Source organism: Streptomyces sp. NPDC001507, from assembly GCF_042894765.1.
In the GTDB taxonomy this organism is placed as follows: Bacteria; Actinomycetota; Actinomycetes; order Streptomycetales; family Streptomycetaceae; genus Streptomyces.
In genome coordinates this window covers 744994-800676 of sequence record NZ_JBIAVV010000002.1, presented here as the reverse complement: position 1 = coordinate 800676, position 55683 = coordinate 744994, and the positions used below count along the sequence as shown (strand labels likewise).

At 70.7% G+C, this 55683-nt stretch carries 54 protein-coding genes and 1 pseudogene (2 of these 55 cut by a window edge); 19 read left to right on the top strand and 36 right to left on the bottom strand.

The window, feature by feature from the left end; genetic code table 11:
* Together ACFY0K_RS09765 and ACFY0K_RS09760 are read left to right on the top strand one after the other, a co-directional pair.
* Positions 1–460 carry the 3' portion of a zinc-dependent alcohol dehydrogenase family protein gene (locus tag ACFY0K_RS09765; RefSeq protein WP_390639358.1) on the top strand. 530 nt of this gene lie to the left of the window's left edge, so the window shows 460 of its 990 coding nt (coding positions 531–990); its start codon lies off the left edge, out of view; it ends in the stop codon at positions 458–460.
* 80 nt (positions 461–540) lie between these two features.
* Positions 541–1740: a TerD family protein gene (locus ACFY0K_RS09760; RefSeq protein WP_390639480.1), complete on the top strand. Its 1200-nt coding sequence runs from the start codon at positions 541–543 to the stop codon at positions 1738–1740.
* Between the two features lie 34 nt (positions 1741–1774).
* On the opposite strand, the gene ACFY0K_RS09755 is transcribed toward ACFY0K_RS09760, so the two are convergent.
* Entirely contained in the window at positions 1775–2341 is a 567-nt protein-coding gene (locus ACFY0K_RS09755; protein WP_390639357.1) for a TetR/AcrR family transcriptional regulator, read from the bottom strand.
* A 152-nt stretch (positions 2342–2493) separates the two neighbouring features.
* Between ACFY0K_RS09755 and ACFY0K_RS09750 the strand changes: the two genes are divergently transcribed.
* A complete protein-coding gene (locus ACFY0K_RS09750; RefSeq protein ID WP_390639356.1) occupies positions 2494–3942 on the top strand; it encodes an MFS transporter in 1449 nt (482 codons plus the stop codon).
* 25 nt (positions 3943–3967) lie between these two features.
* Here the strand turns inward: ACFY0K_RS09750 and ACFY0K_RS09745 are convergent, their stop codons facing one another.
* Positions 3968–6271 carry an NB-ARC domain-containing protein gene (locus tag ACFY0K_RS09745; RefSeq protein WP_390639355.1) on the bottom strand — a complete coding sequence of 768 codons (2304 nt, stop codon included), beginning with the start codon at positions 6269–6271 and terminating at the stop codon, positions 3968–3970.
* Between the two features lie 108 nt (positions 6272–6379).
* Here ACFY0K_RS09745 and ACFY0K_RS09740 point away from each other — a divergent pair, with 108 nt between their 5' ends.
* On the top strand, positions 6380–7213 hold the full coding sequence (locus ACFY0K_RS09740; protein WP_390639354.1) for an alpha/beta fold hydrolase: 834 nt from the start codon (positions 6380–6382) through the stop codon (positions 7211–7213).
* Between the two features lie 43 nt (positions 7214–7256).
* Here ACFY0K_RS09740 and ACFY0K_RS09735 read toward each other — a convergent pair whose 3' ends face one another.
* The 5 genes from ACFY0K_RS09735 to ACFY0K_RS09715 all read right to left on the bottom strand — a co-directional run bounded on the left by ACFY0K_RS09735 (position 7257) and on the right by ACFY0K_RS09715 (position 13956).
* Entirely contained in the window at positions 7257–8273 is a 1017-nt protein-coding gene (locus ACFY0K_RS09735) for a 1-aminocyclopropane-1-carboxylate deaminase (RefSeq protein ID WP_390639353.1), read from the bottom strand.
* 14 nt (positions 8274–8287) lie between these two features.
* Positions 8288–8935: a GntR family transcriptional regulator gene (locus ACFY0K_RS09730; protein ID WP_390639352.1), complete on the bottom strand. Its 648-nt coding sequence runs from the start codon at positions 8933–8935 to the stop codon at positions 8288–8290.
* A gap of 136 nt (positions 8936–9071) precedes the next feature.
* Positions 9072–10304: an MFS transporter gene (locus ACFY0K_RS09725; protein ID WP_390639350.1), complete on the bottom strand. Its 1233-nt coding sequence runs from the start codon at positions 10302–10304 to the stop codon at positions 9072–9074.
* A gap of 390 nt (positions 10305–10694) precedes the next feature.
* Positions 10695–12140, bottom strand: a complete 1446-nt coding sequence (locus tag ACFY0K_RS09720; protein ID WP_390639349.1) for an alkaline phosphatase PhoX — start codon at positions 12138–12140, stop codon at positions 10695–10697.
* Positions 12141–12525: 385 nt separating this feature from the next.
* Entirely contained in the window at positions 12526–13956 is a 1431-nt protein-coding gene (locus ACFY0K_RS09715) for a hypothetical protein (RefSeq protein WP_390639348.1), read from the bottom strand.
* Positions 13957–14299: 343 nt separating this feature from the next.
* On the opposite strand from ACFY0K_RS09715, the gene ACFY0K_RS09710 reads away from it, so the two are divergent.
* The gene (locus tag ACFY0K_RS09710; protein WP_390639347.1) at positions 14300–16126 is read left to right on the top strand and encodes an endonuclease/exonuclease/phosphatase family protein; all 1827 of its coding nucleotides are present in this window, start codon (positions 14300–14302) and stop codon (positions 16124–16126) included.
* 15 nt (positions 16127–16141) lie between these two features.
* On the opposite strand, the gene ACFY0K_RS09705 is transcribed toward ACFY0K_RS09710, so the two are convergent.
* The 5 genes from ACFY0K_RS09705 to ACFY0K_RS09685 all read right to left on the bottom strand — a co-directional run bounded on the left by ACFY0K_RS09705 (position 16142) and on the right by ACFY0K_RS09685 (position 18989).
* Complete coding sequence (locus tag ACFY0K_RS09705) at positions 16142–16879, bottom strand: SRPBCC domain-containing protein (RefSeq protein WP_390639346.1); 738 nt, start codon at positions 16877–16879, stop codon at positions 16142–16144.
* 17 nt (positions 16880–16896) lie between these two features.
* Positions 16897–17505: an ArsR/SmtB family transcription factor gene (locus tag ACFY0K_RS09700; protein ID WP_390639345.1), complete on the bottom strand. Its 609-nt coding sequence runs from the start codon at positions 17503–17505 to the stop codon at positions 16897–16899.
* A gap of 101 nt (positions 17506–17606) precedes the next feature.
* The gene (locus ACFY0K_RS09695) at positions 17607–18083 is read right to left on the bottom strand and encodes a hypothetical protein (RefSeq protein WP_390639344.1); all 477 of its coding nucleotides are present in this window, start codon (positions 18081–18083) and stop codon (positions 17607–17609) included.
* A gap of 73 nt (positions 18084–18156) precedes the next feature.
* The gene (locus ACFY0K_RS09690; RefSeq protein WP_390639343.1) at positions 18157–18834 is read right to left on the bottom strand and encodes a hypothetical protein; all 678 of its coding nucleotides are present in this window, start codon (positions 18832–18834) and stop codon (positions 18157–18159) included.
* On the bottom strand, positions 18831–18989 hold the full coding sequence (locus tag ACFY0K_RS09685; protein ID WP_390639342.1) for a hypothetical protein: 159 nt from the start codon (positions 18987–18989) through the stop codon (positions 18831–18833). The genes ACFY0K_RS09690 and ACFY0K_RS09685 overlap by 4 nt, the downstream gene beginning before the upstream one ends.
* 166 nt (positions 18990–19155) lie before the next feature.
* On the opposite strand from ACFY0K_RS09685, the gene dapA reads away from it, so the two are divergent.
* Entirely contained in the window at positions 19156–20067 is a 912-nt protein-coding gene (gene dapA / locus ACFY0K_RS09680; protein ID WP_390639341.1) for a 4-hydroxy-tetrahydrodipicolinate synthase, read from the top strand.
* Here the strand turns inward: dapA and ACFY0K_RS09675 are convergent, their stop codons facing one another.
* Both ACFY0K_RS09675 and ACFY0K_RS09670 read right to left on the bottom strand, forming a co-directional pair.
* Positions 20068–21288, bottom strand: a complete 1221-nt coding sequence (locus tag ACFY0K_RS09675) for a WD40 repeat domain-containing protein (protein ID WP_390639340.1) — start codon at positions 21286–21288, stop codon at positions 20068–20070.
* Entirely contained in the window at positions 21285–21845 is a 561-nt protein-coding gene (locus ACFY0K_RS09670) for a SigE family RNA polymerase sigma factor (protein WP_390639339.1), read from the bottom strand. Before ACFY0K_RS09670 ends, ACFY0K_RS09675 begins: the two co-directional genes overlap by 4 nt.
* 140 nt (positions 21846–21985) lie before the next feature.
* Between ACFY0K_RS09670 and ACFY0K_RS09665 the strand changes: the two genes are divergently transcribed.
* The 3 genes from ACFY0K_RS09665 to ACFY0K_RS09655 all read left to right on the top strand — a co-directional run bounded on the left by ACFY0K_RS09665 (position 21986) and on the right by ACFY0K_RS09655 (position 26546).
* Positions 21986–22495 carry a hypothetical protein gene (locus tag ACFY0K_RS09665; RefSeq protein WP_390639338.1) on the top strand — a complete coding sequence of 170 codons (510 nt, stop codon included), beginning with the start codon at positions 21986–21988 and terminating at the stop codon, positions 22493–22495.
* A 424-nt stretch (positions 22496–22919) separates the two neighbouring features.
* Positions 22920–26072, top strand: coding sequence for a discoidin domain-containing protein (locus tag ACFY0K_RS09660; RefSeq protein ID WP_390639337.1), 3153 nt, complete (start codon positions 22920–22922; stop codon positions 26070–26072).
* 276 nt (positions 26073–26348) lie between these two features.
* Positions 26349–26546 carry a hypothetical protein gene (locus tag ACFY0K_RS09655; RefSeq protein WP_390639336.1) on the top strand — a complete coding sequence of 66 codons (198 nt, stop codon included), beginning with the start codon at positions 26349–26351 and terminating at the stop codon, positions 26544–26546.
* 188 nt (positions 26547–26734) lie between these two features.
* Here ACFY0K_RS09655 and ACFY0K_RS09650 read toward each other — a convergent pair whose 3' ends face one another.
* The 4 genes from ACFY0K_RS09650 to ACFY0K_RS09635 all read right to left on the bottom strand — a co-directional run bounded on the left by ACFY0K_RS09650 (position 26735) and on the right by ACFY0K_RS09635 (position 29325).
* A complete protein-coding gene (locus tag ACFY0K_RS09650; RefSeq protein WP_390639335.1) occupies positions 26735–26965 on the bottom strand; it encodes a hypothetical protein in 231 nt (76 codons plus the stop codon).
* 428 nt (positions 26966–27393) lie between these two features.
* Positions 27394–28383, bottom strand: a complete 990-nt coding sequence (dapD, locus tag ACFY0K_RS09645) for a 2,3,4,5-tetrahydropyridine-2,6-dicarboxylate N-succinyltransferase (protein ID WP_390639334.1) — start codon at positions 28381–28383, stop codon at positions 27394–27396.
* An 85-nt stretch (positions 28384–28468) separates the two neighbouring features.
* Positions 28469–29005: a TetR/AcrR family transcriptional regulator gene (locus ACFY0K_RS09640; protein ID WP_390639333.1), complete on the bottom strand. Its 537-nt coding sequence runs from the start codon at positions 29003–29005 to the stop codon at positions 28469–28471.
* Positions 29005–29325, bottom strand: coding sequence for a multidrug efflux SMR transporter (locus ACFY0K_RS09635; RefSeq protein WP_093504545.1), 321 nt, complete (start codon positions 29323–29325; stop codon positions 29005–29007). The genes ACFY0K_RS09640 and ACFY0K_RS09635 overlap by 1 nt, the downstream gene beginning before the upstream one ends.
* Before the next feature lie 275 nt (positions 29326–29600).
* Between ACFY0K_RS09635 and ACFY0K_RS09630 the strand changes: the two genes are divergently transcribed.
* Positions 29601–30455 (top strand): AbfB domain-containing protein, encoded by an 855-nt coding sequence (locus tag ACFY0K_RS09630; RefSeq protein WP_390639332.1) that lies wholly within the window; start codon positions 29601–29603, stop codon positions 30453–30455.
* A gap of 62 nt (positions 30456–30517) precedes the next feature.
* On the opposite strand, the gene ACFY0K_RS09625 is transcribed toward ACFY0K_RS09630, so the two are convergent.
* The 8 genes from ACFY0K_RS09625 to ACFY0K_RS09590 are packed head-to-tail and all read right to left on the bottom strand — an operon-like array spanning position 30518 to position 37073.
* Positions 30518–30850: a metal-sulfur cluster assembly factor gene (locus ACFY0K_RS09625; protein WP_046733484.1), complete on the bottom strand. Its 333-nt coding sequence runs from the start codon at positions 30848–30850 to the stop codon at positions 30518–30520.
* Positions 30847–31314: a Fe-S cluster assembly sulfur transfer protein SufU gene (gene sufU / locus ACFY0K_RS09620; protein WP_093504541.1), complete on the bottom strand. Its 468-nt coding sequence runs from the start codon at positions 31312–31314 to the stop codon at positions 30847–30849. Before sufU ends, ACFY0K_RS09625 begins: the two co-directional genes overlap by 4 nt.
* An 18-nt stretch (positions 31315–31332) precedes the next feature.
* A complete protein-coding gene (locus ACFY0K_RS09615) occupies positions 31333–32589 on the bottom strand; it encodes a cysteine desulfurase (protein ID WP_390639331.1) in 1257 nt (418 codons plus the stop codon).
* Positions 32586–33350: a Fe-S cluster assembly ATPase SufC gene (gene sufC, locus ACFY0K_RS09610; RefSeq protein ID WP_351958418.1), complete on the bottom strand. Its 765-nt coding sequence runs from the start codon at positions 33348–33350 to the stop codon at positions 32586–32588. The genes ACFY0K_RS09615 and sufC overlap by 4 nt, the downstream gene beginning before the upstream one ends.
* A 7-nt stretch (positions 33351–33357) precedes the next feature.
* Positions 33358–33684 carry a non-heme iron oxygenase ferredoxin subunit gene (locus ACFY0K_RS09605; protein ID WP_093504535.1) on the bottom strand — a complete coding sequence of 109 codons (327 nt, stop codon included), beginning with the start codon at positions 33682–33684 and terminating at the stop codon, positions 33358–33360.
* Positions 33681–34865: a Fe-S cluster assembly protein SufD gene (sufD, locus tag ACFY0K_RS09600; RefSeq protein WP_351958417.1), complete on the bottom strand. Its 1185-nt coding sequence runs from the start codon at positions 34863–34865 to the stop codon at positions 33681–33683. The genes ACFY0K_RS09605 and sufD overlap by 4 nt, the downstream gene beginning before the upstream one ends.
* A gap of 55 nt (positions 34866–34920) precedes the next feature.
* Positions 34921–36342 (bottom strand): Fe-S cluster assembly protein SufB, encoded by a 1422-nt coding sequence (sufB, locus tag ACFY0K_RS09595; protein WP_093504531.1) that lies wholly within the window; start codon positions 36340–36342, stop codon positions 34921–34923.
* The gene (locus tag ACFY0K_RS09590) at positions 36339–37073 is read right to left on the bottom strand and encodes a helix-turn-helix transcriptional regulator (RefSeq protein ID WP_390639330.1); all 735 of its coding nucleotides are present in this window, start codon (positions 37071–37073) and stop codon (positions 36339–36341) included. Before ACFY0K_RS09590 ends, sufB begins: the two co-directional genes overlap by 4 nt.
* Positions 37074–37257: 184 nt before the next feature.
* Between ACFY0K_RS09590 and ACFY0K_RS09585 the strand changes: the two genes are divergently transcribed.
* The 4 genes from ACFY0K_RS09585 (at position 37258) to ACFY0K_RS09570 (ending at position 40892) form a co-directional block, all read left to right on the top strand.
* A complete protein-coding gene (locus ACFY0K_RS09585; protein ID WP_390639329.1) occupies positions 37258–38061 on the top strand; it encodes an aminoglycoside N(3)-acetyltransferase in 804 nt (267 codons plus the stop codon).
* Between the two features lie 46 nt (positions 38062–38107).
* Positions 38108–39031 carry an ABC transporter ATP-binding protein gene (locus ACFY0K_RS09580; RefSeq protein WP_390639328.1) on the top strand — a complete coding sequence of 308 codons (924 nt, stop codon included), beginning with the start codon at positions 38108–38110 and terminating at the stop codon, positions 39029–39031.
* The gene (locus ACFY0K_RS09575; RefSeq protein WP_390639327.1) at positions 39028–39804 is read left to right on the top strand and encodes an ABC transporter permease; all 777 of its coding nucleotides are present in this window, start codon (positions 39028–39030) and stop codon (positions 39802–39804) included. The genes ACFY0K_RS09580 and ACFY0K_RS09575 overlap by 4 nt, the downstream gene beginning before the upstream one ends.
* 68 nt (positions 39805–39872) lie before the next feature.
* On the top strand, positions 39873–40892 hold the full coding sequence (locus tag ACFY0K_RS09570) for a heme A synthase (RefSeq protein ID WP_390639479.1): 1020 nt from the start codon (positions 39873–39875) through the stop codon (positions 40890–40892).
* Here the strand turns inward: ACFY0K_RS09570 and ACFY0K_RS09565 are convergent.
* From ACFY0K_RS09565 to ACFY0K_RS09550, 4 genes are all read right to left on the bottom strand, one after another.
* Positions 40847–41587: a nucleotidyltransferase gene (locus ACFY0K_RS09565; RefSeq protein WP_390639326.1), complete on the bottom strand. Its 741-nt coding sequence runs from the start codon at positions 41585–41587 to the stop codon at positions 40847–40849. The genes ACFY0K_RS09570 and ACFY0K_RS09565 overlap by 46 nt on opposite strands.
* A 41-nt stretch (positions 41588–41628) precedes the next feature.
* Positions 41629–42735 (bottom strand): amidohydrolase family protein, encoded by a 1107-nt coding sequence (locus ACFY0K_RS09560; RefSeq protein WP_390639325.1) that lies wholly within the window; start codon positions 42733–42735, stop codon positions 41629–41631.
* Positions 42736–42876: 141 nt separating this feature from the next.
* Positions 42877–43212, bottom strand: a complete 336-nt coding sequence (locus ACFY0K_RS09555) for a hypothetical protein (protein ID WP_351958408.1) — start codon at positions 43210–43212, stop codon at positions 42877–42879.
* Positions 43213–43270: 58 nt separating this feature from the next.
* Complete coding sequence (locus ACFY0K_RS09550) at positions 43271–44224, bottom strand: heme o synthase (RefSeq protein ID WP_351958407.1); 954 nt, start codon at positions 44222–44224, stop codon at positions 43271–43273.
* A 378-nt stretch (positions 44225–44602) separates the two neighbouring features.
* Here ACFY0K_RS09550 and tkt point away from each other — a divergent pair, with 378 nt between their 5' ends.
* Genes tkt through pgl form a run of 5 tightly spaced genes read left to right on the top strand, consistent with a single transcriptional unit; the run spans position 44603 to position 51244 of the window.
* The gene (tkt, locus tag ACFY0K_RS09545; protein ID WP_390639324.1) at positions 44603–46690 is read left to right on the top strand and encodes a transketolase; all 2088 of its coding nucleotides are present in this window, start codon (positions 44603–44605) and stop codon (positions 46688–46690) included.
* A 33-nt stretch (positions 46691–46723) separates the two neighbouring features.
* Positions 46724–47842 carry a transaldolase gene (gene tal / locus ACFY0K_RS09540; RefSeq protein ID WP_390639323.1) on the top strand — a complete coding sequence of 373 codons (1119 nt, stop codon included), beginning with the start codon at positions 46724–46726 and terminating at the stop codon, positions 47840–47842.
* A 5-nt stretch (positions 47843–47847) separates the two neighbouring features.
* Positions 47848–49371: a glucose-6-phosphate dehydrogenase gene (gene zwf / locus ACFY0K_RS09535; protein WP_351958404.1), complete on the top strand. Its 1524-nt coding sequence runs from the start codon at positions 47848–47850 to the stop codon at positions 49369–49371.
* Entirely contained in the window at positions 49368–50465 is a 1098-nt protein-coding gene (opcA, locus tag ACFY0K_RS09530) for a glucose-6-phosphate dehydrogenase assembly protein OpcA (RefSeq protein WP_390639322.1), read from the top strand. The genes zwf and opcA overlap by 4 nt, the downstream gene beginning before the upstream one ends.
* Entirely contained in the window at positions 50462–51244 is a 783-nt protein-coding gene (gene pgl, locus ACFY0K_RS09525) for a 6-phosphogluconolactonase (RefSeq protein WP_351958402.1), read from the top strand. The genes opcA and pgl overlap by 4 nt, the downstream gene beginning before the upstream one ends.
* Positions 51245–51316: 72 nt before the next feature.
* Here pgl and pgi read toward each other — a convergent pair whose 3' ends face one another.
* The 6 genes and pseudogenes from pgi to ACFY0K_RS09495 all read right to left on the bottom strand — a co-directional run.
* Positions 51317–52969, bottom strand: a complete 1653-nt coding sequence (pgi, locus tag ACFY0K_RS09520) for a glucose-6-phosphate isomerase (protein WP_388597343.1) — start codon at positions 52967–52969, stop codon at positions 51317–51319.
* A 71-nt stretch (positions 52970–53040) separates the two neighbouring features.
* Positions 53041–53768 (bottom strand): annotated as a pseudogene (locus tag ACFY0K_RS09515) (MFS transporter).
* A gap of 171 nt (positions 53769–53939) precedes the next feature.
* Positions 53940–54275 (bottom strand): RNA polymerase-binding protein RbpA, encoded by a 336-nt coding sequence (locus ACFY0K_RS09510; RefSeq protein ID WP_003976875.1) that lies wholly within the window; start codon positions 54273–54275, stop codon positions 53940–53942.
* Positions 54276–54485: 210 nt separating this feature from the next.
* Positions 54486–54716 carry a preprotein translocase subunit SecG gene (gene secG / locus ACFY0K_RS09505; RefSeq protein WP_177233337.1) on the bottom strand — a complete coding sequence of 77 codons (231 nt, stop codon included), beginning with the start codon at positions 54714–54716 and terminating at the stop codon, positions 54486–54488.
* Between the two features lie 130 nt (positions 54717–54846).
* Positions 54847–55623: a triose-phosphate isomerase gene (gene tpiA, locus ACFY0K_RS09500; protein WP_390639321.1), complete on the bottom strand. Its 777-nt coding sequence runs from the start codon at positions 55621–55623 to the stop codon at positions 54847–54849.
* Positions 55624–55628: 5 nt separating this feature from the next.
* On the bottom strand, positions 55629–55683 hold the 3' portion of the coding sequence (locus ACFY0K_RS09495; RefSeq protein WP_390639320.1) for a phosphoglycerate kinase. Its footprint extends 1157 nt past the window's final position; the window shows 55 of its 1212 coding nt (coding positions 1158–1212); its start codon lies off the right edge, out of view — the gene reads right to left on this strand; the stop codon is at positions 55629–55631.

Genomic DNA, 55683 nt, shown 5'->3' with positions numbered 1-55683 from the left:
GCTGGCCAAGCGCACCGGCGCGGCGAGCGTGGACGTGGTCGACCTGAACCCGGCCCGCCTGGAGACCGCCCGGCGGCTGGGCGTCTCGGCGACCGCCGCGAACGCGGACGAGCTGGACCGGCCGCGGGGCTGGGAGGTGGTGATCGACGCGACCGGGAACGCGGCGGCGATCCAGGACGGCCTGGGCCGGGTCGCCAAGGCCGGCACGTTCCTCCAGTTCGGCGTCGCCGACTACGCGACCCGGGTGACGATCGACCCGTACCGCATCTACAACCAGGAGATCACCATCACCGGCTCCATGGCCGTGCTGCACAGCTACGAACGGGCGGCGGAGCTGTTCGCGAACGGGGTCCTGGACCCGGAGGTCTTCATCAGCGACCGCCTCCCCCTGGACAGCTACCCGCAGGCACTGGAGCAGTTCGCGGCGGGCGTGGGACGGAAGATCGTGGTGATCCCCTGAGCCGATCGAGGGATTCCGGGCGCGGCCCGTCGGTAAGGGAACGGTAAAGCGGGGTCGATCGTTCACCCGGCATGACAGCTATGACCCCTGGCTCGAACATCCCTCTTCCGGTCTCCCGGGTGGCGGTGGACGTCGCCGCCCCCGTGCGGCTCGACGTGTCGGGCCTGCTGCTCACGGGCGACGGCAAGGTGCGCTCCGACGACGACTTCATCTTCTACAACCAGCCCGGCGGCCCGGGTGTGACGTACCGCTCCGGCGGGGGTACGGCCCCGGACGCGATCACCGTCGACACGGCGGCCGTGCCGCCCGGCATCGAGAAGATCGTCGTCACCGCGAGCCCCGACGCCGCGGGCCAGACCTTCCAGGGCATCGAGCCGACGGCCACGATCCGCAACGCGGACGACGGCTCGGTGCTGGCCACCTTCACCCCGCCGCAGCTGGGCACGGAGACGGCCCTGGTGGTCGTGGAGATCTACCTGCGGAACGGCGCGTGGAAGGCCCGCGCGGTCGGCCAGGGCTACGCCAACGGGCTGGCCGGCATCGCCACCGACTTCGGCGTGACGGTGGAGGAACCGGCCCCGGCCCCGGCGCAGACCCCCGCGGCCCAGCCGGCGCCGGAACCGGCCCCCGCGGCCCAGCCCGCCGCTCCCCCGGTCCCGCCCGTCCCGCCCGTCCCGCCCGCTCCGCCCGCCCCGGGCGCCGGGAAGATCAACCTCGACAAGGGCCGGGTCAGCCTCCAGAAGAACCAGACCGTGTCCCTGGTCAAGGGCGGCCGCCCGCTGCTCTCCCAGGTCAAGATGGGCCTGGGCTGGGAGCCGGCGTTCCGGGGCAAGGACATCGACCTGGACGCGTCGGTCATCGCGTACGGCCCGCAGCGCGACCACGTCGACAGCTGCTACTTCGGCAAGCTGTCCATCCTGGGCGGCGCGATCAAGCACTCCGGCGACAACCTCACCGGTGAGGGAGGCGGCGACGACGAGGTGATCGTGGTGGACCTCGGCCGGATCCCCCCGCAGGTCACCGGCCTGGTCTTCACCGTCAACTCGTTCTCCGGCCAGAAGTTCACGGAGGTCGCCAAGGCGTACTGCCGGCTGCTGGACGCCGCGACCGGCGAGGAGCTGGTCCGCTTCGACCTCACCAACGCCGAGGCGCAGACGGGCGTGATGATGGCGAAGCTGGTCCGCCAGTTCTCCGGCGAGTGGGACATGACGGCGATGGGCTCGTTCGTGAAGGCCCGGACGGTGCGGAACATGGTGAAGCCGGGGGCGGAGGCACTCTGACCCGGGCGCGGCGACGGGTGTGCGGCCGTGGGCGCTACGGCCGCAGCCCCTCCGTGAGCAGTGACAGATAGCGCCGGATCTCCTGGCCCTGCCCGTTGGCCAGTTCCGAGGCCGTGGCCAGTCCGTGCGCGAGGCGCAGGAGTTCGATCGGCTCGATGTCCGGGCGCAGGGTGCCCTCCTCCTTGGCCGCGTCCACCAGCCGGGTCGCCGAGCCGCGGATCAGCCGGCCGCAGGCCGTCAGCGCGGAAGAGCTGCCGTCGGTGACCGCCGAGCCGAGCAGGGCCTTCAGGCCGCGTACCTGGATGGTGGCGGCGCACAGTTCGTTCAGCCACTCCATGAGCGCCGCACCCGGCGGCAGCTCCGCGGCGAACTCGTCGGCGGTGGCCGCCAGCGCCTCCATCCGGTCGGTCATCGCCGCCTCCAGCAGCGCCTGCCGGGTCGGGAAGTGCCGGTAGAGCGTGCCGGAGCCGACGCCCGCCCGCTTGGCGATGTCGTCCAGCGAGGCGTTCTCCCCCTGCTCGGCGAAGGCCTCCACGGCGACCTTCAGCAGCCGCTCGTAGTTGCGGCGGGCGTCCGCACGCATGGGCCTGACCTGCGTCATCCAGTTACTCCTTGCGAACCGGGGACTCTCTCCGTATCTTAGCGAACGACAAACGGAGACAGTCCCCGCTTAGTGCCGTGCGCTCCACGGGCAGCCCACCTGCCCGTACTTCACCATGCCCGCGCCGGGGACACACAGACCGGGAGAACCCCATGTCCGCCCCGTCCAGCCCGTCCGTCCCGTCCAGCGCCGCCGACGCCCCGCCGGAATCCACCTCCCCCGCCAGGCTCGGCACCGCCCTCCTCGTCATCGTCACCGCCTACATGATGGTCGGCGTCGACTCCACCGTCGTCAACGTCGCGCTGCCCGACATCCAGCAGGGCCTGGGGTTCAGCCGGACCGGCCTGTCCTGGGTGCTCAACGCCTACACCCTCGCCTTCGGCGGCCTGTTACTGCTCGGCGGGCGCGTCGGCGACATCGTCGGCCGCCGTCGTACGCTCGGCGCCGGCGCACTGCTGTTCGCGCTGTCCTCGCTGCTCGGCGGGGTCGCGGCGGAGGGCGGCTGGCTGCTCGCGGCGCGGGCGTTGCAGGGTGCGGGCGCCGCGCTGATCGCGCCCAGCACCCTGGCCCTGATCACCACCAACTTCCCCCAGGGCCCGCGCCGTCACCACGCCCTGAGCGTCTACTCCTCCGTGGCCGGCATCGGCGGCTCCGCCGGCCTGGTCCTGGGCGGCATGCTCACCTCGTGGGCCTCCTGGCGCTGGGCCCTGCTCATCAACGTGCCCATCGGCATCGCCCTGTTCCTCGCCCTGCCCCGGTTCGTCGCCGAGACCCCGCGCCACGCGGGCAGCTTCGATCTCGCGGGCGCGCTGACCGGGACGGCCGGCATGACCTCCCTGGTCTACGCGTTCATCCGGGTCTCCGAGGACGGCTGGACCGACACCCGGTCCCTGCTCGGCTTCAGCTGCGCCGTCGCGCTCCTCCTCGGCTTCACCCTGACCGAGTCCCGGGCCGGCCAGCCGATCATGCCCCTGCGGCTGTTCGCCGACCGGGACCGGGCGGGCGGCTACCTCACGCTCATGCTGCTGCCCGCGGGCATGTTCGGCGCCTTCTACTTCCTCACCCTCATCTGCCAGCAGGTCCTGGAGTACAGCCCGTTGCGCGCCGGGTTCGCGTTCCTGCCCATGACGCTGGCCATGTTCACGGTGGTGCGGCTGCTGCCGAAGCTGCTGGCCCGCTTCGGGACCAAGCCGGTGCTGCTGGCCGGCATCACGCTGCTCGTCGCCGCCGGCGGCTGGCTGTGGCGACTGCGGCCCGGCGACGGCTACGCCACCGGGCTGCTCGGCCCGCTGCTGCTGCTCGGGGTGGGCGTCGGCCTGAGCTTCATGCCGCTCAACGCGACGATCCTGGCCCGCATCGGGCCGCGTGAGGCGGGCGCCGCGTCCGGCCTGCTGCAGACCCTGCAGTGGCTGGGCGGCACCCTCGGACTCGCCGTCCTGGTCACGGTCTACGGCACGGCGACCCGGCACGCCACCGGCACCCCGGCCGAGATCCTCACCCACGGCGCGTCCCGCGCGTTCGGCATCGGCTCGCTGGTCGCGGTGGCCGCGCTGCTGGTGGCGGGCTTCGTGATCACGAGCCCGCGGCGGCGACACCCATAGACCCACATCTTCGTCGCCCGCGCGGTCAGGTCCCGTCCGCGACGACCGAAGGATCCGCGTCGGCCGCACGGGCCGCGAGGCGTTCGAGCGAGGCCGCTGTCCGTTCCGCGGCGGTCGCGTCACCGACCGAGCTGAACAGCCGGTACGCCTCACCGAGTCGGGCGCGGGCCTGGGCCTGGTCACCGCAGTGCTCCAGGGCGGTGGCGAGGCCGGTGAGCGCACGGGCCTTGAAGCGGTCCGTGCCGCCATGGGTGGCCGGGGCGATGACGGTCCGATACACCTCCGCCGCATCGGACCAGCGCCGAAGGGCCAGCAGGTCACCGGCTATCTCATGCCGCAGGATCGCCTGCGCGAACTCCTGGAAGCCGGGCACGTCCCCCGCGTCCGTCCCGAGCAGGCCCCGATGGACGGCCAACGCCTCCTCCGCGCGGCCGGATTCCCGCAGGGCGCTGCCCAGCAGCCGACGGGAAACCGCCAGCCCGGCCTGGTCACCGGCCGCCTCGAAGAGCCGTACGGCGTCCTCCGCCGCCCGTGCCGCCTCCGCGGGCCGGCCCAGGCACATGCCGGCACCGGCGATGTAGACCCATGCCCAGGCCTGCTGGCCGGTGTCACCGGCCTGGGTCGCCGACTCCAGCGCACGGCGCGCGTGTTCCTCGGCCTGCTCGTACTGTCCGCCGCGCACCGAATACGTCCAGGCGAGGCAGTTGAGCTGGTGGGCCTCGGCCGCCCGGTCACCGAGCGCGGCGGCGGCGCGGACGCCGTAGCTGAACACCGTGCGCCACTCGGGCCAGGCGTCCCAGCGGTCGGAGAACCAGTACAACGTCCGCGCCGCGTGCAGGATCTCCGGGTACCGCTCCGCTTCGAACATGAGCTGCAACGCGCCCACCCAGTGGGCACGTTCGGTGCTCAGCCACTCCTCCGCCTCCTCGGCTGACACGGGTGCGAAGGCCGGCGTGGCTCCCGGCCACGGCTCGGGCGCGCCGGGTGCCTCGAACCAGCGGCCCGCCGCCGAGGCCGACCGCAGCAGCCAGTCCGCCATGCCCAGGGCGGCTGCTTCGGCCGACAACGGCGGCTCCTCGGCCTGGAGTCTCTCGCGCGCGAAGAGTCGTACGAGATCGTGCAGTGCGTAGCGGCCCGGCGTGGTCTCCTCCAGCAGACCCCGCTCGACCAGCAGGTCGAGGGCGTCCTGGACCGCGATCAGGTCGTCGTCGCCGGTGAGTACGGCAGCGAGGCGGGGGCCGGTGTGATGGCCGGGGAGCAGGGCGAGCCGACGTAGCAGCAGCCTGCGGGAAGCGGTGAGCTGGCGGTAGGACAGGGCGAGCGCGCCGCGTACGGCCAGGTCGCCCGCGACCAGGGTGCCCAGCCGCCGTTCCTCGTCCGCGAGTTGCTCCGCCAGCCGGGCAGGGGTCCAGGCGGGGCGGCTGGAGAGGCGGTTGCCGACGATCCGCAGGGCCAGCGGGAGATGCCCGCACAGTTCCGCCAGCCGGCCGATCGCCTCCGACTGGCCGTCGGTGCGCGGCGTGCCGAGGATCCGTTCCAGCAGTGTCACCGACTCCCTGCCGCTGAGAGCGCCGAGCCGGATGCGGCGTACGCCCTCCAGCCCCGTCAGCGGGCGTCGGCTGGTGACGAGTACGAAACCGCCCTCCGCGTCCGGCAGCAGCGGCCTGGCCTGCGCCTCGTCGGCCGCGTCGTCCAGGACGACCAGCACCCGCCGGGTGCTGAGCGTGGCCCGGTAGACGGCCTCGCGCGCCACCGGGTCCACCGGAATCCGGTCGGGCGGATGCCCGAGCCCCGTCAACAGCAGGACCAGTGCCTCGGCGGCGGACAGCGGTGTGTCGCTCATGCCGTGCAGTCGCACACTGACAGAGCCGTCCGGAAAGAGCTCTCCCAGCCGCCGCGCGGCCTGCGCGGCCAGGGTCGTCTTGCCCTGCCCGCCCGGCCCGAAGAGGACCACCGCGCGGGCGCCGGCACCTCGGGCGAGCGCCTCCAGATCGGTCAGTTCCTGCTCCCGTCCGGTGAAGTCCGGGACGGTGCGCAGGAGATACGGCGGCGCGGCCGGACCGCCCCGCTCCCGGCCGGCGTCGGCCAGCCGCTGCAACCGCTGCGACTGCTCGCGGTCCAGCTTCAGGGCGGCGGCAAGCGCGTCGACGGTGCGGCGCTGTGGCCCACGGCTGCGGCCGCGTTCCATGTCGCCCAGCGCCCGGACGCTGACGCCGGACGCCTGCGACAACTCCTCCAGGGTCAGCCGCGCCGCCCGGCGCAGGGAACGCAGCATCGCACCGAAGGCGGTGGCGCCGTGGGACTCATCGGATGGGGAAAGTCTGGTCATCACGACAATTAGAACAAGCGCTCTCTACTTCCGCCTGCACTTCTGCCTGGCAGCGGTCCCGCACAACTGGTGTGCTGGACGCCCGAACCCGAGAAAGGCCGAACCGCAATGCCTTACATCACCGTTGGCGAAGAGAACAGCGCACCGATCGAGCTCTACTACGAGGACCACGGAACCGGACAGCCCATCGTGCTGATCCACGGGTACCCGCTCGACGGACACTCCTGGGAGAAGCAGCTTCCGGTCCTGCTGGGGGCCGGCCACCGCGTCGTCACCTACGACCGCCGGGGCTTCGGCCGCTCCTCCCAGCCGACCACCGGCTACGACTACGACACCTTCGCCGCCGACCTCGACAAGGTGCTCACCACGCTCGATCTCACGGACGCGGTCCTGGTCGGCTTCTCGATGGGAACCGGCGAAGTGGGCCGCTACCTGGGCAGGTACGGCTCCGGCCGGGTCGCCAAGGCGGTCTTCCTGGCCTCGCTCGAGCCCTTCCTGCTCAAGACCGACGACAACCCGACCGGTGTGGACCAGGCGGTCTTCGACGGCATCCTGGACGCGGTCAGCAAGGACCGGTACGCCTACTTCACCGCGTTCTACCAGGACTTCTACAACCTCGACGAGACGCTGGGCAGCCGGATCAGCGAGGAGGCCGTCCGCAACAGCTGGAACGTGGCGGCCGGCGCCTCCGCCCACGCGTCCGCGGCCTGCGTGCCGACGTGGATCACCGACTTCCGCGCCGACGTGGCGAAGGTCGACGTCCCGGCGCTGATCCTGCACGGCACCGGGGATCGCATCCTGCCGATCGATGCGACCGGGCGGCCGTTCCACGCGCTGCTGCCGTCGGCCGAGTACGTGGAGATCGAGGGCGCCCCGCACGGCCTGTTGTGGACGCACGCCGAAGAGGTGAACGCCGCGCTGCTGTCGTTCCTCGCCAAGTAGGTTCTCGCTCGCCCGCTACCGGAACAGCCCTGAAGGCACTCTCCTAGAAGAGCGCACTGTACGCGTTCAGCGCCGGCTGCCCGCCCAGGTGGGCGTAGAGCACGGTGGAGTCGTCGCCGATCTCGCGGCGTTCGACCAGGTCGATCATCCCCGCCATCGACTTGCCCTCGTACACCGGGTCCGTCACCATGCCCTCCGTGCGGGCGGCCAGGCGCATCGCCTCCAGGGTGGCGTCGTCCGGGATGCCGTAGACGCCTGCGTGGTAGCGCTCGTCCAACTCGACGTCCTCGGTGGTCAGTTCCCGCTTCAGTCCGATCAGTTGTCCGGTCCGGTGGGCGATGCGCGCCACCTGTTCGCGGGTCTCGGCGGGCTTGGCCGAGGCGTCGATGCCGATGACCCGGCGTTCGCGGCCGCCCGCCTCTTCCAGCGCGGCGAACCCCGCGACCATCCCGGCCTGCGTGGACCCGGTCACCGAGCAGACGATCACCGTGTCGAAGAAGACGCCCAACTGCTGCTCCTGCTCCGCGACCTCGTACGCCCAGCCCGCGAAGCCGAGGCCGCCGAGCGGGTGGTCGGAGGCGCCGGCCGGGATGGCGTACGGCCTGCCGCCGGACTCCTCGACCTCGCGCAGCGCCAGCTCCCAGCTCTCCTTGAAGCCGATGCCGAACCCGGCGCGGACCAGGCGGACGTCGGCGCCTGCCAGCCTGCTGATGAGGATGTTGCCGACCTTGTCGTACACCGAGTCCGGCCACTCCACCCAGCTCTCCTGCACCAGCACGCACTTGAGCCCGGCGCGGGCGGCGACCGCGGCGACCTGGCGGGTGTGGTTGGACTGCACCCCGCCGATGGAGACCAGGGTGTCGCAGCCCTTGGCGAGCGCGTCCGCGACCAGGTACTCCAGCTTGCGCGTCTTGTTCCCGCCGTACGCGATCCCGGAGTTGCAGTCCTCCCGCTTGGCCCACAGCCTGGCACCGCCGAGGTGGGCGGTGAGGCGCTCCAGGGGGTGCACGGGCGAGGGACCGAAGAGGAGGGGGTAACGGTCGTAGGAGGAGAGGGACATGGGAGCTCCTGGGGTCAGTCGGGGTCGGCCAGGTCTGCGAGGCTGCGCCAGATGTCCGCCGTGACACGGACCGCCGACTCCGTGTCACCCGCGGCGCAGGCCGCGATCAGCCGGTCGTGCAGTCCGGCCGAGCGGCAGGAGCCGCCCTCGCCGAAGCGGCGGCGTTCCAGGCGGCGGATGAGCGGGGTGTAGCGGGCGACGGTGGCGGCGGCCGCGCGGTTGCCGGCCACCCGCACCAGGACGTCGTGCAACTCGTCGTCGGCGCGCAGGGCCCCGGCCACGTCACCGGCCCGCACGGCGGCGGCGAAGCGGACGTTGGACGCCCGCATCAGTTCCAGGTCGGTGTCCCGCATCCGGGGTACGGCGGCCCGGGTGACCAGTTCGTGCATGGCGCCGACCACGGCCGCCGCGTCCCGTACGTCGGCGGCCACGACCGCAGTGACCCGGGTATAGCTCTGCGGCTTGCTCTCCAGGAGCCCCTCGTCGACGAGCCGCGCGAACGCCTCCCGCACGGGCGCCCGGGACAGCCCGAGCCGCTCCGCGAACTCGGCGTCGCGCACCACCGTGCCCGGTTCGATCTCCCCGGCGACGATGGCGTCCCGGATCGCGGTGCAGGCACGGTCGCGGAGCAGGGTGCGGGGGACGGGCTGTAGGGCCTCCATGAACTGAAATGTTAGATATCAATCACGGAGGCTGGCAAGGGTGCGCCGACAGGCGGTTTCCTTGCAGGACCGCGGACATCACCAACCCGGGCACGACACAGTCAGAGGCAAAGCGCCCCGCTCCAGAAGGGTTGTCTCATGAATCAGGTTCTCGGGGCACCTGGGTCGCCGCCGGTACGCGGTCGATGATCCAGATGTTGCGGTCCCGGTCGGCCAGGAACGCCCAGAGCGCGAGCAGGAGTGCACCGGCTGCCACGACGAGAGCGACCAGGAGGGCGCCTTCGACGCCGCGAGATTCCGCGAGGCCGCCGGAGACCGCCTGTCCGGCGGCCGTCCCGAGGGGGCCGCCGGCGCACAGGATGGTCATGGCGGTCGTAGCCCGTTCAGCGGGGGCCAGTCGTTCGGTCAATGCGTAGAGGCTGATCATGTAGGGCGCGACGGTGAAGCTCGCCAGCGCGACAGCGACCGGCAGGGACACCAGCTGGGCCCCGATGAAGAGGATCAGCATGCCGACGAAGAGCGCCGTGGCGAAGGTGACGTAGCGGGCACGTAGGGAGAACCCGAGTGGGAGCCAAGCGCAGGCGACCCCGGCCAGGGCACTGCCGATGCCGAACTCGGCGTACAAGAGTCCCGAGGCACCGGGGCTGTCGATCAGGTCGGCGTACACGGTGACGGCCGTCTGGACCGCGCCGAAGACCGCCCCCATCACAACCATCGCCAGGAACATGACCGCCAGGGGGCGAAGCGGCAGGTGCGGCTTCCCGTGCTCTTCCGAAGAGTGTCGCTGCATGGTGCGGTGGGCGTAGAGCAAGGCGAAGGGGAGAGTGCTTGCTGCGATCAGGGACATGGTTACCACGGCGGGAGCGAGGGGGTTGATTGCGGCCAGCATTCCGACGAGCGCGGGTCCGGCGACGAAGCTCATCTCGTCGGCGGATGCCTCATAGGACAGTGCCACAGGCAACAAGTGGAGTGTGTCGTGCGACCGCATCAGACGGGACCAGTGCACGCGTACGAGGGGGCCGACCTGAGGCTGTGTCAGGCCCACGAGAGTGGCCGCCGCGACCATGCTCTCCCGTGTGTCATGGCTCGTGGCCAGCAGGGCGGCCCAGGCAACAGAGTTGGCGAGCGCGGTGGCGACGCCGACGGGCCGGTGGCCGTAGCGATCCGCAAGGGCTCCGACCAGAGGGCCGCCGATGGCGATGGCAATACTCTGAGTCGCGCCGGCGAGGCCGGCGACGGCGTAGCTGTCGGTCGTTGCCTGGAGCAGGATGAGAGTCGAGAGGGCCGAGGTCGCGTAGGGAAGGCGGGCGAAGAATCCCAAAGGGAAGAAGCCGACACCTGCAACACGCAGCAGGGAGCGGTACAGCACTGACGTCTCCATCGGGCACGTTGAGGAGACGCGTCACCCAGCCACCAACGCGTCGACGAGCCCGATTCCGTTCGTCAACGTAGCGGCGTCGGCCGAGGGCTGTACAGGGCTCTCGACCAGAGCTTTTGCTGTGGGATGACGTCTGATTCGTGCTCGCCCGAGGCCCAGGGGTGCGAGGGGGCGGCGAGGGTCTCGGGCGTCGTGGCGGAGCCGGCCGCGATGTTCTTCGCTCCGGCCCCGAGAACCCTCGGCCACGCCTCCCCGCACCTTCCTGTCCAGAACCACCCCTCGCCTCGGCCAACAATCGGCGCGAGACACAAACGCTATTCCGAGACGGGGATGCGCTCAGCGAATCGAGTCAGGGCCATTCGTTCGAGTGAAGAGACGGCTTCAGCGCTGCTGGCGCTTCCAGGGCCCGGTGATGGCGAGCATGATGCCCGGGGTCTGGATGTTGGCGTAGAGGGTCCGGCCGTCGGGCGAGAAGGTGACGCCGGTGAACTCGCTGTATTCGGGCTCCTCTTCGGTGCCGATGTTCAGTTCGTTGCGGGCGATCGGGTAGGTGCGGCCGCTGTCGGTGGCGCCGAACAGGTGCTGGAGGCCCTCGCCGTCCTCGGCGATGACCAGGCCGCCGTACGGGGAGACGGTGATGTTGTCCGGGCCGTCGAAGTTGCCCTCCACGGACGGGTCCGGGTTGACGCCGATGCGGACCCTGAGGGTGAGGGTGCGGCGCTTGGGGTCGTAGAACCACACCGAGCCGTCGTGCTGGACGGGGCTTTCCGCGCGGGCGTACGAGGAGACGATGTACACGCCGCCGTCGCCCCACCACATGCCCTCCAGCTTGCGGGCGCGGGTGACCTGGCCGGCGGTGAACTGCTTGCGGACGGAGGTGGTCTTCGCGTCGCGGTCCGGGACGTCGGTCCAGTCGACGCCGTAGACCGTGCCGATCTTCGTCGCGCGGGAGAGGTCGTCGACGAACTGGCCGCCGGAGTCGAAGCACCTGAACGCCTGGAGGGTGCCGGCGTCGTCGGCGAGAGTGCGCAGTCTGCCGCGCCCGTGGTGGAAGTGCTCGGGCGGGGTCCAGCGGTAGAGCAGGCCGTTCGGGTTGGACGCGTCCTCCGTCAGGTACAGGTGGCCGCGCTTGGGGTCGACGACGACGGCCTCGTGGGCGTAACGGCCGAGCGCCTTGATCGGCTCGGGGTTCCGGTTGGCCCGGCGGTCCTCGGGGTCGACCTCGAAGACGTAGCCGTGGTCCTTGGTGAAGCCGTTGGTGCCGGTCTTGTCCTCGGTCTCCTCGCAAGTGAGCCAGGTGCCCCACGGGGTGTTGCCGCCCGCGCAGTTGGTGGCGGTGCCGGCGATGCCGACCCACTCGGCGACGTGCCCGCCGGGGCGGACCTCGACGACCGTGCAGCCACCGGCGGCGGCCGGGTCGTAGACGAGGCCCTCGGTGAGCGGGACCGGGTACTCCCAGTTGGCGCGGGGTCCTGCCAGCTCGTGGTTGTTGACGAGGAGGGTGGCGCCGCGCGGGCCGTCGAAGGTGGACGTGCCGTCGTGGTTGGAGGGGGTGAACTCACCCGACTCCAGCTTGGTCCTGCCGCTGTACGTGATGACGCGGTACCTGAAGCCGGCGGGGAGCGCGAGGATGCCGTCCGGGTCGGGGAGCAGCGGCCCGTAGCCGACGCCGCCGTGCCCGTGCGCCGTCCCGGCCGTCTCGGTCTCTGTCTCGGTGGCGGCGAGGGCGTTCGGAGCGGTGGCCAGCGCGCCGACGCTGCCCGCCAGCGCGACACCGGCACCGGTGATCGCGGATTTCCTTGTGAAGTCCCTGCGGGTGAGCGACATGGTGTCTCCTGTGACGGTCGGAGTGCCGTGGAGGGTGGCGGACCTCAACTCGGCGCACACGCTCCCGTCCGTCCTTGAACTCCGGCTGAACACAGGGCGACATCACGGCCGTCTGTTCCATGAATCCGTAATCCTCGCCCCACGTCACCCAAAAGCCCGCCCCAAGAGCACCCCACTGAGGGCCACGATTTCCGCCAGCCGCGGAAGGGACTCCTCCATCGGGGACCACCGGCCCCGGGCCTGAACTTCCGCCCGACACACACTCCTTCGCCGCCGCTTCACGCCCGCCGCGACAGCGCTTTCATTCTTTCCCGCCGCAACGGCGCCCAGCCCGAAGCGCGGTGCCCGGCGGTGCCAAGCTCCGCGCACCCCACCCCGTCGTCCCCTACCCCCCGTGCTGCGACCGCGCCTTGAACGCCGCCTTGCGGGCCTCCTTGGCCACCTTCTTGTCGGGGTGGAGCCGGCCCATGGCCTCCAGGACGTCGGCCGTGTCCGGGTGCCCCACCCGCCACGCCTCGGCGAAGAAGCCGCTGTGCTGCTGGGCCAGCCCCTCGACCAGCGCCTGGAGCTCCTCGGAGTTCCCTTCGGCGGCCAGCTGCGCGGCCACCGTGTCGATGGTGAGCCAGAAGATCATGTCCTGGGAGGGCGCCGGCACGTCGGCGGCGCCGCGTTCGGCCAGCCAGACCCTCGCCAGGCCGCCCAGCTCGGGGTCGTCGAGGACCTCGCGGAGCGCGGGCTCGGCCTCGGCACCGAGCAGGGACAGCGCCTGCTGGCACCGCAGCCGCCGCAGCGGGGCGCCCGCGTCCGCACCGCGCGCGGCGGCCAGCAGCTCACGGGCCGCCGCCAGGGACTCCCGGCGGGCCAGCCACTGCTCGGTCTCGGCCTGCGCGGCCCCCTGCGGAAACGCGGCCGTGCCGTCGAGCAGCGCGTCCGCGCCCTTGTCGGCGAGCTCCCCGACCGCCGGCGCCTCGAAGCCGGCCTCCAGCAGCCGCGCCCGCAGCCCGTACGCGCCGAGCGGAGTGAGCCGCACCATGCCGTACCGGGAGACGTCGGCCTCGTCGACCGGCCCCGCCGCCGGTTCCTCCTCCGCGTCGGCCATCAGCGCCTCGTCGACCGGCTGGTACTCGACGAGCCCGACCGGCTCGAGCAGCCTGAACTGGTCGTCGAGCCGCATCATCGCGTCGGAGACCTGTTCGAGGACGTCGTTGCTCGGCTCCCCCATGTCGCTGGGCACGATCATCGACGCGGCGAGCGCGGGCAGCGGCACCGGCGCCTCGCCGGGGCCGCCCTCGCTCACGGTCAGCAGGTACAGGTTGCCGAGGACGCCGTCGAGGAAGTCCGCCTCGGCCTCGGGGTCCCAGCCGAGTGACGAGAAATCGACCTCGCCGCCCTCGTCGAGCGCGTCGACAATTCCGTCCAGGTCGGGCACGCTCGCGTCGGCGATGACGGTCTCCAGCGCGGCCTGCCACACCGCGAGGACGTCGTGCGGCGAGCCCCCGGTGAGCAGCGCCAGCTCCTCCCCCGCCGCCACCGTCCCGGCCTCCTCGTCGGCGATCTCGACGAGCCCGGCGTCCACGGCGACCCGCCAGGCCTCACCGGCGTAGGCGGCGGCGTCCTCCCCGGTGAGTCCGAGCGCCTCGGCGGCGGCCGGGAGCTGCTCCTCGACCAGTTCGCCGCCCGCGTCCACGCGGGTGTCGGGCCCGGCCCAGCGGGCGAGCCGGGCGGCCCGGGTGAGCAGCGGCGTGGACAACGCGGCGTGCGCCAGCTCCGCTTCGGAACGCAACCGCACCGGGGGCAGGGGGGCGCTGTCAGACATCGGCTGGTTCTCCTCGGACGCCTCAACGGTCGTACGGCGACATGGACACCGTATCGACGGCCGCACGAGCACCTGGACGCCGTACGGCTCAGCCGCTCAGCCTAGACGGATTTCCACCCATGCCGCCCGGTTCATCTCCCCGACCGGTCGCGTGCATGGCTGAAACCTTGACAACTGCCGTGGCCAGGCAGGAGATTGACGCGCGTAGAAAACGGGGGGACAACTGTTCACTCGGTGTCTGCGCGTGTCATATCCATGTCACATGGCGTTCATGGACGTGTCATGAACGCTCCATGAAAACGCCCTCGTCCCGGCGCTTCCGTATGTCCCCGGAGGGATTCCCTTGCCGAGCAGGTCTTCCGCGCGTCTCGCCGCGCTCACCGTCGCCGCCGTCTGCAGCGCGGCGTCCACCGTCGCCCTCACCTCGCCCGCCCAGGCCGACGGACTGCGCATCCACGACGTCCAGGGCACCACGCGTACCTCGCCGTACGCCGGCCAGAAGGTGACGGACGTCCCCGGCATCGTCACGGCCACGCGCACCTACGGCTCCTCCAGAGGTTTCTGGCTCCAGGATCCGACGCCGGACAGCAACCCGGCCACCAGCGAGGGCGTCTTCGTCTTCACCAGCTCCACCCCGAAGGTCGCGGTCGGCGACGCCGTCACGGTCACCGGCACGGTCTCCGAGTACGTGCCGGGCGGCGCCTCGACCGGCAACCAGTCGGTGACCGAGATCACCAAGCCGACGGTCACCACCGTCTCCACCGGCAACGCGGTCCCGGCGCCGGTCGTGATCGACAAGAAGTCGGTGCCGAGCGCGTACACCCCCACGGGTGACACGGCCGCGAGCAATTCGATCAACGGCCTGACGCTGCAGCCGAAGAAGTACGCCCTGGACTACTACGAGTCCCTTGAGGGCATGAACGTCCAGGTCGAGGACGCCCGCGTGATCACCGCCACCGACCCGTACGCCGAGCTGTGGGTCACGGTGAAGCCGCACGAGAACCGCACCAACCGCGGCGGCTCGCTCTACCGCACCTACCGCGACCAGAACACCGGCCGCCTGCAGATCCAGTCCCTCGGGGCGACCGCCGGCTTCCCGGCGGCGAACGTCGGCGACACCCTGACCGGCGCCACGACCGGCCCGCTGGACTACAACCAGTACGGCGGCTACACCCTCGTCGCGAGCACGCTGGGCACCCTGAAGAGCGGCGGCCTGCAGCGCGAGACGACGAAGAAGCAGTCGCACGGCGAGCTGGCGGTGGCGACCTACAACGTCGAGAACCTCGACCCCTCGGACGGCACCTTCGCCGCGCACGCCGCCGCGATCGTGAACAACCTCCAGTCGCCCGACATCGTGTCCCTGGAGGAGATCCAGGACAACAACGGCGCGACGGACGACGGCACGGTCGCCGCCGACGTGACGGTCAACAAGCTGATCGACGCGATCGTCGCGGCCGGCGGCCCGAAGTACCAGTGGCGTTCCGTCAACCCGGTCAACGACCAGGACGGCGGCGAGCCCGGCGGCAACATCCGCCAGGTCTTCCTGTTCAACCCGGCGCGGGTCTCCTTCGTCGACCGCGCGGGCGGCGACTCCACCACCGCGGTGGGCGTCACCAAGGTGCAGGGCAAAGCCCAGCTGACGGCCTCCCCCGGCCGCGTCGACCCGGCGAACTCCGCCTGGACGACCAGCCGCAAGCCGCTCGCCGGTGAGTTCGTCTTCCAGGGCAGGACGGTCTTCGTGATCGCCAACCACCTCAACTCCAAGGGCGGCGACCAGGGGCTGACCTCGCAGTACCAGCCGGTGGTGCGCAGCTCGGAGACTCAGCGCCACGCGCAGGCGACGCTGGTCAACGCGTTCGTGCGGAGCATCCTCGACGTCCAGAAGGACGCCGAGGTCATCGCGCTCGGCGACATGAACGACTTCGACTTCTCCGGCACCACCAAGATCCTGGAGAGCCACGGCGCGCTCTGGTCGGCGATCCAGTCGCTGCCGACGAAGGAGCGCTACACCTACGACTACCAGGGCAACGAGCAGGTCCTGGACCAGATCCTGATCAGCAAGCAGATCCGCGGCAAGGGCGACTTCGAGTACGACAGCGTGCACATCAACTCGGAGTTCCACGACCAGATCAGCGACCACGACCCGCAGGTGCTGCGCTTCCGCCCGTAAGCGGCCGGCCGTGGTTCAGGACCGGCTGAACACCCCGTCCAGCCAGTCCTGCCAGGCGGTCTCGTTCGCCTCGGCGTCGGCGTCCGGCGCGAAGTCGTGGACGCTGATGCCGACGGGGGCGCCCCAGTGGTTGCGCCCGAAGAACCGGATCAGGGCGTCCTCGGTGCGCAGTCCGACGAAGTACGGGTCGCGGTAGTCGACCACCGCTTCCAGGACCCGCCCGCCGGGCCCGTGGACGCTCGCCTTCGCGCCCGCGGACAGGTCGTCCGGCAGGCCGAGGGCGCGGCCCACGGCGACGAAGGCGTCCGGCGCCTGGGACGCCTCCGGCCCGTTCAGCTGGGCGAAGCTCACCGGGCGGGGCGCGAAGTGGGTGAGGTACTCGCGCAAAGTGTGCAGGTAGAAGTCGGTGTGCCGGCTCGCGCCGTCGTACTGGTTGTCCCAGTCGTCGGTGAAGATCCCGCTGTGCACGTAGCGCACCCAGGCACGGCGGCCGTCGTCACGCTCCTCGATGACGTGCTCCAGCTGGTTGGCGCTCTGCGTCGGGAAGCCGACGTCCTCGCTGCGGACAACCAGGTGGTGCGGCGGGTCGTAGGCGGTGACGGTGGAGCCGAAGGCCGCCGTGCCGCCCACCCGGGGCTCGGGCGGCTGCATCGGCCACAGATAGCCGCCGGTGCCGTTGGTGATCGCCTCCCACACCTCCGCGGGCGTGGCGTCGACCTCGAACTCGCGGGCGATCTCGAATTCCTTGGACATGATGGGGCTCCTGCCGCCTACTGTTCCAGCTCGGGGGTGGGCCGGTCCTTGACCGTGGGATGGACGGCGACCACGATCCGGTGGTCCCGGCCGCCCTCCGTGCCGGGCGCGTCGTACTTGCGGATGAGCGCGCTCACGCCCGCCGTCAGCTCCTGCACGAAGGCCGCGCGGTCGGCGGCGGAGGCGAAGCGGACCTCGCCGTCCAGCGCGTAGGTCGCGAGCCGCTTGCGGGCCTTGGCGGCCCCGCTGATCAGCATGCCGACGTCGCGCACCAGGCGCGCGCCGAGCGCGAGCAGCCAGCGCGCGGAGAGCTGGTCGCGGAAGCGGTCCGGGTCCGGCTGTACGGCGGGCAGGGCGGCCGGCGAGATGACGTACGACGCGGCGGTCGCGCGCATCAGCCGTTCGTTGACGTTGCCCTTGCGCCGCTCTCCGGCCAGCTCGACCAGGCCGTGCCGCTCCAGCGTCTTCAGGTGGTAGTTCACCTTCTGCCGGGGCAGCCCGACCCGGCCGGCCAGCATCGCGGCCGACGCGGGCGCCTCGGCCAGTTCGGCGAGCAGCCTGGCCCTTGTCGGGTCCAGCGACACGGCCGCCGCCTCGGGGTCCTCGATCACGGTGACGTCCAGCATGGCTCCACCGTCTCACCGAAAACTTTTTTTGTCCACAGAGGTGGAGTTTTCGGTGGGACGGTGGAGCGGCCCTCCGGCGGGCCCCGGCGCACCCCGGCCGCTTAGCTGCGACGGCGACGGCGCAGTGCGCCCACCGCCACCGCGACGGCGGTCGCGGCGCCCGCGAACAGCACCGGCCTGGGAAGCCGGACGAGCGCCCGCACGGCCATGCGCGCGGGCTGTGCGACCCGGTCCTCGACGGCGTGCCCCGCCCCGGCGGCCTTCTCCGTCGCCAGGTGCCCGGCGTGTCCCGCCCGCTCCTGCACGGCGTGCCCGGTCCGCAGCGCGTGCTCCTGGAACGTGTGGCGCGCCTTGGTCATCTGCTCCTGTGCCGTGTGGCCGCCCTTCATCGCCCGGCCCTGGGCCTGGTGACCGGCCCTGGCCGCTCCCTCGCGCAGCTGTACGCTCAGCGCGCCGGCCCGGTCCTTGATGTCGGCGGCGCGGGCCTGGGTACGGCCCTTGAGGTCGGCCTTCGCCGCCAGCGCACCGGCGGTGTCGGTCAGTCGGGCCCCCGTTCCGCGTGCGGTCCTCTTCGTCATCGGTGCTGCCCCTCCTGGTCTCGTCGGCGTCCGCTCTGCTTGCGGACCCTCCGAGTACCCGGTCCGGCCGCCCTCAGCCCTGCTCCCCCCGTTCGCCCAGACGGGCCAGCTGACTCTGGAACCAGTCGAGGCGGGCGTGCAACAGTGCGGCCTCCGCGACCAGTTCGGGCACCCCGAGGCCTTCCTCCGCCGCCACCCGGCCGCCGGCGGCCCCCGCACCTGCGGCGATCACCCGCACCCCGTGCCCCGCCAGCCGGGCGAACCCGGCGAGCGAGACGGACGCACGCGCGCGTACACAGCCCGCACAGGCGGCCGCAAGGGCCCGCCAACCGGGCCTGCCCCAGCCCGAGTCGGCGAACGCGACGGCCGGCGCACCGCAGGCGCACGGCCCGACGGTCGCGGTCCGCACGCGTTGCCGGGCGTAGCGGAAACCGCGCTCGAAACGGATGTAGGCGCCGAGGACGGAGACTTCGAGCAGCACGGCGGACCGGTGCTCGGCGGTGCACAACAGGGCCTCGGCGACCTCGCGTTCGTGCACGCAGTGGAAGCCGCAGTCGCACAGCCGCGCGGGCGGGCGATGCCGTCGGCCGTAGACGCAGGACGCGTCGTCCAGCACTCCGTACGGCAGCGCGCCGCCCAGCGACACACCGGTGAACCCGGCCCGCGTACCGTCCTGGGACAGCATCGGATGGGCGATCTTGTAGCCGGCCGGCGGCTCCGTCGGCCGTTCCGCCGGGAGCCACAGCCTCATCGGGCGGCCGGAGCCTCTTCGGACACGGAGCTGACCTGGGGCTCGTGGATCTCTTCGGGAAGTTCGGGAACCTCGGGTACGTCGTCGCTGACGAGCGGCCGCTCCTCGGCGACCCCGGTGGCCAGTGCCTTGCCCAGCTTCATGGTGCCTCCCATGACCCATGACCTGCCGTCGGTGACCGTCCTGCCCATAGTGGCCCATGAGGGGCCGAGTTGGACACAGGGCCTCAGGACGCCACAACCTGACGCCTTAGCATTTCTAAGACGTACCAGGTAGAAAAATTAAGTAGAGCTACGCTGTCGTGGTGCCGAGACTACCCCCATGACGAACCCACACGGCACCTCTTGTTCGCCCCGCCCCTTCGGCCGCACCCTCTGCGCGATGGTCACCCCCTTCACCGGAGCGGGCGCGCTCGACCTCGACGGTGCCCGGCGGCTGGCCGCGCATCTGGTGGCTCAGGGCTGCGACGGTCTGGTGCTGAACGGCACCACCGGCGAGTCGCCGACCACGACGGACGCGGAGAAGGCGGAGCTGATCGGGGCGGTGCGGGCGGCGGTGGGCGAGCGGGTCTCGCTGGTGGCGGGCGTGGGCACCGCGGACACCCTGCACACCGTCGACCTCGCGCTCGCCGCCGAGAAGGCGGGCGCGGACGGCGTCCTGGTGGTGTCGCCGTACTACAGCAGGCCACCGCAGGACGCCCTGGAGGCGCACTTCCTCCAGGTGGCCGAGGCGAGCGGGCTGCCGGTGATGCTGTACGACATCCCGGGCCGCACCGGCACCCGGATCGAGCCGGAGACACTGGTCCGGCTCGCCGCGCACCCCCGGATCGTGGCCGTGAAGGACTGCTCGTACGACTTCCTCGGCACCCAGAAGGTGCTGGCGCGCACGGACCTGGCGTACTACGCGGGCTGCGACGAGCACATCCTCGCGCTGTACGCGGTGGGCGCGGCCGGCTGTGTGAGCACGGTGGCCAATGTCGTCCCGTCCCAGGTCGCCGCGATCCTGAACGCGTTCGACGCGGGCGACACGGCCCGCGCGACCGAACTCCAGCTGCGGGCCGTGCCGTTGATCGAGGCGATGACGGCCGCGGGCCTGCCGGGCACGGTCACGTCGAAGGCGCTGCTCACCGCGCTCGGCCTGCCGGCGGGCCCGCCGCGGGCACCGCTGCGGCCCGCCGGCCGGGAGACGGCCGACGGACTGCGGGCGGTGTACGAGGAGCTCGCGGCGGGCTGATCAGCGCCGCTCGGCGAAGACCGGTGTCCACCGGCCGGCGGCGGCGTCGTTGCCCTTGCGGAAGCCGCTGAGGGGAACGATCTTGTCGCTGCCGATGGTGACCAGGACCAGCCGGTTGTGGAACTCGTTGCCGCCGTCCTTGTCGATGTCCCAGGCGATGAGGGACTCGTTGTCGGCCCAGGCGAGGAGTTGCTGCCCGTGCACCTCGGTCTTCCGGCCGGTGCCGAGGTCGGTGATCCAGGAGGACGTCTTCATCGTCCTGCCCGCGAAATCACCGGCGGCCCGTTTGCCGTCCGGCGACAGCCCCGCCTGGACGAACCAGTTCAGGTACCGCTCGTCGGCCGGCACGGGGACCTCGTGGCCGTGGAGGTCGTAGAACTGCACCCCGGGTTCGCTGGTCAGGCCGGACCAGACGTACTGGCCGGAACGGCTGAGGGCGAAGTCCTGGCGGATGTTGATGTCGGCCATGTTCATGCTGTCGTGCGGTCCGCCGATCTCGCGCCACGGACCTTTCCCGGAGGCCACGTCGAGGACGTAGAAGCCGGTGCGCGGCATGGTGCCGGGCATGGAGAAGCTGGTGCCGGTCGTGTCGCCCGGCGCCCTGGTCACCACGTCGGGGTCGGCGGAGTAGGTCGTCGCGACCAGTTTGCGGCCGTCGTGGGAGAACGCGAGCCCGCCGACCCCCTGCCCGACCGGGATCCAGCGGGCCAGCTTGCCGGTGGTGAGGTCGAGCAGTCCGATCCGCCGGGCGGGGATGGTCCGCTCCAGGACGGCGGCGGTCCTCAGGCCGGGGGCGACGGCGAGGTACGACCAGCGGGAGTCCTTCTCGTAGCGTCCGGTGCGCTGGTCCAGCAGCCAGTAGGTGCGGGTGGTGCGGTACTCGCGGGCCGTCTGCTTGACGCTGGCGGTGGTGTAGTAGGCGGCCATGGTGGCGTCGCCCGCCTGGATCAGTTCGCGGGGCGGCGACTGGTCGGGGTGGGCACGGGTCTCGCCGGGGTCGAGGACTCCGGCGGGCCGTACGTCCTGCCTGCCACCGTCGAGCAGCGGCACGCCCACCGCGACGGCGACCACGGCCGCGGTGGCCACGGCGACGCCGGCGAGCCGGCGGGTCCGGCGGCGCCTGCGGACCGCCAGCACCCGGTCGGCGAACCCGGCCCGCAGCGGCGACTGTTCGGCCGCCTGTTCGCGCAGCGCGTCTCGCATGAGTTCCTCGACGTTCACGGCCGCACCTCCACGGGCGAGTAGTCACGGGACGGCGGCTGGTCGGGGCCGGTGTCCGGGGCGAGGGCGGCGAGTTCGGGCGCGAGGGTGCGCAGCCGGGCCAGGGAGCGGTGGGTGGTGGACCGTACGGTGCCGACGGAGCAGCCGAGCAGCCGTGCCACGTCGGCCTCCGGAAGGTCCTCGAAGTAGCGAAGAACCAGGACGGTGCGCTGGCGGTCGGTGAGCCGGGACAGGGCCGCACGCAGCACGAGCCGCAGCTCGGCGGCGGACGCGGTGTCGAGCGTCGGCGGGCTCTCCGGTGGTTCGGCGACGCTGAGTTCGCGGCGGCGCCACTTCAGCCGCCAGCGGCTGATCTGCTGCCGGTAGAGGACCTGGCGCACATAGGCCTCGGGCTCGTCGATGCGCTGCCAGCGGCCGGCCGCCTTGATCAGGGCGTTCTGCAGCAGGTCCTCGGCCGCGTGCCGGTCGCCGCCGGTCAGCAGCACGGCGGTCCTCAGCAGCGCCGACGACCGGCTGTCCACGAACTCCCGGAAGCTCTCCTGCAGTTCCGCATCCATCGTCACCTTCTCTTCCCCCGGGCCCGCCCGGTGTCCGGACCCTGTACCCGTGGTGACGCGTGCGGAGCGGCGCCACTATGCCTGTGCGGCGCGAGAACATTCACCGGTGTCCGGCACGCCCGCTGCCGTACGTTGGCCCCGTGAGCCGCCCCCTGCTGTTCCTGGACGTCGACGGTCCCCTCAACCCGTACGCCGCCCAGCCCGAGCGACGCCCCGCGGGATACACGACGATCCGGGCGACCGTCCGCCCGGGACGCCCGCTGCGAGTGTGGCTGAATCCGTCGCACGGCCCGGCGCTGCTCGCCCTCGGCTACGAGCTGTGCTGGGCGACCACCTGGATGGCCGAGGCCAACCGCTGGATCGCGCCCGTCGTGGGGCTCCCCGAGTTGCCGTACGTCGACTTCGGCCGGGGCCTGTTCGCGGAGCGGCCCGACGGGGTCCACTGGAAGACCGAGGCGATCGTGGCCTTCGCCGCGGGGCGCCCGTTCGCCTGGGTGGACGACGAACAGAGCCCGGCGGACACGCTGTACGTCCGCGCCCACCACCCCGGCCCGGCCCTGCTGCACCACGTCGACCCCGGGATCGGGCTGCGGGAGGCCGACTTCGCCACGCTGGCGGAGTTCCGGGCGGCCATGCCCCAGGACGGCTGAGTGCCCTCCCGCCGACGTGGCGTTGCGGGGCCATGGGGCCTGCCGGACCCGCCCGTTGGAACAGCCCTCGTCCACGCCTTGTGGATCTCCTCCGGACCGGGATGAGCGGGGGCCGTCAACTCCCCTTTTCCATGGGTGACTTGCGCGAAAGGTTGACGCCGCACCGGGCCGGGAGTAGAACACCGTCGGTCGCGAGCGCTTCCCACCGTGCCGCGCCTGTCCGACCACCACTCCCCTGTACGGAACGCAGTGCTCTCGCACTTCGCAGTATCGGTTCTCCCCACCGTCCGAACCGTGATCCGACAGGAGCGTGCACATGAGGGTTCCCCCACGGGGCCTTTCTCTTCGCAAGCCTCATCGCCGACCCCCACAGGGCATCATCCTCCTCTCACTGGCACTCATCGCCGCGGCGTTCCTCTCACTGGTGACGCCCGCGGCCCACGCCGCCACGCTGACGCTGCTCTCCCAGGGCAAGCCGGCCACCGCGTCCTCCGTGGAGAGCGCCGCCTTCCCGGCCTCGGCCGCCTTCGACGGCGACACGGGCACCCGCTGGTCCAGCGCGGCCTCCGACCCGCAGTGGGTCCAGGTCGACCTCGGGTCGAGCCAGACCATCAGTGAGGTGGTGCTCGACTGGGAGACCGCCTACGCGAAGTCCTTCCAGATCCAGACCTCGACCGACGGCTCCACCTGGACCACCGTCTACACCACGACCACCGGTGCCGGCGGCGACCAGACCCTGACCGTCACCGGCACCGGCCGCTACGTGCGGATGTACGGCACCGCCAGGGCCACGCAGTACGGCTACTCGCTCTGGGAGTTCCAGGTCTACGGCGGCAGCGCGACCACGACCTGCGGGACGGCCACGGCGGCGCTCGGCAAGCCGGCCACCGCGTCCTCCGTGGAGAGCGCCGCCTTCCCGGCCTCGGCCGCCTTCGACGGCAACGCCGGCACCCGCTGGTCCAGCGCGGCCTCCGACCCCCAGTGGGTCCAGGTGGACCTGGGCTCCGCGCAGTCGCTCTGTGGCGCCCAGTTGAGCTGGGAGACGGCGTACGCGACGGCGTACCAGATCCAGACCTCGACCGACGGCTCCGCCTGGAACACCGTCTACTCCACGACGGCCGGTACGGGCGGGGTGGTGAACGTGTCCTTCACCGCCACCGGCCGCTACGTGCGGATGTACGGCACCGCCAGGGCCACGCAGTACGGGTACTCCCTGTGGGAGTTCACCGTTCTGACGCCCGGCGGCACCACCACTCCGCCGGGCGGCGGCGACGGCAGCTGCCCGTGGGTGGGTTCCACCGCACCGGTCGCGACCCGGGTCTCGCAGGTGATGGCCCAGATGACCAACGCCCAGAAGGTGTCGATCCTGCACGGCAACAACAACGCGACGCCCTACATCGGCAACATCACCGGCATCCCGTCACTGTGCATCCCCGACATCGGGCTGCAGGACGGTCCGGCGGGCGTCGGTGACGGGCTCGGCGGTGTGACGCAGATGCCGTCCGGCAACGCGATGGCGGCGAGCTTCGACAACACACTGGAGCAGCAGTACGGGGCCGCGATCGGTGCCGAGTTCGCGGGCAAGGGTGTGCAGGTGGCGCTCGGCCCGACGCTGAACATCGTGCGCGACCCGCGCTGGGGGCGCGCCTTCGAGACGTTCGGCGAGGACCCGTACCTGAACGGGCAGATGGCCGCCGCCGACATCCGGGGCATCCAGAGCCAGGGTGTGATGGCCGAGATGAAGCACGTGGCCGTCTACAACATCGAGAATCCGGCCGGCACCGTGGTGGTGGACAAGCGGACGATGCAGGAGCTGTACCTGCCCGCCTTCCAGACCGCGGTCCAGCAGGGCTCACCGGCGGCGGCGATGTGTGCGTACAGCGTCGTCAACAGCGTGCCCGCCTGCCAGAACCCGGATCTGATGAACACCGGCCTGTACCAGCAGGCGGGCTTCGGCGGCTTCATCACCAGTGACTGGGGCGGCACGCACTCCACCGTGGAGTCGGCCGACGCGGGCCTGACGGTGGAGATGCCCAACGGGTACTTCTACGCCGACTTCCTCGCCCAGGCGGTCGCCGCCGGCACGGTCAGCCAGAGCACACTGGACACGATGGTGAGCCGGCTGCTCACCCAGTTCTTCACGTTCGGGCTGTTCGACAAGGCGAAGAGCGGATCGACGGGTGCCACCGTCACCACCGCCGATCACGTGGCGGTCGCGCTCCAGGGCGCCGAAGAGGGCACCGTGCTGCTGAAGAACAACGGGATCCTGCCGCTGTCCACCACGACCACCAAGTCGATCGCGGTGATCGGCTGGGACGGTGGCGCCGGAGTCCAGTCCATCGGCGGCGGCAGCGCCACGGTGACCAGCTCCGGCACGGTCTGGCCGATCACCGGCATCCAGAACCGGGTGGCCGGCACCGGCACCACCGTCACGTACAACGACGCGACGGACCTGGCCTCGGCGGTCACGCTCGCCCGCGGCTCCGATGTCGCGATCGTCTTCGCCAGCGACAACTACGGCAACGAGGAGCACGACACCACCACCCTCGACCTGCCCACCGTCGGGAGTACGAACACCAACCAGAACGACATGATCACCCAGGTCGCCGCGGCCAACCCGAACACCATCGTGGTGCTCAACGACAACTCGGCGATCAACATGCCCTGGCTGAACTCGGTCGCGGGCGTCTTCGAGGGCTTCTACTCCGGCCAGCAGATCGGCACGGCGATGGCGGCGCTGCTCTTCGGCGACGTCAACCCGTCGGGCAAGCTGCCGGTCACCTTCCCGAAGTCGCTGGCGGACGTGCCGGCGAGCACGGCGGCGCAGTGGCCGGGCACCAACGGCCAGGTGACGTACAGCGAGGGTCTGAACGTCGGCTACAAGTGGTACGACGCGAAGAACATCACCCCGTTGTTCCCGTTCGGCTATGGCCTGTCGTACACCACCTTCGGCTACAGCAACCTGCAGGTGGGGGCGGTGTCCGGGAGCACCGCGACGGTGACGGCCACCGTCACCAACACCGGGGCGAGAGCAGGTACGGATGTGGCGCAGCTGTACGTCGGCGACCCGGCGTCCACCGGCGAGCCGGTGCATCAGCTCCGCAACTACCAGCGGGTGACGCTCAACGCGGGCCAGGCGAAGACGATCAGCTTCACCGTCAGCACGCACGACCTGGCCTACTGGAACACCACGACCAGCAACTGGACGACGGCCGCGGGCAACTACCAGATCCTGGTGGGCGACTCCTCCCGGAACCTGCCGCTGACCGGCACCCTCAACGTACCCAGCACCGTCAGCGGAGCGGCGGCCGTGGCCACCGGCTCCGCCGAGCCGCTCGCCGTGCCGAACCCGCACGGCATGAGCAGCCCGGTGGGCAAGGCGGTGAACTGGACGTTCGACCCGGCCGCCACAGGCATCACCTACACCGCTACCGGCCTCCCGCCCGGCATCACCCTCGACCCGGCGGGTGTGTTCACGGGCTCGGCGACCAAGGCCGGCACCTACACGGTGACGGTCACCGCGAAGAACGCACCCGGTTCCACCGGCTCCGCGACCTTCGTCTGGACCGCGACCTGAGTCCATGACCCACAGCCCACAGCCGTGCCGCAGCCGACGGGTTCGTCACCGGCGCTCCCGGGGCTGTCGGCGGCGGCCGGTGGACACGGGCCCGTGTCCACCGGGAAGGCACGTGAGCACACGTGAGCGCCCTCCCCCGGCCGCCCTCGGGCCATATGGGGGCGCGGCGGAGGGGACAACCAGTCCTACGTCGTACTGCCCAGTCAGTTGCAGGCAAACCCGACTGAGCAGTCCACGCTTCTGACCGGGTCCAAGGATGTCTCCGACCCGCTCACCATGGACCTGTGGATAGAAGGCGACGGCCGCACCAAACAGTTCCGTACGCGGGCCGAGCACAGCGACATGCTCGCTGGCACCGGAGACGGGCGGCTCGACCTGAGCATCACCTTCTTCGACATAGATAAGCCCATGGCCATCAAAGCGCCGCCGACCAAGGACACCACCCCGCTCGCGGACGACGCCCAGGACAGATGAGCGACACCTGGGCAGAGGAGAACGTCTGAGACGGCGGCCCCGTCTCAGTTTCCGCCTCATTCAGCCGCGTTCACGGCCGTTCAGGCGAGACCCACAACCCTCCCCGGCGCCGACGACCGGTCGGCCATGAACCCAGGGCCAACGGCAAACGCGAGATCAGCAAGGACCACGATAGGTACGCACGAGCCTCACAGCGGCGGAAGGCTACGCTTTTTCAGCCTCCGTGGGCGGCTGCTGCGGCCAACAGCCACGAACAGGAAGACCGCGAGGGCAACCAGGCCCGCCCCCAGCAGCAGGTATGGCAACCAGGACCACCATGGATCGTGATCCAGCAGGGCAGCCACGATCGCGAGGACTCCGATAAGGAACGACGCCGCTGTGTAGGCCCGCAACCACCACGGCGCACGGCGGTTGGCCATGCTCCCCCCTCATGCGCTGTGAAGTCCGGTGTCCGTCAAGACAGCGTGCCACGCCCGTCTGTTCGCTACAGCCTTGCCGGCAGGGCACACGATTGTCTATCTGTGGTCTACCCAAGCGCACCACAACCGCACCAGAGCGAGCGGGGACCAGCGGGAACCACGGTGAAAACCGCCGAGCCCAGCGACGTCGCACCGGTGACCGCGGACATCATCGTGCCGACGGGTTCGCTGCTGCCCCCGTGGATGCTGATGGCCCCCCGGGGCAGGCCGACATCCCGCCCAGAGGAAGCACCTGAGCGCCCTCCCCCGGGCCGTCCTCGGGCCGTGGGAGGGCGCTCAGCGGTGACCGACGTCGACAGCTGCAGACAGCTCGGCAGCAGGTCAGAGCGGTGATCGGTGAGGCGGCCGCAGGTCCCGGCCGCCGGGCGTCAGTTGTGGCTGTGCAGGATCTCGTTCAGGCCGCCCCAGACCGCGTTGTTCGGGCGGGCCTCGACGGCGCCGGAGACCGAGTTGCGGCGGAAGAGGATGTTGGAGGCGCCGTTCAGCTCGCGGGCCTTGACGATCTGGCCGTCGGGCATGGTGACGCGGGTGCCCGCGGTGACGTAGAGGCCGGCCTCGACCACGCACTCGTCGCCGAGGGCGATGCCGACGCCCGCCTCGGCGCCGATCAGGCAGCGTTCGCCGATCGCGATGATGACGTTGCCGCCGCCGGAGAGCGTGCCCATGGTGGAGGCGCCACCGCCGATGTCCGAGCCGTCGCCGACCACGACGCCGGCCGAGATGCGGCCCTCGACCATCGAGGTGCCCAGCGTGCCGGCGTTGAAGTTGACGAAGCCCTCGTGCATGACGGTGGTGCCCTCGGAGAGGTGCGCACCGAGGCGGACCCGGTCGGCGTCGGCGATGCGCACGCCCTTCGGGGCGACGTAGTCGGTCATCCGCGGGAACTTGTCGATCGAGGTCACCTGGAGGTGCAGGCCCTCGGCACGGGCGTTCAGCCGGACCTTCTCGATGTCGTCGACGGCCACCGGGCCGAGGGAGGTCCAGGCGACGTTCGCGAGCAGGCCGAAGATGCCGTCCAGGCTCTGGCCGTGCGGCTTCACCAGGCGGTGCGAGAGCAGGTGCAGGCGGAGGTAGACGTCGTGGGTGTCGAGGGGCTTGTCGTCGAGGGAGGAGATGACCGTACGGACCGCGACCACCTCGACACCGCGGCGGGCGTCCGGGCCGATCGCGTTCCCGGCGTTCTCGCCGAGCAGCTCCACGGCCCTGCCCGCGGACAGCCGCTCGGTGCCGGCCGGGCCGGGCTCGGCGAGGAGTTCGGGGGCGGGGAACCAGGTGTCGAGAACGGTGCCGTCGGCGGCGATCGTGGCGAGGCCGGCGGCGGCGGCACCGGTGGGACGAGGAGCAGTCGTGTCGGTCATGAGGGCAACCTAACCGGCCGGGGGCCTGCGAGGCGAACCAGCGTGCGGGGCGTCTCAGGGGACGGTCCGTGCGGCGGCCTCCCGGTCAGCGAATCACCCGTCCCAGCACCTCCCGCGCGTACCCCTCGTCGTACGGGGTCCCGGTCAGCAGCACCTGGAGGCAGATCCCGTCCATCAGTGCGACCAGCGCCCGCGCCGTGACCGGGTCGGTGTGCCGGGTCAGCCGTTCGGCCAGGTCGTCGGCCCACTCGGCGGCGACGGGGCGCAGGGCGGGGCGGCGCAGGGCGGCGAGGTAGAGCTCGTACTCCAGCTCCACGGCGGTACGGTCGCCGCCCAGCCAGTCGCCGAGGATCCGGGCGAGGGCGGTGGCGAGGTCCGTCGCGGAGTCGTCCAGGCCGCCGTGCGCGGCGACCGTCTTGGCGAAGCCCTCGTTGGCCTGCCGCAGTGCGGCGACCATCAGCTCGTCGAGGGTCTTGAAGTGGTACGTCGTCGAGCCGAGCGGTACGTCCGCCTCGGCGGCGACCGAGCGGTGGCTGAGTCCCGCCAGGCCCTTCTCGCCGACCACCCGGATCGCCGCGTCGATGATCCGCCGGCGGCGGTCGGGGTCGTAGCGGCGTGGCATCAGTGCGCGCCTCCCAGGTTCAGGACGACCACTCCCCCGATGATCAGCACGATCCCGGCCACCTTGACCAGCGTCAGCGTCTCCCCGAACAGCAGGAGTCCCAGTACGGCGATGGTCGCGGTGCCCGCCCCGGACCAGATCGCGTACGCCGTGCCGATCGACAGGGTCTTCAGCGTCTGGGCCAGGAGCAGAAACGACACCAGGTAGCCCAGCGCGGTCAGCAGCGAGGGCCAGAGTCTGCTGAAGCCGTCCGCGTACTTCATCGCCGTCGTCGCGGCGACCTCGGCGGCTATGGCGCCGGCGAGCGTCAGGTATCCCATGTGTACGAGTGTACGCAACGATGTGTACGGCAGTACACATCGACGGCGGGGAATCCGGCCGTCCCGAACGAGGGTGCCGGGTACGCCGTTTGGGCTTTCGGGTGCCGCACGACGATGTTCAATGTTCATAGAAACCGCTAGCTGAAACGGCTCCCCGCAGGCCCGTGACTCCACTAGTGTGTGCACCTCTGTGATCCACGACTGCCTCACAGTTCACCCACGCCACCTTCACACCCCCGGCCGCCGCTGCCCTGGCGCCGCTGGAGGAAACGCGCATGCCAGAAGCCACCCCCCAACCCCCGCCGCCTCCCCCCTGGGAGAACGGCTGGGTTCCCGACACCTCCCGGACTCCCGGAACCCGAAGACTCTGGCTGGCGGGCACGCTGGCCGTCGCCACCGTCGTCGCCTGCGTCACCGCGATAGCCGTCGGCCACAACGCCCCTGACAAGACGTCATCGGCCGGTCCCACGGTGTCCGCGAACACCGACAACGGCCCCGGTCTGCTCTCCTTCGCCTCGCCGTCGGCGTCGGACCCGACCGCCCCGCAGGGCACGTCGGGGATGTCGGCGACCTCGCCGACCGCGTCCGCGTCCGTCACGACGGCGGCCACCGCGCCCGGCGCCGGCCCGAAGAGCTCGCCGTCCGGCGCGCAGCCGTCCAAGTCCGCGCCCGCCAAGGGCACTTCGGGCGGCTCGGGACAGCAGCCCGACAGCGTCGAGAAGTCGGTCCGCTCGGTCAACTACCCGGACCGCTACTGGCACGTGAGCGACGGACTGGTGAAGCTGGACGCGCCGCGCGGCTCGGAGTCCCGTGCGGACTCGACGTTCACCGTGGTGAAGGGCCTGGCGAACAGCTCCTGCTACTCGTTGCGGACGTCGGACGGGAAGTACCTGCGGCACCGCAACTTCCTGCTGCGCGCCGACGCCGACGACGGCTCGTCCCTGTTCCGGCAGGACGCCACCTTCTGCGCCCGGGGCTCGTCCTACTCCGGCGCGGTCATGCTGGAGTCGGTGAACTACCCCGGCCGCTACCTGCGCCACCAGGACTTCCAGCTGAAGCTGGACCCGTACCAGGGCAGCGATCTGTACCGGGCGGACTCCGCGTTCCGGTTCGTGGACCCGCTGGCCTGAGTACCCGCACGGGAAAGCGGCGGCACCCCGTGGGGGTGCCGCCGCTTTCCCGTGTCCGGTCCTCAGACGTTGAACCCGAGCGCCCGCAGCTGCTCGCGGCCGTCGTCGGTGATCTTGTCGGGGCCCCACGGGGGCATCCAGACCCAGTTGATGCGCAGCTCGTTGACGATGCCGTCCGTGGCGGACTTGGCCTGGTCCTCGATGACATCGGTCAGCGGGCAGGCCGCCGAGGTCAGGGTCATGTCGATCGTCGCGATGTTCGCGTCGTCGATGTGGATGCCGTAGATCAGCCCGAGGTTGACCACGTCGATGCCCAGCTCTGGGTCGACGACGTCGTACAGAGCCTCGCGGAGTTCCTCCTCCGAGGCCGGCTTCATCTCAGCGGTCTCGCTCATGCCGTCTTCCTTTCGGCGTCGGCGCCACCCAGCGCCTGGGCCGTCGCGTCCTTCCACGCCATCCAGCTCAGGAGGGCGCACTTGACCCGGGCCGGGTACTTGGAGACCCCGGCGAACGCGACCGCGTCCTCCAGGACCTCCTCCATCGAGTCGTCGGGCTCGATCCTGCCCTTGGACTGCATCAGCTCCAGGAAGGTCTCCTGGATCTTCCTCGCGTCCGCCAGGTCCTTGCCGACCAGCAGGTCGTTCAGTACGGAGGCCGAGGCCTGGCTGATGGAGCAGCCCTGGCCCTCGTACGAGACGTCCTCGATCGTCGTGCCGTCGTACTTCACTCGGAGGGTGATCTCGTCGCCGCACGTCGGGTTCACATGGTGCACCTCGGCGTCGCCATCCCTGAGACCACGCCCGTGCGGGTGCTTGTAGTGGTCCAGGATGACTTCCTGGTACATCGAGTCCAGCTTCACGGTCTCAGCTCACGCCCTTCAGCCGAAGAAGTTCCGTACGTGCTCCAGGCCCTCGACCAGAGCGTCGATCTCGGCCGGAGTGGAGTACAGATAGAACGACGCTCGCGTGGTCGCAGGAATTCCGTACCGCAGGCAGACGGGCCGTGCGCAGTGGTGGCCGACCCGGACCGCGATGCCCTGCTCGTCGAGGACCTGGCCCACGTCGTGCGGGTGGATGTCGCCGAGGGTGAAGGAGATCGCGGCGCCCCGGTCCTCGGCCGTGGTGGGGCCGATGATCCGCAGGTCCGGGACCTGCTGGAGGCGCTGGACCGCGTACTCGGTCAGCGCGTGCTCATGGGCGAGGATCTTGTCCATGCCGATGGCGTTGAGGTAGTCGATGGCCGCGCCGAGGCCGACCGCCTGGGCGATCGGCGGGGTGCCCGCCTCGAACTTGTGGGGCGCCGGGGCGTACGTCGACGAGTGCATCGACACGGTCTCGATCATCTCGCCGCCGCCGAGGAACGGCGGCAGGTCCTCGAGCAGCTCCTGGCGGCCCCAGAGGACGCCGATGCCGGTCGGGCCGCACATCTTGTGGCCGGTGAAGGCCACGAAGTCGGCCTGGAGCGCCTGGACGTCCAGGGGCATGTGGGGTGCGGCCTGGGACGCGTCGATGCAGACCAGTGCGCCGACCTCCTGGGCGCGGCGGACTATCGCCTCGACCGGGTTGACGGTGCCCAGGATGTTCGAGACCAGTACGAAGGAGACGATCTTCGTCTTTTCGGTGATGATCTCGTCGATGTTGGACAGGTCGAGGCGGCCGTCGTCGGTGAGGCCGAACCACTTCAGCTTCGCGCCGGTGCGCTGCGCGAGCAGCTGCCACGGCACGATGTTGGAGTGGTGCTCCATCTCCGTGATGACGATCTCGGTCTCATGGTCCACCCGGTAGGGCTCGTCGGCCCAGCCGAGCATGTTCGCCACGAGGTTCAGCGACTCGGAGGCGTTCTTGGTGAAGATCACCTCGTCGCGGCTGGGCGCGTTGATGAACTCGGCGACCTTGTCGCGCGCGCCCTCGTACATCGCCGTGGCCTCCTCGGCGAGCACATGCACACCGCGGTGGACGTTGGCGTTGTGGCGCTCGTAGTACTCGCTGAGGACGTCCAGTACCTGGCGCGGCTTCTGGCTGGTCGCCGCGTTGTCCAGGTACACGAGCTTCTTGCCGTCGTGGACCAGGCGGTCCAGGACGGGGAAGTCCTTGCGGATCGCCTCGGTGTCGAGGAGGCCCGGCAGTTGCGTCACGCGGATACGCCACCCTTCGTGTATGCCTCGTAGCCCTCGTCCTCCAGCTTGTCGGCGAGCTCGGCGCCGCCGGACTCGACGATCCGTCCGGCGGAGAAGACGTGGACGAAGTCGGGCTTGATGTAGCGCAGGATGCGCGTGTAGTGCGTGATCAGCAGGGTGCCGACCTCGCCGGTCTCGCGGACGCGGTTGACACCCTCGGAGACGATGCGAAGGGCGTCGACGTCGAGGCCGGAGTCGGTCTCGTCGAGGATCGCGATCTTCGGCTTGAGCAGTTCGAGCTGGAGGATCTCGTGGCGCTTCTTCTCGCCGCCGGAGAAGCCCTCGTTGACGTTGCGCTCGGCGAAGGACTGGTCCATGTTGAGGCGCTCCATGGCCTCCTTGACCTCCTTCACCCAGGTACGCAGCTTGGGGGCCTCGCCGCGGACGGCGGTGGCGGAGGTGCGCAGGAAGTTGGAGACCGATACACCGGGGACCTCGACCGGGTACTGCATCGCCAGGAACAGGCCCGCGCGGGCGCGCTCGTCGACGGACATCTCCAGGACGTCCTCGCCGTCGAGGGTGACGGTGCCGCCGGTGATCGTGTACTTCGGGTGCCCCGCGAGCGAGTAGGCGAGGGTCGACTTGCCGGAGCCGTTGGGGCCCATGATGGCGTGCGTCTCGCCCTGCTTCACGGTGAGGTCGACGCCCTTGAGGATCTCCTTCGTGGCGTTGTCGGCCTCGACGGTGACGTGCAGGTCTCGGATTTCAAGCGTTGCCATGGGTGCCTCAGGACTCCTGGGTGAGGGAGACGAGCACGTCGTCCCCTTCGATCTTTACGGGGTATACGGGGACGGGGCGCGTGGCCGGGAGGCCGGACGGCTTGCCGGTGCGCAGGTCGAAGCTGGAGCCGTGCAGCCAGCACTCGATCTGGCAGTCCTCCACCTCGCCCTCGGAGAGCGAGACGTTGGCGTGGGAGCAGATGTCGTAGATCGCGAACACCTCTCCCTCGGTCTTCACGACCGAGACCGGCGTGCCGTCGAGTTCCACCCGCTTCGGGGTGTCCTCCTCCAGCTCGCTCAGCCCGCAGGCGCGTACGAACGCAGTGGACGTCATGCGACCGAGGCCTCCAGCTCCTCCTCGATCTTGGCGAGCAGGCGCTCCTCGATGTCGGCGACACCGATCTGCTGGACCAGTTCGGCGAAGAAGCCGCGGACGACGAGGCGACGGGCCTCGTGCTGCGGGATGCCGCGGGCCATCAGGTAGAAGAGCTGCTCGTCGTCGAAGCGGCCGGTGGCGGAGGCGTGGCCGGCACCGACGATCTCACCGGTCTCGATCTCCAGGTTCGGCACCGAGTCGACCCGCGCGCCGTCCGTGAGGACCAGGTTGCGGTTCATCTCGTAGGTGTCGGTGCCCTCGGCCTTGGCCTCGATGAGGACGTCACCGATCCACACCGCGTGCGCGTCGTCGCCCTGGAGCGCGCCCTTGTAGGCGACGTTGGACTTGCAGTGCGGGGTGTTGTGGTCGACGAGGAGGCGGTGCTCCTGGTGCTGCCCGGCGTCGGTGAAGTACAGGCCGTACAGCTCGGCCTCGCCGCCGGTGCCGGCGTAGGCGACGCGCGGGTGCAGCCGGACGACGTCGCCGCCGAAGGTGACGACCACGGACTTGAAGCTGGCGTCCCGGCCGACCAGGGCGTTGTGCTGGGCCACATGGACGGCCTTGTCGTCCCAGTCCTGGACGGAGACGACGGTCAGCTTGGCGCCGTCGCCGAGGACGTACTCGACGTTGGCGGCGGTGACCACGTCACCGGTGTGGTCGATGACGACGACGGCCTCGGCGAAGGCGCCCAGTTCGATGACCTGGTGGCCGAAGGCGACGCCGCCCTGGCCGTGCACGTTCATCCGGATCGGCTCGGTGAGCACCGTCTCCTTGGGGACGGTGACCACGCCGGCCTGCTCGAAGGCGGAGTACGCCTGGGCGGCGACCCGGTCCACCGGGGCGCCGGCCCGGCCGAGCCGGGGGTCGTCGCGGCCGACCAGCTCGACGGTGACGCCCTCGGGGGCCTCCACCGTGACCTTCAGGCTGTCGCCGGTGGCGACCGCCGTGCCGTCGTGCAGCCCGCGCAGGCGCTCCAGCGGGGTGAACCGCCACTCCTCCTCGCGGCCGTGCGGGACCGGGAAGTCCGCGACGTCGAAGGACGGGGGCGCGCTCATGCGCGTGGCGACGGTCGACTCGGCGGCCACCGCGATGGCGCCGGCGGTGGTGGAGCCCACCGGGGTGTTCTGAGCCTCAGCCATGGCTGTCGGTCTGCTCGCTTTCTTGCGTGAGTGGCGTGACGGTGACGGCGGTCGCTTAGCCGACCGCGCCTTCCATCTGGAGCTCGATCAGCCGGTTGAGTTCGAGGGCGTACTCCATGGGCAGCTCCTTCGCGATCGGCTCGACGAAGCCGCGCACGATCATCGCCATCGCCTCGAACTCGGTCAGACCGCGGCTCATCAGGTAGAAGAGCTGGTCCTCGGAGACCTTGGAGACGGTCGCCTCGTGACCCATGGACACGTCGTCCTCGCGGACGTCCACGTAGGGGTACGTGTCGGAGCGGGAGATCGTGTCGACGAGCAGCGCGTCGCACAGCACGTTCGACTTGGATCCGGCGGCGCCCTCGCCGATCTCGACCAGGCCGCGGTAGGAGGTACGGCCGCCGCCGCGCGCCACGGACTTCGACACGATGTTGGACGACGTGTTCGGCGCCATGTGGACCATCTTGGAGCCGGCGTCCTGGTGCTGGCCCTCGCCCGCGAAGGCGATGGAGAGGGTCTCGCCCTTGGCGTGCTCGCCCATCAGGTAGACGGCCGGGTACTTCATCGTCACCTTGGAGCCGATGTTGCCGTCGATCCACTCCATGGTGGCGCCCTCGTAGGCGACGGCGCGCTTGGTGACCAGGTTGTAGACGTTGTTCGACCAGTTCTGGATGGTCGTGTAGCGGCAGCGGGCGTTCTTCTTGACGATGATCTCGACCACGGCGCTGTGCAGCGAGTCCGACTTGTAGATCGGGGCCGTACAACCCTCGACGTAGTGCACGTAGGCACCCTCGTCGACGATGATCAGGGTCCGCTCGAACTGGCCCATGTTCTCCGTGTTGATGCGGAAGTAGGCCTGGAGCGGGATCTCCACGTGCACGCCCGGCGGGACGTAGATGAAGGAGCCGCCCGACCACACGGCGGTGTTCAGGGAGGCGAACTTGTTGTCACCGACCGGGATGACGGTCCCGAAGTACTCCTTGAAGAGGTCCGGGTGCTCCTTCAGGGCGGTGTCGGTGTCCAGGAAGATGACGCCCTGCTCCTCCAGGTCCTCGCGGATCTGGTGGTAGACGACCTCCGACTCGTACTGGGCGGCGACACCGGCGACCAGGCGCTGCTTCTCGGCCTCCGGGATGCCCAGCTTGTCGTAGGTGTTCTTGATGTCCTCGGGCAGGTCCTCCCAGGACTCCGCCTGCTTCTCCGTGGAGCGCACGAAGTACTTGATGTTGTCGAAGTCGATGCCCGACAGGTCCGAGCCCCAGTTCGGCATGGGCTTCTTCTCGAAGAGGCGCAGGCCCTTGAGGCGGAGCTTGGTCATCCACTCGGGCTCGGACTTCTTCGCGGAGATGTCCCGGACGACGTCCTCGTTGATGCCGCGCTTGGCGGAGGCGCCGGCCGTGTCGGAGTCGGCCCAGCCGTATTCGTACTTGCCCAGGCCTTCGAGCTCAGGGTGGGCAGTCTCCGTGGGGAGAGTCATGCGGGGTTCCTCCCGGCCGTGCTAGCAGATGCGTCAGTGGAAATCTTGGGGATGAACGTCGTGCAGACGCCGTCGCCGTGCGCGATGGTCGCCAGCCGCTGGACGTGCGTTCCGAGCAGCTCGGCGAAGATCTCCGTCTCCGCCTCGCACAGCTGGGGGAACTGCTCCGCGACGTGGGCGACCGGGCAGTGGTGCTGGCACAGCTGTTCGCCGACCGGTGCGGTGCGCGCCGTTGCAGCGTACCCGTCCAGGCTCAGGGCCTTGGCCAGCGCTTCGGTCCGCTCGTCGGGATCCACGCCCTCGATCGCCTTGCGGTACGCGCTCGCCTGGGCGGCGATCCGGGCCCGCGCGAAGGCGGCGACCGCTTCCTGGCCGCCTCCCTGCTCGGCGATCCAGCGCAGCGCGTCGGCGGCGAGCTTGTCGTACGACTGGTCGAAGGCGTCCCGGCCGCAGTCGGTGAGCGCGAAGACCTTGGCGGGCCGGCCGCGCGTGCGCGCGCCGTACACCCGCTGCTCGCGCGGGGCCACGACGTCGTCGGCCACCAGCGCGTCCAGATGACGGCGCACGGCCGCGGGGGTCAGGCCGAGGCGTCCGGCCAGCTCGGTGACGGTCGACGGCCCGTGGTCCAGGATCGACCGCGCGACCCGGTTGCGCGTCGAGCGCTCACCGGTCGCGAGCTCTTCCTGCGGGGCCCCCGTGGGGGTCTCCCGAGCCTCGCCGACGTTTTTCACAACGCCATTGTTGCGTAATTCCTCAGACCCAGGCAAGCGGCGTCCGAGGGAGAGGACGGTGCCCTGCATCACTTAGGCATGCCTAACCGGGGATCGGCCCTGACCTGCGGAAACGATCTTTGATCGATCATCCCTCAGCCAATTCGGTAGCGCGCGGCGGCCCCCTCCGGAACACTCCCGAACCATGCCCACACCCCCTCCGACCGGCCCTCTTGTCACCCGGGACGCCCTCGCGCAGCAGCTCGGCCTGATCGGTGTCAAGTCCGGCGAGACCCTCCTCGCACACACCTCGCTCAGCTCCCTCGGCTGGGTGAACGGCGGAGCCGTCGCCGTCGTCCAGGCCCTCCTCGACGCCCTCGGCCCGGACGGCACCCTGGTGGTCCCCACCCAGACCGGCGACCTCTCGGACCCCGCGGTGTGGCGGAACCCGCCGGTGCCCGAGGAGTGGTGGGGGACGATCCGGGCCACCATGCCGCCGTACGACCCCCGGACCACCCCCGCCCGGGGGGTCGGCGTGATCCCGGAGACCGTGCGGACCTGGCCGGGCGCCCTGCGCAGCGCCCACCCGCAGACCTCCTTCGCGGCCGTCGGCCCCCGCGCGGCGGAGATCGTCGACGCGCACGCGCCCGACTGCCGGCTCGGCGAGCGGAGCCCGCTGGCCCGGCTGGAGAAGATGCATGCGCGCGTGCTCATGCTGGGCACCGGCTACGCCACCTGCACCAGCTTCCATCTCGCCGAGTACCGGATCCCCTCCCCGCGCGTCCGGGTCGGCCGCCCCGCCCCCGACGGCGGCTGGGAGGAGGTCACCGAGGTGTCGATCACCTCCGACCGCTTCGACGAACTGGGGTACGACTTCGAACGCGACCGGAACGTCGTCGTCCGCGGCAGGGCCGGCGCGGCGGAGGTCCGGCTCTTCCCCGTGGCGGAAGCCGTGGCCTACGCCGAGCGGTGGCTGGCCGTACATCGCCCCCGTGAGGAGGAGATCTAGCACCCGGCCGTCCGGGTGACGCCAGGCGTCCTTAGACTCTGTCTCCATGCGAAGTGAGCCGGTGGTCCAGGTGCGGGACCTGGTGAAGCGGTACGGCGCCAAGACCGCGGTGGACGGCCTCGACCTGACCGCCGAGGCGGGCGTGACCGCCGTACTCGGCCCCAACGGGGCGGGCAAGACGACCACGATCGAGACCTGCGAGGGGTACCGCAGGCCGGATTCCGGCGCGGTACGCGTCCTGGGCCTCGATCCCGTGCGGCAGTCCGCCGAGCTGCGCCCCAGAGTCGGCGTGATGCTCCAGTCCGGGGGCGTCTACTCGGGCGCCCGCGCCGACGAGATGCTGCGGCACGTGGCGAAGCTGCACGCGCATCCGCTGGACGTGGACGCGCTGATGGAGCGGCTGGGCCTCGGCAGCTGCGGGCGGACGTCGTACCGCCGCCTCTCCGGCGGCCAGCAGCAGCGCCTCGCGCTCGCCATGGCCGTGGTCGGGCGTCCGGAGCTGGTCTTCCTCGACGAGCCGACCGCGGGCCTCGACCCGCAGGCCCGCCACGCCACCTGGGACCTGGTCCGGGACCTGCGCGCCGACGGGGTCTCGGTCATCCTCACCACGCACTACATGGAGGAGGCCGAGCAGCTCGCCGACGACGTCGCCGTCATCGACGCCGGCCGGGTGATCGCCAAGGGCTCCCCCGAGGAACTGTGCAAGGGCGGCGCGGAGAACACCCTGCGGTTCACCGGCCGCCCCGGCCTCGACGTCGGCTCGCTCCTCAAGGCGCTGCCGGCCGACTCCACGGCCGCCGAGCTGACCCCGGGCTCCTACCGGGTCGTCGGCAAGGTCAACCCGCAACTGCTGGCGACGGTGACCTCGTGGTGCGCGCAGCACGGCGTGATGCCCGACCGCATCTCGGTCGAACGCCACACGCTGGAGGACGTGTTCTTGGAGCTGACCGGCAGGGAGCTGCGCTCATGACCACCGCGACCGACACCGGCACCTTCACCCCCCGGCCGGGTGCCGCCCCGCTCCCCCGCATGATCGCGGCGCAGGCGGCCCTGGAGACGAGGATGCTGCTCCGCAACGGCGAGCAGCTCCTGCTGACGGTGGTGATCCCCACCCTCCTTCTCGTGCTGTTCAGCTCGGCGGACATCGTCGACACGGGATCCGGCAGGTCGGTGGACTTCCTGGCCCCCGGCGTACTGGCCCTCGCCGTCATGTCCACGGCGTTCACCGGCCAGGCCATCGCGACCGGCTTCGAGCGCCGCTACGGCGTCCTGAAGCGCCTCGCCTCCTCCCCGCTGCCCCGCTGGGGGCTGATGGCGGCCAAGACCGCGTCCGTCCTGGTCACGGAAATCCTCCAGGTGATCCTCCTGACGGTGATCGCCCTCGCCCTCGGCTGGTCCCCGCACGGCAACCCCCTCGCCGTCCTGCTCCTCCTGGTCCTCGGCACGGCCGCCTTCTCCGGCCTCGGCCTCCTGATGGCCGGCACCCTCAAGGCGGAGGCGACCCTGGCCGCCGCCAACCTGGTGTTCCTGCTGCTGCTCGTGGGCGGCGGGGTCATCGTCCCGCTGGACAAGTTCGGCGGGGCCCAGTCCGCCCTCGGGCTCCTCCCCATCTCCGCCCTCTCGGACGGCCTGCGGGACGTGCTGCAGCACGGGGCGGATACGCCGTGGGGGGACCTGGGGATCCTCGCGGTGTGGGCGGTGCTGGGGCTGGCCGCCGCGGGGCGGTTCTTCCGCTGGGAGTGACGAGCCAGGAGCGACGCCCCGGCCGGACCCCCGACCCTCGTGAACGCATGCACAAGCGGCCCCCTACGATGGTGTCCGTGCCCAAGCTGACCCCCACCGACCTCGTAGCGGCGGTGCGCAACCCGCTCGCCTTCATCGCCGATCGCTGGACGCCGGATCCCCGGACCGTCCGGCGGGCGGCCCTCGCCGCGCTCGTCATGTCGGTGGTCATCGTGGTCACCGGCGGCGCGGTGCGGCTCACCGGCTCCGGGCTCGGCTGCCCGACCTGGCCCGAGTGCACCGCCGGCTCGCTGACCCCGACCGACGCGCTGAGCTATCACAGCGCCATCGAGTTCACGAACCGCATGCTGACCTACGTGCTGTGCGCGGCGGTCGGCTGGGCGATCATCGCGGCCCGGTCCCAGAAGCCGTTCCGGCGCAGCCTGACCCGGCTGGGCTGGGCGCAGTTCTGGCTCGTGATGAGCAACGCGATCCTCGGCGGCATCGTGGTCCTCGTCGGCCTGAACCCCTACACCGTCGCCGCGCACTTCCTGCTGGCGACGGCGCTCATCACGGTCGCCGCCCTGATGTGGCAGCGCACCCGCGAGGGCGACGGCGCGCCGCGTCCGCTGGTCGGCAAGGCGGTGCAGCAGCTGGTGTGGGCCCTGGTGGCCGTGACCCTGCTGCTCATCACCGCCGGCACCGTGGTGACCGGCGCGGGACCGCACCCGGGCGACTCCGGCGACGTCGAGCGCATCGACGTCAGCTGGTCCGGTGTCGCCGAACTGCACGCGGTGTTCGCCTGGATCGTGGTGTCGCTGACCTTCGCCCTGTGGTTCTTCCTCAAAGGCGTCGGTGCGCCCCAGGAGCCACGGAACCGCGTCCGCGACCTGTTCCTGATCCTGCTCGGTCAGGGCGTGATCGGATACGTCCAGTACTTCACCCACCTGCCCACGGTCCTGGTCGGCCTGCACATGTTCGGCTCCTGCCTGGTGTGGATCGGCGTGCTGCGGGTCCTGCTCTCGCTGCGGGAACGCGCCGAGGTCACGGCCGACGTCCCCGCTCAGGCGTACGAGGCCGTGAGCGCGTCGATCGCCGGGCCCAAGTAGTCCCGGGTCAGCCGGGCCCGGCGCGCCGTCCACTCCTCGGTGGCCGGGGCGGGGTCGCCGTAGCGGCGGCTCCGGATGTCCTCGACGACCTCGGCGGGCGCGCCCAGCACGGGCAGCAGGCCCAGGGCCTCGCGTTTGGAGATCAGGCGGCCCTCGCGGGCGGTGACGGAGGCGCGGGCGAAGGTGATCAGACCGAGGTCCACCCACACGTCCCGGGTCCACGGCGCGGCCTTGCCGACGACGGGCCGCCAGTAGTCCCGCTGGTCGCGGACGACGAAGTCGCCGAGTTCGCGGTCCGTCACCGGTGGCAGCAGGCCGGCCGGCGCCCGGCCGTGCAGCACCCGTCCGAAGGCGTGCAGTTCGCGCCGGGTCACCGGGCTGACCGGCCGTTTGAACAACTGTCCGTGCGCCCAGGTGAGATGGGAGCGAGCGGGGTCGGCCGCGGTCGACGGGGTCAGATAGGTGCAGTGCAGGACGGGGGCGAGCGCCAGCGTGCGCAAGCGGGCGTGCGCCACCGCGACCTTCCACACGACGGCCGGGGTCACCGGGCCCGGCAGCACCGCGATCAGGTCCAGATCGCTGCGGCCCTCCTGGTAGTCGTCGCCCGCGGCGAGCGAGCCGTGCGCCCACACGGCCACGGGGTCAAGCGCCGACAGTTCGGGGACGAAGCGGGCCAGTAACGTCTCGGTGTCCATGCGCTCAGTCTGGACAGCTCACCCCGGCCCGTACGTCCGCTTCACTCCAGCCCGTACACCCGTTGCGCGTTGCCCGCCGCGATCAGCCTGGCCACGCGCTGGGCGTCGCCGAGCGACCAGGCGTCCTCGGCGACCCAGGTGCCGAGGACCCTGGCGAGGGACTCGCGGAAGAGGCGGGCGCCGACCACGTGCAGCTCGGGCAGGCCGTGGGCGCCGCTGGAGAAGAGGATCTTGCCGAAGGGGGCCAGTTCCAGGATCTCGGCGAGGATCGTCGCGGCGCGGGCGCCGGTGCGCACCAGGGCCGCGCCCGAGTCGGCGTACACGTGCGGGAAGACGCCGGCGAGGTGGGCGGCGTGACGGTGGTAGGGGTAGCCGTGCAGCAGGACCAGGTCGGTGCCGAGGCCGGCGGTGGCCCGCACGAAGTCGGTGAGCAGGACCGGGTCGGTGCGGTCGATCCGGGCGCCGGGCTCACCGAGGCCGGCGTGCAGCTGGAGCGGGAGACCGGAGGCCACGGCGATCCAGAGCAGGTGACGCAGCAGGACCGGGTCGGCCAGCTCGCCGCCGACCCGGCGTCCCGCGAGCCAGCGGCCGGCCGCGCCTCGCACCTCACCGGGGCCGGGGGGTTCGGGGGCCAGGGCCAGGCCGTGCCGGAGACCGGCGACGGAGGTGAAGGCGACCGCGTTCGCCGCCGCGCCGTGCACCGATTCGGCGAGGTTGGCGAGGAACGACTCGACGGTGCCGGAGGTGTCGGCGACCTGTTCGGCGAGGAGTTCCAGGCGGACGATCTCGCGGGCCGCGGCGGCGCCGGTCGAGGCCATCTCGGCGGGGCCGGTGAGGTCGCCGGGCAGGCCGGTGTCGACGAGGTAGGTGGTGATGCCGGTGCCGCGCAGGAGACGGCGGCCGGCCTCCAGGACGCCGAGTTCGCGGCGCCGGGCCAGGTAGCGGGCCGGTGCGCAGTGGGGTTCCAGGCCGAGGAGCGGCGGGCACCAGCGCCGTACCGCGAAACCGGTCTGGGTGTCGAAGAGGGTGGTGCCGGCGGCCGGGGGGCCTTCGGTGCGGGCGAGCTGGGCCTCGAAGGTGCCGAGGCCCAGTTCCGTACGGAGGACACCGTGGCAGTACTGGTCCACCAGGTTCGGCGTCTCGATCATCCGGGCTCCCGTGTGGACGGCTGCATGTCCGTCTTAACGGGTGAACGGGGACAGAGGTCGCGGTGTGGGGTCGTTCTTCGACCGCGGGCCGGTGGGGGCTTGTCGCGCAGTTCCCCGCGCCCCCAAAAGGGGGCGCGTTGTTCAGCCGCCGATCTGGATGCCCGCCATGCGCTTCCACTCGTACGGACCCGTCGTCACCTTCGCCGCGAACTCGCCGTCGAAGGACTCGTGGACGGTGATGCCGGACTTGGCGACGGCCTGCTCGGCGATCTCGTACGTCGGGGCCACCAGGTCGCCCCAGCCGCCGTCCTCGCCGACGAGGACGATGCGGGCGCCGCGTTCGCCGATGTAGGCCACCTGGCCCTCGGCGCCGCCGTGGGCCTTGGCGAAGGCGCCGATCCGCTTGGCGAGGCGCGCGACCTTGCGCTCGGCCTGCTGGTCAGCCTTCTGCGTGTCAACCTGCTGCGTGTCTGCCATGCACAGGATGCTACTCACGAGTAGATCCACTGGCGAGGGCAGGGCGGTGTGACCTGTGTCAGCGCAGGAAGGGGTCGACCGCCACGGCCACGAAGAGCAGCGACACATAGGTGATCGACCAGTGGAAGAGCCGCATCTCCTTGAGCTTGCCGCTCGTCACCTCGGCCTTCGCGCGGTTCTGCAGCGCGTGCGCCTCCCACAGCCACCAGCCGCCCGCCGCCAGCGCGACCAGGGTGTAGAACCAGCCGGTGTAGCCGAGGGGGGTGAGGAGCAGTGAGACGGCGACCATCACCCAGCTGTAGATGACGATCTGTTTGGCGACCACCTTGTTGGAGGCGATGACCGGCAGCATCGGCACGCCCACGCGCGCGTAGTCGTCCTTCACCTTCATGGAGAGCGGCCAGTAGTGCGGCGGCGTCCAGAAGAAGATGACCAGGAAGAGGATGAGCGGCGCCCAGGAGAGCGAGTCGGTGACGGCCGACCAGCCGATCAGCACCGGCATGCAGCCGGCGATGCCGCCCCACACGATGTTCTGCGCGGTACGCCGCTTGAGGATCATCGTGTAGACGACGACGTAGAAGAGCAGCGCTCCGAGTGACAGCCAGGCACTCAGCCAGTTGACGGTGAGACCGAACAGCAGGGTGGAGCCGACCGCCAGGGTGATGCCGAAGGCGAGGCACTCGCGCGGGCTCACCATGCCGGTCACCAGCGGACGCTGCGAGGTCCGGTCCATCAGCGCGTCGATGTCCCGGTCGATGTACATGTTCAGCGCGTTCGCGCCGCCCGCCGAGAGGTACCCGCCGACGCAGGTGAGCAGCACCAGCGTCAGGTCGGGCACGCCCTGCTGCGCCAGGAACATCACCGGAACGGTGGTGATGAGCAGCAGCTCGATGATCCGTGGCTTGGTCAGCGCCACGAAAGCTTTGACACGGGCCCCGAACGGCCGGTGGCTCGGGCTCTTGCTCGCACCGAGCACCCCCGCTGGACGGGATTCGACGGCCGTCACGCACACCCCTGACAGAGACTCCCAGCGAGCCCCGCCGTGTGAACTCACGGTAAAGGCTCGCGCGTACCACGCCACTTTAGACGTTGCCCATACCCCGACCTTCGCGGGGGTGGGGTCGTGTTGGCGGGCGGCTCGGGAGAGGGGTGGGGCGGCTCGATTGAGCAGTCAGATGAGCGGTTCCGTATTCATGTGCCGAATGCCTTCTCGGCCAGTCGGGAGGCGGATCCCCGAGAGTCCCGGCAGTCTGGAAACACTCGAAAAAATGCACGTCCTTACGGGGGTAGGCTCGACAACGGCCGGTGGGCACCCAGTGCACCGGCAGCCGGTGCGGGCACGTGCCCGGGGACCGGTAACCGAACATGTGGAGAGGAGCCCTGACCCAGGGTGAGCACCAAGCCGACCACCACAGACCTCGACTGGACCGAGTTGGACCAGCGGGCCGTAGACACCGCCCGCGTCCTGGCCGCCGATGCCGTACAGAAGGTCGGCAACGGCCATCCGGGTACGGCGATGAGCCTGGCGCCGGCCGCGTACACCCTCTTCCAGAAGGTGATGCGGCACGACCCGTCCGACCCCGACTGGGTGGGCCGCGACCGCTTCGTACTGTCCGCCGGTCACTCGTCGCTGACCCTCTACACGCAGCTCTACCTGGCCGGCTTCGGTCTGGAGCTGGAAGACCTCGAAGCCTTCCGCACCTGGGGCTCGAAGACCCCCGGTCACCCGGAGTACGGCCACACCAAGGGCGTGGAGACCACCACGGGTCCGCTGGGCCAGGGTGTCGCCAACGCGGTGGGCATGGCCATGGCCTCCCGGTACGAGCGCGGTCTGTTCGACCCGGACGCGCCGCAGGGCGAGTCGCCGTTCGACCACTTCATCTACTGCATCGCCGGTGACGGCTGCCTCCAGGAGGGCATCTCCGCCGAGGCGTCCTCGATGGCCGGCCACCAGAAGCTCGGCAACCTGGTCCTGCTGTGGGACGACAACCACATCTCGATCGAGGGCGACACCGAGACCGCCGTCTCCGAGGACACCGTCAAGCGGTACGAGGCGTACGGCTGGCACGTGCAGCGGATCGCCCCGAAGCCGGACGGCGACCTGGACCCGCACGCCATCTACAACGCGATCGAGGCCGCGAAGAAGGTGACGGACAAGCCGTCCTTCATCGCGATGCGCTCGATCATCGCCTGGCCCGCCCCGAACGCGCAGAACACCGAGGCCGCGCACGGCTCGGCGCTGGGCGACGACGAGGTCGCGGCCACCAAGCGCGTCCTCGGCTTCGACCCGGAGAAGAGCTTCGACGTCGCCGAGGAGGTCCTCGCCCACACCCGGCAGGCCGGCGAGCGCGGCGCGGCCGCCAAGGCCGAGTGGGAGAAGTCGTTCCAGCAGTGGCGCGACAACAACGCCGAGCGGGCCGCCGACTTCGACCGCATCTCCGCGGCCGAGCTGCCCAAGGGCTGGGAGGAGAAGATCCCGGTCTTCGAGCCCGGCAAGGGTGTCGCCACCCGTGCGGCCTCCGGCAAGGTGCTCCAGGCGCTCGGCGCGGTCATCCCCGAGCTGTGGGGCGGTTCCGCCGACCTCGCCGGGTCGAACAACACGACCATCGACAAGGACAGCTCGTTCCTGCCGGCGGACAACCCGCTGCCGGGCGCGAACCCCTACGGGCGCACCATCCACTTCGGTATCCGCGAGCACTCCATGGCCGCGGAGATGAACGGCATCACCCTGCACGGCAACACCCGTGTCTACGGCGGTACGTTCCTCGTCTTCTCCGACTACATGCGCAACGCCGTCCGTCTCTCGGCGCTGATGCACCTGCCGGTGACGTACGTGTGGACCCACGACTCCATCGGCCTCGGCGAGGACGGCCCCACCCACCAGCCGGTCGAGCACCTCGCCTCGCTGCGCGCCATCCCGGGCCTGAACGTGGTCCGCCCGGCCGACGCCAACGAGACCGCCATCGCCTGGCGCGAGATCCTCCGCCGCTACACGAAGGTCTTCGGCAAGGGCGCCCCGCACGGCCTGGCGCTGACCCGTCAGGGCGTGCCGGTGTACGAGCCCAACGAGGACACGGTCAAGGGCGGTTACGTCCTGTTCGAGGCGTCCGGCGGGACCCCCGAGGTCATCCTCATCGCGACCGGCTCCGAGGTGCACGTCGCCGTCGAGGCGCGCGAGCAGCTGGAGGCCGACGGCGTGCCCACGCGCGTCGTGTCCATGCCGTGCGTGGAGTGGTTCGAGGAGCAGGACCAGGGGTACCGGGACAGCGTCCTGCCGCCGTCCGTCAAGGCGCGGGTGTCGGTCGAGGCGGGTATCGGCCTCACCTGGCACAAGTACGTCGGGGAGGCCGGCCGCATCGTTTCCCTGGAGCACTTCGGTGCTTCCGCCGACGGCAAGGTGCTCTTCCGCGAGTTCGGCTTCACTGCCGAGAACGTGGCCGCCAAGGCCCGGGAATCCATCGCCGCCGCGCAGCGCTGACGCTCATATACGACACGTAGGAGATGTAATTCCATGACAGACGCACTCAAGCGCCTCTCCGACGAAGGCGTCGCGATCTGGCTGGACGACCTGTCGCGCAAGCGGATCACGTCCGGCAACCTCGCCGAGCTGATCGACCAGCAGCACGTCGTGGGCGTCACCACCAACCCGACGATCTTCCAGAAGGCGATCTCGCAGGGCGACGGCTACGACCAGCAGGTCTCGGACCTCGCCGCCCGCAAGGTGACCGTCGAAGAGGCCATCCGCATGATCACCACGGCGGACGTCCGCGACGCCGCCGACATCCTGCGCCCGGTGTTCGACGCGACCGACGGCCAGGACGGCCGCGTGTCGATCGAGGTCGACCCGCGTCTGGCGCACAACACCAAGGCGACGGTCGCCGAGGCCAAGCAGCTGGCCTGGCTGGTGGACCGCCCCAACACGCTCATCAAGATCCCGGCCACCGAGGCGGGTCTGCCGGCGATCGCCGAGGTCATCGGCCTCGGCATCAGCGTCAACGTCACGCTGATCTTCTCCCTCGAGCGTTACCGCAAGGTCATGGACGCCTACCTGACCGGCCTGGAGAAGGCCAAGGAGCGCGGCCTGGACCTGTCGCTCATCCGTTCGGTGGCGTCGTTCTTCGTGTCCCGGGTGGACACCGAGATCGACAAGCGCCTCAACGAGGTGGGCACCGACGAGGCCAAGGCGCTGCGCGGCAAGGCCGCCATCGCCAACGCCCGGCTCGCCTACCAGGCCTACGAGGAGGTCTTCTCCTCCGACCGCTGGCAGGCGCTGGAGAACGCGGGCGCCCGCAAGCAGCGTCCGCTGTGGGCCTCCACCGGCGTGAAGGACCCGGCGTACAAGGACACCATGTACGTCGACGAGCTGGTGGCGCCGAACACGGTGAACACCATGCCGGAGGCCACCCTCTTCGCGGTCGAGGACCACGGCGAGATCACCGGCGACACGATCACCGGCACGTACGAGCAGGCCCGCGCCGACCTCGACGCCGTCGAGGCGCTCGGGATCTCGTACGACGACGTGGTCCGGGTTCTGGAGGACGAGGGCGTCGAGAAGTTCGAGGCGTCCTGGAACGACCTGCTCAAGTCGACCCAGGCGGAGCTGGAGCGCCTGGCCCCCTCGGAGGGCTGAGAACCTTGTCAAGCAGCAATCCGCTGCGTGACCCCGCAGACCGACGGCTCCCGCGTATCGCGGGGCCGTCGGGCCTGGTCATCTTCGGCGTCACGGGCGACCTCTCCCGTAAGAAGCTCATGCCTGCCGTCTACGACCTCGCCAACCGGGGTCTGCTGCCGCCGGGCTTCTCCCTGGTCGGCTTCGCCCGCCGCGAGTGGGCCAACGAGGACTTCGCCGCCGAGGTCCACGACGCCGTCAAGGAACACGCCCGCACCCCGTTCCGCGAGGAGGTCTGGCAGCAGCTCATCCAGGGGATGCGCTTCGTCCAGGGCACCTTCGACGACGACGACGCGTTCGAGCGCCTGCGCTCCACCATCGAGGAGCTGGACAAGGCGCAGGGGACGGGCGGCAACTTCGCCTTCTACCTCTCCGTCCCGCCGCGCTCCTTCCCGGTGGTCATCCAGCAGCTGAAGAAGCACGGCCTGGCCGACCAGTCCGGCGGCTCCTGGCGGCGCGCGGTCATCGAGAAGCCCTTCGGCCACGACCTGAAGTCGGCTGAGGAGCTCAACAAGGTCGTGCACGAGGTGTTCGAACCGGACCAGGTGTTCCGGATCGACCACTACCTCGGCAAGGAGACCGTCCAGAACATCCTGGCGCTGCGTTTCGCCAACACGATGTACGAGCCGATCTGGAACCGGTCCTTCGTGGACCACATCCAGATCACCATGGCCGAGGACATCGGCATCGGCGGCCGGGCCGGCTACTACGACGGCATCGGCTCGGCCCGTGACGTCATCCAGAACCACCTGCTCCAGCTCATGGCGCTGACCGCCATGGAGGAGCCGGCCTCCTTCGACGCGGACGCGCTCGCCGCGGAGAAGGAGAAGGTGCTCGGCGCCGTACGGCTGCCGAAGGACCTCGGCAGGTCGACCGTGCGCGGCCAGTACGCGGCCGGCTGGCAGGGCGGCGAGAAGGTCATCGGCTACCTCGAAGAGGACGGCATCGACTCCAGGTCGAAGACCGACACGTACGCGGCCGTGAAGCTGGAGATCGACAACCGCCGCTGGGCGGGCGTCCCCTTCTACCTGCGCACCGGCAAGCGCCTCGGCCGCCGCGTCACCGAGATCGCGGTGGTCTTCCAGCGGGCCCCGCACTCCCCCTTCGACCAGACGGCCACCGAGGAACTCGGGCAGAACGCGATCGTCATCCGCGTCCAGCCCGACGAGGGCGTCACCGTCCGCTTCGGCTCCAAGGTGCCCGGCACCTCGATGGAGATCCGGGACGTGTCGATGGACTTCGCCTACGGCGAGTCCTTCACCGAGTCCTCGCCGGAGGCGTACGAGCGGCTGATCCTGGACGTGCTGCTCGGCGACGCCAACCTCTTCCCGCGCACGGAGGAGGTCGAGCTGTCCTGGAAGATCCTCGACCCGATCGAGGAGTACTGGGACACGCACGGCAGGCCCGCCCAGTACAAGTCCGGCACCTGGGGCCCCGCCGAGGCCGACGAGATGCTGGCACGAGACGGACGGAGCTGGCGCCGCCCATGAAGATAGACCTCACGGACACCACGGCCGGCAAGGTCAACAAAGCGCTGGTGCGGGGCCGCCGGGCCATCGGCACGCCCGCCGTGGGCATGGTGCTCACCCTCGTCATCGTCACCGACGAGGAGAACGCCTACGACGCCCTCAAGGCCGCCGAGGAGGCCTCGCACGAGCACCCCTCGCGCACCCTGGTCGTCATCAAGCGCGTCTCCCGCTCCCCCCGCGACCGCACCGCGTCCCGCCTGGACGCCGAGGTCCGGGTGGGCGCGGACGCGGGCTCCGGCGAGACGGTGATCCTGCGGCTGCACGGCGAGGTCGCCGACCACGCCGACTCGGTCGTGCTGCCGCTGCTGCTCCCCGACGCCCCGGTCGTCGTCTGGTGGCCGGTCAACGCCCCGCTCGACCCGGCGAAGGACCCCCTCGGCGCCCTCGCCCAGCGCCGGGTCACCGACACCTACTCCTCCGAACAGCCGGTACGGGAACTGTCCGCCCGCGCGGACGCCTACACCCCCGGCGACACCGACCTGTCCTGGACCCGGATCACCCCCTGGCGCTCGATGCTGGCGGCGGCCCTGGACCAGGTGGTCTGCGAGGTCAAGGCGGTCGAGGTGGAGGGCGAGGAGTTCAACCCGAGCTGCGAGCTGCTGGCGATGTGGCTCGCGGACCGGCTGGACGTCCCCGTCAAGCGCTCCCTCTCGGCCGGCCCCGGCCTGACCGCGGTCCGCCTCGCCACCAGCGAGGGCGCGATCGCGCTCGACCGCGCGGACGGCTCCCTCGCGACGCTCTCGATCGACGGCCAGCCGGACCGTGCGGTGGCGCTGAAGCGGCGCGACACGGCGGAGCTGATCGCGGAGGAACTGCGCCGGCTCGACCCGGACGACACCTACGCGTCGGCGCTGCGGTTCGGTGTGGAGCGCCTGAACGCGCCGGCCACCCCGGCCACGGAACCGGTACCGGAGGCTTCGGCTCCCGAGGTCTCCCCCAAAGGAGAACCGGTCACCCACCCGGCAGCAGCCCCCGAGCCCACTGCCGAGGCTCCCACGACAGAAGCGGCACCGCAGGAAAGGCCGCCGCTGAAGAAGAGGGCGAAGGCGACATGAGCACTCCCCAGCTGGTCGTGCACCGCGACAAGGAGCTGATGGCGCAGGCCGCCGCGGCCCGTCTGATCACGAAGATCGTGGACGCCCAGGCCTCCAGGGGCGAGGCGTCCGTGGTCCTCACGGGCGGCCGCAACGGCAACGGCCTGCTGGCGGCCCTGGCCGCGGCCCCGGCCCGGGACGCCATCGACTGGGGCCGGCTCGACCTCTGGTGGGGCGACGAGCGCTTCCTGCCCGAGGGCGACCCGGAGCGCAACGTCACCCAGGCCCGTGAGGCCCTGCTCGACCAGGTCCCGGTGGACCCGAAGCGCGTGCACGCCATGCCCGCGTCGGACGGCCCCTGGGGCACGGACGTGGACGCGGCCGCCGAGGCCTACGCGGCGGAGCTGGCCGCCGCGGCCGACCCCGAGAACCACGGTCCGGTGCCGACCTTCGACGTCCTGATGCTGGGCGTCGGCCCGGACACCCACGTGGCCTCGCTCTTCCCTGAGCTGCCCGCGGTCCGCGAGACGGAACGCACGGTGGTCGGCGTCCACGGCGCCCCCAAGCCCCCGCCGACCCGTGTCTCCCTCACCCTCCCCGCCATCCGCTCGGCCCGCGAGGTCTGGCTGCTGGCGGCGGGCGAGGACAAGGCCGAGGCCGTCGCCATCGCCCTCTCCGGCGCCGGCGAGATCCAGGCCCCGGCAGCGGGCGCCCAGGGCCGCCAGCGCACCCTGTGGCTCCTGGACTCGACGGCAGCCTCCCAGCTGCCGCGGTCGCTGTATCCGCCGGCTTCTGCGTGACGGAGCCCGCAAGGCGCTGCTGGAAGAACCCGTACGGCCACCGCGGCCGTACGGGTTCTTCCATGACCGGGCCTACCGCCCGCGCAGCTCCCGGTACTTGGCGACCAGCGCTGTCGTGGACGCGTCCAGGCCGGGTACCTCCGCGCCCTCCGTCAGCGCGGGCTCGATGCGCTTGGCGAGCACCTTGCCCAGCTCCACGCCCCACTGGTCGAAGGAGTCGATGTTCCAGACGGCGCCCTGGGTGAAGACCTTGTGCTCGTACAACGCCACCAGCTGGCCCAGGACCGACGGGGTGAGTTCCTTCGCGAGGATCGTCGTGGTGGGGTGGTTGCCCTTGAAGGTGCGGTGCGGGACCTGAGCCTCGGGGACGCCCTCCGCGCGGACCTCGTCGGCCGTCTTGCCGAAGGCCAGTGCCTGGGTCTGGGCGAAGAAGTTCGCCATCAGCAGGTCGTGCTGGGCCTTGAGTTCACCGCTCAGCTCGGCGACGGGCTCGGCGAAGCCGATGAAGTCCGCCGGGATCAGCTTGGTGCCCTGGTGGATCAGCTGGTAGTACGCGTGCTGCCCGTTGGTGCCCGGCGTGCCCCACACCACCGGACCGGTCTGCCAGTCGACCTCCTTGCCGTCGCGCGCCACGTACTTGCCGTTGGACTCCATGTCCAGCTGCTGCAGGTAGGCGGTGAACTTGGACAGGTAGTGGCTGTACGGCAGCACCGCGTGCGACTGGGCGTCGTGGAAGTTGTTGTACCAGATGCCCAACAGGCCCAGAAGAAGGGGCACGTTGGACTCGGCGGGGGCGGTGCGGAAGTGCTCGTCGACCAGGTGGAAGCCGTCCAGCATCTCGCGGAAGCGGTCCGGGCCGATGGCGATCATCAGGGAGAGGCCGATCGCCGAGTCGTAGGAGTAGCGGCCGCCGACCCAGTCCCAGAACTCGAACATGTTGGCCGTGTCGATGCCGAAGTCCGACACCTTCTCGGAGTTCGTGGAGAGGGCCACGAAGTGCTTGGCGACCGCTTCCTGACCGGCCTTCAGCTCGCCGAGGAGCCAGTTGCGGGCGGAGGTGGCGTTGGTGATCGTCTCGATGGTGGTGAAGGTCTTCGAGGCGATGATGAAGAGCGTCTCGGCCGCGTCCAGGTCGCGGGTGGCCTCGTGCAGGTCGGCGCCGTCGACGTTGGAGACGAAGCGGACCGTGAGGTCGCGGTCGGTGAAGCTGCGCAGCACCTCGTAGGCCATCGCCGGGCCGAGGTCGGAGCCGCCGATGCCGACGTTGACGACGTTCCTGATGCGCTTGCCGGTGTGGCCGGTCCAGGCACCGGAGCGGACGCGGTCGGCGAAGTCGCTCATCTTGTCCAGGACCGCGTGCACCTGCGGCACCACGTTCTCGCCGTCGACCTCGATCACCGCGTCGCGCGGGGCGCGCAGGGCGGTGTGCAGGACCGCGCGGTCCTCGGTGACGTTGATCTTCTCGCCGCGGAACATGGCGTCCCGCAGGCCGAAGACGTCGGTGGCGGCGGCCAGCTCGCGCAGCAGCCGCAGCGTCTCGTCGTTGACCAGGTGCTTCGAGTAGTCGATGTGGAGGTCGCCGACCTGGAGGGTGTAGCCCGTGCCGCGTCCGGGGTCGGCGGCGAACAGGTCCCGCAGATGGGTCTCGGCGAGCTCCTCGCGGTGCTTGGCGAGCGCGGTCCACTCGGGCGTCTGGTTGAGCCTGGTACGGCCGTCTGCGTTCATTCCGACTTCAGCCTTCTTCCTTGCACCTGTCCTGTTGCGTGCCTGTGCCGCTGCCGTTCCAACCTAGTTGATCAGCTCCGGGCACGGCCTGCCGTCGCGCCGTCCCGCGGCGCAACAACAGGTACGTCCGGCTTGCGCACCGGTGTCAACGAGGTGACGGCAAGGCCGAAGAGGACGGCGGCCGGCAGCGCTGGTGCGTTCAGGCCGTAGGCTCCCGCGACGGCTCCGCCGAGGAGTGCGCCGAGCGGCGCGGCGGAGGTGGAGGAGGTGCGGAAGGCGGCGGCGATCCGGCCGGTCATCGACCCGGGCGCCCGTTGCTGCATCAGCGTGACCTGGTTGGCATTCCACACCATGTTCATCGCCCCGAGCAGCAGCATGCCGGCGACGAGCGCGCCGAGGTGCCGGACGGTATCCATCAGCAGCAGGGACGGCGTCTGGACCGTACCGGCGACCGGCAGGGCCGTGGCGGCGTTGTCGAAGAGCGTCTGCAGGGTGGTGAGCGCGAAGGCGAGCAGGAGCAGAAGCGGGATCGAGGCGTGACCGAGCGCCACGGCGAGTGCGAAGGCGGCGACGAGCAACCCTCGTACCGTGTCCACGGCCCACATCGCGCGCCGCTGGTCCACCCGGTCCGCGACGGCACCGCCGAGCAGGCCGAGGCCGAACAACGGCCACGGCGCATGGCCGCAGGCCGTCACGGAGGCGATGGCGAGCGGGTCGGCGGTCAGGCGCGCGGCCGGCAGGGGCAGCGCGGACGACCGTAAGCGTCCCCGAACCGGGAGACCGGGGCAGCCGTCCACAGCCGCCCGAAGCCCCCGCGCCACGCGGGTGCCCCCTCGCCCGTCGTCACCGCCGCCCCCTCACGGTTCGCCTGTGCACCAACCGTAGAGGGCACCACTGACAACGGGCCCGGGTCCGGGCCGCGGAGACAGTTCCGGCCAGGCGCCCGCAGGCTCCCGGCCGGTCCCAACTTCTAGATCTCGCCCCGCAGTTTGGCGAGCGCCTCGGCAAGGATCGCCTCGCCGTCCGCGTCGCTGCGCCGCTCCCGTACGTACGCGAGGTGCGTCTTGTACGGCTCGGTGCGCGGCGGGTCCGGCGGGTTGTCCCGGTCCTGACCGGCCGGGAAGCCGCAGCGCGGGCAGTCCCAGGTCTCGGGCACCTGCGCGTCGCTGGCGAAGCTGGGCTGCGTCTCGTGCCCGTTCGAGCACCAGAAGGAGATGCGCAGACGCGGCGCGGACTCGCCGCGCTCGGCCTCGCCCATCGGCCCCGCCCCGACCCGGCTACCTCGGATCGCGTTGCCACTTGCCACGGTCGTAACTCCCTGCGTGATGGTGCCGCGAAGCGAGTCGGCGTGTCGCTTCGTTGCGAGCGCCTCAGTCTACGTAAGGCCCAACGCGCGTCCAGTGGTGGGAGTTACCGCCCCAGCACCTAGACGCAAGCCCCATGATAGGCCGCGCTCAGGTGCGCGTACCGAACATGGGGCCCTACGTACAGATTGTGCGTGTGTGCTAGTCGCGGATCAGCTGTTCGTCTTCATCAGGATGCCGAGGACGATGATGCACGCGAGCCACAGCAGACCGATCACCAGGGTGATCCGGTCCAGGTTCCGCTCGGCGACCGAGGAACCGCCGACGGAGGACTGCATACCGCCACCGAACATGTCGGAGAGGCCGCCGCCCTTGCCCTTGTGCATCAGCACCAGCAGCATCAGCAGCAGGCTGAAGACGATCAGGGCGATCGAGAACCCCAAAACCACGGCTGGACCAACTCTCTCGGATGCGGATGAACGACTCTGGTGAACCACGGGGACAAGGCAGCTGACCGCCTTGTCCCCGCAAGGGTACGACGGATCGTCCCCGGGGCCTACTCGCTCACCCCGATCACTGATCGCGGAAGCGCACGATCTTGACGAATTCGTCCGCGTCCAGCGAGGCACCGCCCACCAGGGCGCCGTCGATGTCGGCCTGCGCCATGATCTCGGCCACGTTGCCGGCCTTGACGGAGCCGCCGTACTGGATGCGGACCTGGTCGGCCAGCTCCTGGCTGTACAGCTCGGCGAGCTTGGCGCGGATCGCGGCGCAGACCTCCTGGGCGTCCGCGGCGCCGCAGACCTTGCCGGTGCCGATGGCCCACACGGGCTCGTAGGCGATCACGACCGACTCGGCCTGCTCGGCCGGGAGGTCCTTGAGACCGCCCTCGACCTGGGCGAGGGTGTGGGAGACGTGGTTGCCCGCCTCGCGGACGTCCAGCTCCTCGCCGACGCACAGGATCGGGGTCAGACCGTGCTTGTAGGCGGCCTTGACCTTGGCGTTCACGAGCTCGTCGGTCTCGGCGTGGTACTGGCGGCGCTCGGAGTGGCCGACGACCACGTACGTGCACTTCAGCTTGGCCAGCATGGGGCCGGAGATCTCGCCGGTGTAGGCGCCGGAGTCGTGCGCCGAGACATCCTGGGCGCCGTACTTGATCTTGAGCTTGTCGCCGTCGACCAGGGTCTGCACGGAACGCAGGTCGGTGAAGGGCGGCAGGACGGCGACCTCGACGGCCTCGTAGTCCTTGTCGGCCAGGGCGAAGGCGAGCTTCTGGACGTGCGCGATGGCCTCGAGGTGGTTGAGGTTCATCTTCCAGTTGCCCGCCATGATCGGCGTGCGCGTGCTCATGTAGGTCAGTCCTCCAGTGCGGCGAGGCCGGGGAGCGTCTTGCCCTCGAGGTATTCGAGG

Coding starts and splice junctions, on each gene's coding strand:
- ACFY0K_RS09760 (WP_390639480.1), top strand. CDS start 541: ATGACCCCTGGCTCGAACATCCCTCTTCCGGTCTCCCGGGTGGCGGTG.
- ACFY0K_RS09755 (WP_390639357.1), bottom strand. CDS start 2,341: ATGACGCAGGTCAGGCCCATGCGTGCGGACGCCCGCCGCAACTACGAG.
- ACFY0K_RS09750 (WP_390639356.1), top strand. CDS start 2,494: ATGTCCGCCCCGTCCAGCCCGTCCGTCCCGTCCAGCGCCGCCGACGCC.
- ACFY0K_RS09745 (WP_390639355.1), bottom strand. CDS start 6,271: ATGACCAGACTTTCCCCATCCGATGAGTCCCACGGCGCCACCGCCTTC.
- ACFY0K_RS09740 (WP_390639354.1), top strand. CDS start 6,380: ATGCCTTACATCACCGTTGGCGAAGAGAACAGCGCACCGATCGAGCTC.
- ACFY0K_RS09735 (WP_390639353.1), bottom strand. CDS start 8,273: ATGTCCCTCTCCTCCTACGACCGTTACCCCCTCCTCTTCGGTCCCTCG.
- ACFY0K_RS09730 (WP_390639352.1), bottom strand. CDS start 8,935: ATGGAGGCCCTACAGCCCGTCCCCCGCACCCTGCTCCGCGACCGTGCC.
- ACFY0K_RS09720 (WP_390639349.1), bottom strand. CDS start 12,140: ATGTCGCTCACCCGCAGGGACTTCACAAGGAAATCCGCGATCACCGGT.
- ACFY0K_RS09715 (WP_390639348.1), bottom strand. CDS start 13,956: ATGTCTGACAGCGCCCCCCTGCCCCCGGTGCGGTTGCGTTCCGAAGCG.
- ACFY0K_RS09705 (WP_390639346.1), bottom strand. CDS start 16,879: ATGTCCAAGGAATTCGAGATCGCCCGCGAGTTCGAGGTCGACGCCACG.
- ACFY0K_RS09700 (WP_390639345.1), bottom strand. CDS start 17,505: ATGCTGGACGTCACCGTGATCGAGGACCCCGAGGCGGCGGCCGTGTCG.
- ACFY0K_RS09695 (WP_390639344.1), bottom strand. CDS start 18,083: ATGACGAAGAGGACCGCACGCGGAACGGGGGCCCGACTGACCGACACC.
- ACFY0K_RS09690 (WP_390639343.1), bottom strand. CDS start 18,834: ATGAGGCTGTGGCTCCCGGCGGAACGGCCGACGGAGCCGCCGGCCGGC.
- ACFY0K_RS09685 (WP_390639342.1), bottom strand. CDS start 18,989: ATGGGAGGCACCATGAAGCTGGGCAAGGCACTGGCCACCGGGGTCGCC.
- dapA (WP_390639341.1), top strand. CDS start 19,156: ATGACGAACCCACACGGCACCTCTTGTTCGCCCCGCCCCTTCGGCCGC.
- ACFY0K_RS09670 (WP_390639339.1), bottom strand. CDS start 21,845: ATGGATGCGGAACTGCAGGAGAGCTTCCGGGAGTTCGTGGACAGCCGG.
- ACFY0K_RS09655 (WP_390639336.1), top strand. CDS start 26,349: ATGGACCTGTGGATAGAAGGCGACGGCCGCACCAAACAGTTCCGTACG.
- ACFY0K_RS09650 (WP_390639335.1), bottom strand. CDS start 26,965: ATGGCCAACCGCCGTGCGCCGTGGTGGTTGCGGGCCTACACAGCGGCG.
- dapD (WP_390639334.1), bottom strand. CDS start 28,383: ATGACCGACACGACTGCTCCTCGTCCCACCGGTGCCGCCGCCGCCGGC.
- ACFY0K_RS09640 (WP_390639333.1), bottom strand. CDS start 29,005: ATGCCACGCCGCTACGACCCCGACCGCCGCCGGCGGATCATCGACGCG.
- ACFY0K_RS09635 (WP_093504545.1), bottom strand. CDS start 29,325: ATGGGATACCTGACGCTCGCCGGCGCCATAGCCGCCGAGGTCGCCGCG.
- ACFY0K_RS09630 (WP_390639332.1), top strand. CDS start 29,601: ATGCCAGAAGCCACCCCCCAACCCCCGCCGCCTCCCCCCTGGGAGAAC.
- ACFY0K_RS09625 (WP_046733484.1), bottom strand. CDS start 30,850: ATGAGCGAGACCGCTGAGATGAAGCCGGCCTCGGAGGAGGAACTCCGC.
- sufC (WP_351958418.1), bottom strand. CDS start 33,350: ATGGCAACGCTTGAAATCCGAGACCTGCACGTCACCGTCGAGGCCGAC.
- ACFY0K_RS09605 (WP_093504535.1), bottom strand. CDS start 33,684: ATGACGTCCACTGCGTTCGTACGCGCCTGCGGGCTGAGCGAGCTGGAG.
- sufD (WP_351958417.1), bottom strand. CDS start 34,865: ATGGCTGAGGCTCAGAACACCCCGGTGGGCTCCACCACCGCCGGCGCC.
- sufB (WP_093504531.1), bottom strand. CDS start 36,342: ATGACTCTCCCCACGGAGACTGCCCACCCTGAGCTCGAAGGCCTGGGC.
- ACFY0K_RS09585 (WP_390639329.1), top strand. CDS start 37,258: ATGCCCACACCCCCTCCGACCGGCCCTCTTGTCACCCGGGACGCCCTC.
- ACFY0K_RS09580 (WP_390639328.1), top strand. CDS start 38,108: ATGCGAAGTGAGCCGGTGGTCCAGGTGCGGGACCTGGTGAAGCGGTAC.
- ACFY0K_RS09575 (WP_390639327.1), top strand. CDS start 39,028: ATGACCACCGCGACCGACACCGGCACCTTCACCCCCCGGCCGGGTGCC.
- ACFY0K_RS09570 (WP_390639479.1), top strand. CDS start 39,873: ATGGTGTCCGTGCCCAAGCTGACCCCCACCGACCTCGTAGCGGCGGTG.
- ACFY0K_RS09565 (WP_390639326.1), bottom strand. CDS start 41,587: ATGGACACCGAGACGTTACTGGCCCGCTTCGTCCCCGAACTGTCGGCG.
- ACFY0K_RS09560 (WP_390639325.1), bottom strand. CDS start 42,735: ATGATCGAGACGCCGAACCTGGTGGACCAGTACTGCCACGGTGTCCTC.
- ACFY0K_RS09555 (WP_351958408.1), bottom strand. CDS start 43,212: ATGGCAGACACGCAGCAGGTTGACACGCAGAAGGCTGACCAGCAGGCC.
- tal (WP_390639323.1), top strand. CDS start 46,724: ATGACAGACGCACTCAAGCGCCTCTCCGACGAAGGCGTCGCGATCTGG.
- opcA (WP_390639322.1), top strand. CDS start 49,368: ATGAAGATAGACCTCACGGACACCACGGCCGGCAAGGTCAACAAAGCG.
- pgl (WP_351958402.1), top strand. CDS start 50,462: ATGAGCACTCCCCAGCTGGTCGTGCACCGCGACAAGGAGCTGATGGCG.
- pgi (WP_388597343.1), bottom strand. CDS start 52,969: ATGAACGCAGACGGCCGTACCAGGCTCAACCAGACGCCCGAGTGGACC.
- tpiA (WP_390639321.1), bottom strand. CDS start 55,623: ATGAGCACGCGCACGCCGATCATGGCGGGCAACTGGAAGATGAACCTC.